We start from the raw sequence: 57671 nt of genomic DNA, 5'->3' as shown, positions 1-57671 counted from the left end.
CATGTCGAAGTTTAAGGAATTCATTGGCTTCCGGGCAGCGCTCGAACTCCTTCGGGAGCGGGGGCAGGAGGAGTTACTGGACGAAGTATATGGCCAGTGTGTAGCGGCTATCGAAACCGGTAATGCATCGACCCAGAACTATGTAAAAGCCCTTTTTGAGCCCTTCACACATGAAGAGTTATCCAAAAAGGTGGCTCAGATCGTGACCCCGCCCGATCTGAACGCAGAAGTGGCTGTCGTTTATCAAACGGTCGAAAATCTGCATAAGGCCTGTCCTAATCATACCGGCGACTGGTACTTTACCGGTAATTATCCAACGCCGGGCGGTAACAACGTCGTTAACAAAGCCTTTGTCAATTTTATGGAAGGCAAGTTGGTCAGAGCTTACTAATAAGGGAGAAAAGGGAAGTAGTGGAATGAAAGGGAGAAAGGTTTACGAATAAAGTACCCTTTCTCTCTTTCATTCCACTCTTCCCTTTTCTCCTTTTTTTACTTCTGCCAGGCCAGCGCGTTCACATTCGCACCAATCTTTTTGCCTTCGGTCAAGCCTGTCTCATTGTCCTGACGGGTATGAATATTGCCAAAGAAACGGGAATCGGCCGACTCCTGAGCGGCTTGTGCAAATGAGGTAAACGACCGTGCTTTAAACTCCACATTTCGGGCCACGTCTTTTATCCGGCCAATGTGTGAATCATCGGTGAAGGCAAAGTTATCGCCGTATAAGGCGGTTAGTACCGTTGCCGCCGATGACGATTGGGTAGCATGACCTGATGGGAAACCCGGAAATGGTGGTGCGGGCCAAAAAGGAACCCAGTTTGGATCAATAGCCAGCCGGACATAGGTATATGGCCGAAGGTTGTTGTAAGCATACTTGCACCGCCAGCATAATGTAAACGCATCAGCTATAGAAATACCGGTACGGGCAAAGGTCTCGGCCGCTTTGGCCAGATCTGCCTTCGTTTTCAGGGCCGCAATTCGGGCAATATAATACGAGTGACCCGGGGGTGTAAAGGTTTCGGCCGGGTTATCAGCCCACCAAACAGCAATTTCTTTCTCGGTCTGGGTCAGATTTTTCGATTTGGTATACACATCAAAATACTGCCCAAAGGTGGCCGATTTGGTATCGGTCGAGTAGGGCAGCGGTTTGGGCATGGGCAGATCGTTATTGGCTTTAACAAATGTTCGATTTTGGCCCCAATAGGGCTGCATCGGAATCTTTTGACCATTTTCGGTCGGCTGCCACAAACCTGCTCCTGTTGGAACGGTATAGCTGGCAGGAAAATTGCGGCTATAACCGGCATCGCCCCCATCGGTTTTCGACCACTCGAAAAGCGCGGCAGCAATTTTTTTGCCAAATTCTGTTGATCGTCTATTTACTGTCGTGTCAGCTTCTTTAAACGCTGTTAGCAAAGCTGTTTCGAGCGAATCAATCGAAGTTTTGTTGGCAGCGCTGGTTGTTGGATACAGATTTCTCAGCATGGTTGCTTCGGCTGCATTCGCGCTGAGCGCCCAGTTGTACGTTTCACCCGTCTCTACTTTTGGTAAAGCGGTTAGGCCCTGTAATTGGCCTACAAGCGACTTTCGATTCGATATGCCGGGAACCACAGCTTCGTACATGGTAATACCCGCGTAGCCATACGCACGCGATGCTACGGGTGGTGTAAAGCCCGGTGTCGACTTGGTGATTTTCAATTGAAGAGCTGCCCACTGGGTTGCCACATCACCCGTATATTGATCTGCTGCTTTGCCATTCGTAACCGGCGCAGCGTCAGGATCTGTTGGCTCTACACGGCATGATTGCAACAAAACCAGTAAAAGCATACAAACAACCAAACCCTGACGATATCGTGTAATGCGGGTTTGTGGTGTTGTCTTTTTGTATGGTATAAGAGGTAAACGTAAATTCATAGTTAGTTACGGCATAAAATTCCTTGCAAATTACATTCGTTTGAGTATCAGGAATGGAATTAGCAAAAATGTTGCCAAATGAGAAGCCTATTAAAGTACTTCCTATCAAGTCGTTTTAAGCAATCAATCAGTCGACTTTAGACGTACCTTTGATTATTCAAATTAACCTGTATTTGCCCAATGCGTATTCCTGAAGAAACTGTTGACCGTATCCGCCAATCAACCGACATTCTGGAAGTAATCAACGATTTTGTGTCACTCAAAAAGCGAGGTAGCAACTACATTGCCTGCTGCCCGTTTCATAATGAAAAGACGCCGTCGTTCAACGTGAATCCTGTCCGGCAAATTTATAAATGCTTTGGGTGTGGGAAAGCCGGAGATGCCGTTCGATTTGTCATGGACATTGAAAATATCGGCTATGGTGAAGCCCTTCGCTACCTGGCAAAGAAATACGGCGTCGAAATTGAAGAACAGGAACAAACGCCGGAAGATCTGCTGCGGCAGAATGAACGGGAAAGCCTGCTCATTGCGCTGAACTTTGCCAAGACCTTTTTTCAGGAAACCATGCTCACAACCGACGAGGGAAAGAGCATTGGCCTGAGTTATTTTCGGGAGCGCGGCTTCACCAACCCAACCATCGATGCCTTTGAACTGGGCTACACCCTCGACCAGTGGGATGCGCTCTTAAAAGAGGGCCTGCGCAGAGGCTATAATCGCGATATGCTCGAAAAAGCCGGGCTTATTCTGATAAAAGACGGTACTGCCGGGGGAGATAAAAAGGTTTTTGATCGGTTTCGGGGCCGTGTTATGTTTCCCATTCACAACGTCTCGGGCCGGGTCATTGCGTTTGGCGCACGGATTTTAAAAACGGACAAAAACCAGCCGAAATACCTAAACTCTCCCGAAACGGCCGTTTATCACAAGAGTCAGGTACTGTATGGTATATTCCAGGCCAAACAGACCATCCGGCAGGAAGATGTCTGTTATCTGACGGAAGGTTATACCGACGTTATTTCTTTACACCAGGCGGGTATTAAAAACGTGGTGGCTTCGTCGGGCACCTCGCTCACAACAGAGCAAATTCGTCTGATTTCCCGATTTACGCCCAACGTGACCATTCTGTACGATGGCGATGCTGCGGGAGTCAAAGCCGCTTTGCGTGGGCTGGATATGGTGTTGGAGGAGGGATTGAACTTAAAGTTGCTCCTGTTGCCAGATGGTGAGGACCCCGACAGCTATGTCCATAAAATTGGTGCCGACGCGTTCAAAACATACATACAGGAACATTCTCAGGACTTTATTGATTTTAAAGCTAGTCGATGGCTGAGTGAAGCGGGCGATAATCCACTAAAACGGGCTGAAGGTATATCGGATGTCTGCGTCAGTATCACGAAGATTCCGGACCCCCTCAAGAGGCAGACGCTTTCTCAGCGGGTGGCTCAGGTATTTCACGTAAGTGAACAGTCTGTTATTTCGGAGATCAATCGACTGCTTCGGAAACAGCAGGACCAGAACAAGAAGGATTCCGAACGGCAGCAACGAACTGGTGACACGGTCCGAAAACAGCCTTCAGGTTCTTCATCGGCCTTGCCGGAGCCATCAGCCGACGATATAAATTCCTTATTTGCCGGGTTCGGTGACGAGCCCTTTCCTCAGGAGGCTGTGGTTGATGCCCCAGCTCCCGGCAAATTCTATACTGAAGAGCGAATAAAGCCCGTTAGAGCGCCTTTGTCTTATCAGGAGGAGGAATGTATACGATTGCTGATAAACTACGGTGCGCGCGAACTGGAGCCCGGTATAACGCTGTGTCAGTATGTGTTGAGTGAGTTGCACGAAATAGACTTTCAAACGTCACCCTATGATCTAATTCTAACCTTGTTCCGAGAGGCCTATAGCCGTGGTGATATTCTGACTGCCGGCGATTTTTTAAATCGCCACACCAGCAAAACGGAAGGCCTCAATGATACGGAAATCCAGAGCGAGGCTATCCATATGACCACCCCCCGCTACGAAATAAGTGGTGGCTGGTTGAAGCATGAGATCTTTGTGCCCTCGGAAGAGGAAGTTGGCATTCTGGCCGATTCTGCCTACCGGAATATCCTGCGGATAAAAAAGATGCTGGCCGAACAACGGATGGCTACCTTACAACAATTGCTGCGGGAATCGGGGAGTAAATCGCCCGAAGAGGCCGATCAGTTACTGACGGAGTTTATGCATTTCAAGCGGATCGATATTGAAATCTCCAGTCTGTTGGGAACAGTTATCTCCGGGTAAACTGCCCCTGTAGCGAGACAAAAAAAAGCCCCGACTATACAGCCGAGGCTTACCTTTATTTACAGGGGAGGGTGAACACTACGCTTGGGCTACCGTCGTGACGCTAATCAGTTCGGCATCGATCTGTCGGTTTAACTCATCCAGCAAACTAGCATGCGAATGGAGTTGGCCGGGCTTGGAAAGTTGGTTCGATAGACCAGCCTTCTGACCTGACATATCAATTAATAAAGTCATCAGAACATCACCCATATGTTGGCGAAGTTCAATGAGCTTGTTCAGGCGATCCCGGTTTGCCTTCGGTTGTCGGCGGGTCGCTTTCTGTAACGTATTTATGATTCGATCCAATTTAGCGAAGCGATAGTGGAATGCTTCCGTTGCCTGCGCCCATGCTAAAATGACTTTTTGGATCTCCTCTTCCGAGGCTTCGTAGCCGTACGTTATTGCTGATTCTTCCTGATTCATCATCCGACAGTCAAATATGTGTTTTGCAATTGGATGATCAAAAATAGACCTCTATTTAGGCTGAAAGCAAACCGTTATGCGTGAAATCACCATTTTTCCGGACGAAATCACCCAAAAAGTTTAGATGAAATGGGTGATTTCGTCCGGAAAATGGTTGATTTCATCCGTGTGTGTTTATCGAATGCTAGTTATCCGTGTTACATTCAACCACCTATACGTGAATACTATCATGAATCAATCAGCGAGTGGTGAGGATCTCACTAAAAAATTCGCAATTCGCCGTCGAGATTTTTCAATTCTAGTTGCGCAGTCAGAGCTATTCAACTGTGAGGTATTAAGCCAATTGTTAAAGGAGCAAGGCTATAATGTTGTCGGACGTGCCGTTGAAATGGAAGACACGCTGCAACAAATAAGAGTGAAACGGCCCCAGTGTGTTATTCTGGAATCAGAGATTTCCGGACAGCGCACCTTCGATATAGTTGAGGAGATGCAACGATCAAATCAGCAGACAAAATTCATCCTATATACCCGAAACCCGGATATGCGTATGGTGGCAACAGCCATGCAAACGGGTTTCTTCGGTTTTTTGTATGCAACGGATGGTCTTGATGAATTATACCGCTGTTTTCAGACCGTTAGCAATGGGGGCTGTTACTATAGTAATGGTTTTATGAATTTGTTGAAAGACTTTGGCGTGGATATTATATCAGATACAACGCGCGATCAGCTCAGCCGGTTAACGCAGCGTGAGCGGGAGGTTTTACGAATGATTGCCCATGGACATACGGCCACAGATATTGCTGAGCAACTTAACATCAGTTACCGAACGGCGGTGAACCATAAAGCGCATATTGCTAAAAAGCTACAACTGAATAGTTGCCGCCAGTTACCTAAGTTCGGGATTTCTGTCAAAAACTATTTGTAAGGGATGGTTTTATAAAGCAACCATAAACGAGTCATTGGGGACCGTTGGTCCCTGGCCACTTTGTAGCCATTCCCTGAATTCCTGCATTCGGGCACGGGGAACAATAATGTCGTGCCCTTCGGGTGTGTTTACCCGAACGATGTATTTACCATTTTCCCAATAGGCATAATTCAACACTGCCTGTCGGTTAACAATATAATCACGCTTGATGCGGAAGAACTGGGAAGGGTCCAGCTCCGCTTCAAGGTCATTTAACGTTTTAGTGATCATGTACCGACCTTTCGCCAGCTCAGCGTAGTAATAGCGCTCTTCGATGGTGAAGTAATACACATCATTCACGGGAAAATCAAGTTCGCCGTACGCGTTCTTACCTTTTAAATAAGTTAAAAATGGAGAAGGGACAATAGGCTTTGGTGAAAAGGTGGCCGATAAAGCCAAAGCTTCCTGGGCTACCTTGGCAGCCTCTGCTTCGGCAGCCTCCTGCGCTTCCCGACGCTGTTTTAAATAATCTGAAAGTAATGAGATATTAATGGAGATATAACCGATCATCAATACCGGAAAAAGGTACACAAAATACACTGACCAGGTGTACGTGTCGACTATATATACTTTCCAGTAGTTGCTGAAGGAATAGTCGGGGTACCGTTCCAGTAAATAACGGATAGTTTGAGTAACAGGATCAAACAGCCAGAAGGAAAAAGCCAGTACCGGAAGAAAAAGCAGCTCATACCGTCCTATCTCTCGCCAGGTATTCTGAACACTCAGCGTATTGAACCACTGATGGAAACGATTAACCAGCGATATGGTGATGAACAGCGTGAATAACTCAGGAATAATAAACACCCGCAAGAATAAGCCCACATAATGAAAAAAACCGCCGGCTTGCTCTACTTTTTTTGCTTTTATATCATAACCGATGGACCACGAGATAGCCTCAATCAGCACGATGATGCTGAACAGTATGATAACACTGTTGATCGGTTTGCTCAGGAAGCTCCGGGTAAGTCGAATCTCCTTCATTGGCCTTCTTATTCAAAACTCGTACTAATATAGTAGTAATAATTAACTAAATCCAAGCGCGTAAGATGACTTTTTGACGATTGATGACCCTTGCTTGAGCTGGTAGCTTTGTATCAACAAAAAGGCGCTGTTAAGGCGCTCTTAAAACAAGCAACTACTATCAATCTTTTAATCAAATAAGTCATCATGAAAAATCAATTCGCTATCAAACCAGCTCAAGTTGTAAAAGCAATCACCAAATCAATTGCTAAGTCTGAATCAACGAACATATTAAAATTTGTGGTCGACACAGGGGCCTGCTGCAGCACCATAGACCTCTCGCCTGTTAAGAATATAGTAGTAGCTACCCGCTAACCCAACTCGTGCCATGCTAACTGCCAAGCAATTATATCGACAGGAGTTAGAAGACTGCCGCAAGCACTTTGAACGGGTAGATCTCATAAGAGAACAGGGATACCTTATGAAATTTACCACGTTCTCGGCAACTGTCGAAAACCTCCTGCCCGCCATACCGCGTCAAAGACATGCAACCATGTTCCGGGAGCTTTTGTTACAGCAAATTTTCACCTCCTTCGATCAAAAATGTTTGGCGGCCGGCGATTTGGTGAAATTGCGCGGATCGCATAAAGTCTTGAAAAAAGCAGCTGGACCACAGATTTATTGCACCTTTCACTTAGGATCGTACCGTCTGTTAACGAGTGTACTTTTCAGGCAGGGAGTCGATTGTGTACTGCTCGTTGGCAGCAATATGAATCGAACGCAGGGCGATGGCATGGCAGAACATATTGAGGGCTTGCGGCAACAGCATGGCTTAACAAACGTTTTTCGCATTGTTGAAGCCGGTAGCCCTTCGGCAGGCCTTACCGTATTGCGCGAATTGAAAGCTGGCCGATCGCTGATCGTTTATGTGGACGGTAGCCCTGAAACGGCACCGGAGGTTGGTGAAGAAAACCAGTTTTTGTCGGTACGCTTTGGCAATCGGCGTGTTAAAACACGCAAAGGCGTGGGGTATTTATCGCATGCAACCGGCATACCTATCGTTCCGGTTGTGAGTTACCGCCAGCCAGACATGACAAATGTTTTACATTGTCTAAAACCAATTCGACCCATTAGCCAAAGTGATCGGGAGATATACTGCCAGGAGGCTATGCAGCAACTTTACGATGCCTTCTGGCCATTCCTGAACCAATATCCTGATCAATGGGAGGGGTGGAATTACATACATTTATTTCTTGAGCCCGAACGGTTCAAGGCGAATAGACTGCGAAAGTCGGAGGCCGTAGCCCGACCAGTCTTTAACCAGGATAGGTATTCCCTGTGTGATCTTCAACAGGCCCCTATCCTTTTCGACAGGCAGCTATACCAGACCTATGAAATAACGGAGGACTTGCGTGATCTGCTGCTTAACATAAGCAAAGTTGACTCAGTCGAAGAAATTGTTGGCGAGGAAATCTTTGACGAACTCGTCGATTTGGGAGTAATTCATTAACAACGAATTTATTGATAAAGAAAATGGGGATAATCAAGTTTTTGATTATCCCCATTTGTTTACTAGTGATGTAGTAATTTTTTACTACACACTTACACGTTATTACTCACTTCGATTTCTTCGCCAGACTTGTTGAAAAATTTGAAGTTAACGATACCCAATGACGTGTCCTTGACCAGTTTAACCCAAACTTTATATTTCATATACCATTGAACCTGTTTTGAGTAGATTCCTTTTGTATAGTAAGCATAGAGAAAGGGGTTCATCGAAATAGAAATCCCGCGCTCATTCTGCTTCGTTAAAATATAATCCAGGTTATTTTCAATAACATCCGTTACCAGAACGCTGGCCTGAATGGTACCCGTACCGCCACAAGTAGGACATACTTCGCGGGTAACAATATTCATCTCAGGCCTTACCCGCTGCCGGGTAATTTGCATAAGGCCAAATTTCGTCAGCGGAAGAATCGTAAACTTAGAGCGTTCGGGCTTCATTTCATCGCGCATGATGTCTTGCAGAAGCTTTTTATTTTCTGCTTTCTTCATGTCAATGAAATCAATGACAATGATACCACCCATATCGCGCAGCCGAAGCTGTCGGGCAATTTCTTTAGCGGCCTCCCGGTTGACACTAATGGCAGTGGCTTCCTGATCTTCCTCTGAATTCGATTTATTACCGCTGTTTACGTCGATAACGTGAAGCGCTTCAGTATGTTCGATGATCAAATAACCGCCACCCGGCAAACTAACCGATCGGCCAAACAGCGATTTCAACTGTTTTTCGAGCCCTAACGCTTCAAAAACCTTTGTTTTACCCGTGTGAAGCTTAACGATCTTCTCCTTGTCGGGGGCAATGGTATGGATGTAATCCCTGATTTCGTCAAAAGACTCACGCGTATCGACAGTAATGCTCTCGAAAGATTCATTGAGCATATCCCGCAGAATAGACGAAGCCCGATTCATTTCGCCCAGTATTCTGTCACGTGGCTTGGCGTCGGCAAGGGATTTTATGGCCTGGTCCCACTTGGCAAGTGAGTTTTGCAGGTCTCGGTCAAGTTCTTCTACATCCTTGTCCTGGGCAACGGTTCGAACAATGACCCCAAAGTTCTTGGGTTTCAGCGACGACATAAGCCGCATCAACCGCGACCGTTCGCCCCGGTCAGTGATTTTTTTGGAAAGGTTTACGCCATCTGAAAAGGGTACGAGGACTAAATAGCGTCCCGCAATGGATATATCGCAGGAAAGGCGTGGACCTTTGGTTGAGATAGGTTCTTTAACTACCTGAACCAGAATGGGAGCGTTTTTCGTCAGCACCTTATCGATTTTCCCAATCTTATCGATGACTGGCTCCAGCTGGTTAGGGCTGAGCCGTCCGGTTGTGACGCGCTTGGCGATTACATCTTTAACAAGCTTGTTGAGCGAATTGATATTCGGTCCCAAGTCCTGATAGTGTAAGAAACCATCTTTTTCGTGGCCAACATCTACAAAAGCAGCGTTTAGACCCGACGATAGTTTTTTTACTGTTCCTAAGTATAGATCGCCAACGGTGAAGCTGCTGTCTAACTCTTCTTCGTGATACTCCAGCAATCTCTTGTTTTGCAAGAGCGCAATCCGATCACCTTTCTGAGTCGAACTGATAACTAATTCATTACTCACAAGATGAATGTACGGTTAGAATGGCAATATAAAAAGAAAGAAGCCACGTTCGGACTTTGCAGACCGGCCGAGGCTTCTATAAATAAGTTTGTAGTTCGTTGTTCGTAGGGGAGGAGTATCGAACAAACGAATTCCTGACCTACGAATGACGAACTACAAACTATTTTTTCTTGTGCCGATTTTTTCTTAGCCGTTTCTTCCGCTTGTGAGTGGCAATCTTGTGTCGTTTCCGTTTCTTACCGCAAGGCATAGTTAAACAGTGTTAAATAGTTGAAAATATGTGTCGGCCGGACCACTCGATCAAGCCCTTAAAACCAATGAATACTGTAGCATGAATAATGCTGTATTGACACCCATTATTCATGCTACAGTATTCATTTTGAAAGCCGCTCTTCGTACTCACGTACGGCAGCTAAAATTTGCGGGTCTTTCTCCTGCTTTTTAACCTCAGCCAGTACTTGTCTAGCTTCTGCTTTCTGACCCGCTTCAGCTAGACTAACGCCCAGGTAAAACCGCGCCTTACGGCTGGTAGGGTTATTCACCAGTATCTGCCGAAACCGCTCAATAGCTCGTTCGTACTGGTTAGACCGCATAGAAAGCAGACCCAGATTGAACAGTGCCAGTTCGTTGGTTGGTTCCTGTTTCAATACCTCTCGCAGCAGCATGATTCCCTGCATGGGCGTGTCGGTATTAACATAGGTCATTGCCATGTTTGCTTTGGCCGACAGCAGGTTTGGATTTTTATCCAGCGCCTGCTGATAAACCTGACGGGTCTTCTGACCAAGCATGGCTGTTTTCTTTTCGTCCACAGCAAAGGTGTACGCTTCAAAGTACTCGTCTCCGGCCCGCAGCAGATTACGTTCGTTGGGCTGAGCCAGCGCAATCAGTTCTGCATAATGAGCAGCACTGTCGTAGCGCGTGGCTTCGCGGAAGATAGCAATCAGTTTTTCGCCGACGGCTTCTTTCTGAGTAGGGGTTGCTGAAGCGAACTCAGTTTCCAGCGTTGTGATACGCTTCTGTTGCGCCAGCGATATGGGCTTCTCATGGACGGCCGACGGATCGGTGCCATTTTCAGTTGATGCTACGTTGAGTGAATCTGTACCTGACCGAGCTGATGCAGGCATCTGCGTCGCATGCCCCTCTGAATTAGCCGCCCCAAGCTGCTTGTTTTCATTGCGCACAACTACTTTCGGGCGGGTATACAACCCAACCGTTAAGGCAGCTGCTAACAGAACAACAAACAATACCGACTTATTCATAGGAGATACTTAATTACGACGCAAACGCCTGGACCAGCTGTTCAAATGACTTGTCTTACTCCGCCGTTACTTTGGCTTTGTCGCTGGTTTTCACCTGCTCAACAAATACTTTGGCGGGTTTAAAGCTTGGAATAAAATGCTCATCAATTACCATAGCGGTGTTTTTCGAGATATTCCGGGCTACTTTCTTGGCTCTTTTCTTATTGATGAAGCTGCCGAACCCTCTCACATAAATGTTCTCTCCCTCGGCCAGCGAGTCCTTAACTACTGAAAAGAAAGTTTCCAGTGTGTTTGTCACTTCTGCCTTGTCAATTCCGGTCTTATCGGAGATCTCGGCAATTACATCTGCTTTCGTCACGACTTCTTAAACTTTAACGTTTACTGTATTGTTGAAAATTGGGGTCTCAAAAATGGGAGCACAAAGGTAGGGGTTTCCCATAAATTATAAAACCTGTAATCCCGTTTTTATAAGGTAACGTCTTATTTTTTTATTTTATTTTGAATTGGCAATCAGACTCTAACGGCATCGAAACTACGTTTGCCCCTACGCTCGAACAGTGGTATGAGCTGAACAAAAGGGATCTCCCCTGGCGTCATACCATCAACCCGTATCATATTTGGCTGTCTGAAATAATTCTTCAGCAAACCCGTGTTGCGCAGGGAAAACCCTATTACGAACGCTTCGTGGCTGCCTACCCGACGGTGTCTGATATGGCCCGCGCTGATGAACGGGAGTTGCTTCGTCTCTGGCAGGGTCTGGGTTATTACTCCCGGGCCCGAAACCTGCATCAGACAGCTCGCTATGTAACGGATATTCTGGCCGGTAAGTTTCCGAATACGTACCATGACTTGTTGAAAATGAAGGGGATAGGTAGTTATACGGCAGCTGCTATTGCATCTTTTGCTTACGGCGAACGTGTTCCGGTGGTGGATGGAAACGTGTATCGTGTCCTGGCCCGGGTTTTCGGTATTGAAGAGGATATTACCACCTCAACAGCGAAAAAGACATTTGCTGCCCTGGCTATGCGGCTTATTCAAGGGGCCAGTGACCCGGCCACTTATAATCAGGCAATCATGGAGTTTGGGGCCATTCATTGCACACCCGTTGCACCCGATTGCCTTTTGTGCCCTGTTCAGCAGCAATGTGTGGCCTATCTCACAGGTCGTCAGCAACGGTTGCCCGTTAAATCAAAAAAAGCACCCGTTCGGGAGCGGTTCTTCAATTACCTGGTTTTTCGGCATGAAGGCCGGCTCGCCCTCCGCGAAAGGACAGGTCGTGATATATGGCAGAGTTTATATGATTTTTATTTGGTGGAAACCGACGAGCCCAAAAAAGCGTTGCGTGACATAACCCTGCCTGAAAACACCGTTAGTCAGCTTCTGCAACAAGGGGTGCTGGCTGGCCGGCCAGTGGAGTCGATGCAGCTGTTGTCGCACCAGCGGTTACGGGCCTGTTTTTACCTGATCGACTTGCCGGAAGGGCCAATTGAGAGCTTGCCGATTGACTTACAATGGTATTCACCGGAGGAAATAAGTAAACTGCCTAAGCCTGTTTTGATTACAAATTATTTGGCGCAGCAGTTTGGATAAGTCGGTATATTTCAGTATCTTTAATCTTCTTAAACACGGCTTATTAACATAAGTATCCAATAAAATAAAGAGCATGGCAAGTCTGAATAAGATGACGATTATCGGTAACCTGGGAGCTGATCCTGAGGTGCGCTACTTAGATGGCGGTGCTGTTGTCGCAACCTTTAACGTGGCAACTACCGAAAAATATACGAACCGAAATGGCGAAAAAGTAGAGCAAACCGAGTGGTTTCGGGTCGAATTGTGGAATGAACAGGCTAAAGTGGCCGAAAAGTATTTGAAGAAAGGTAATTCCGTTTACGTCGAAGGTCGGCTACGGACGGAGTTATGGACGGATAAAGAAGGCAAAGAGCGGACCTCATTACGCGTGCGGGCAACCACCATGCAGTTGCTGGGCAGTCCGAACGATAACCGCCAGGAGGAGCCTTCCTACGAGGCTCCCCGCCAGCAGGCTGCACCGGCACAAGCAGCCCCGGCCCCTCGCCAGCAGTCGGCCCCTCAGCCAGCTCGTCAGGCGGCAGCCCCTGCACCCCGTCGGGAGCCGGAGCCCGTACCTTTTGAGAGCAATAGTGGTGATGACGATTTACCGTTCTAACCTTGCTTAGCGCTCTTTTGTTGAACGAGATTTGATATACATGGACCTTAGTGATCCTCTTCCTCGACAGGTGCTCCTGGCCACAGACGGCTGGGGCACCTATTTTGATTTATACGGCCCTTACACGGCGCTCATCCTTTTGCTGCTCACATTAGCTGGTCTGGTGTCAGCGTCCGAAGCGGCATTTTTCTCCTTGTCTCCCGACGACCGGGCCAGCTGTCGGGAAAGCGCACTCGCCGATGACAAGCGAATCGCTACGCTGCTGGAGCGTCCCAAGCGCCTTTTGGCTTCTCTGGTTATTTTTAATAACCTGTTAAATATTGCCATCGTTGTTATTGTTACCTACCTGACCTGGGAGTTTTCGCAGCGAGACCAGGGAGCCGGGTGGGTACTGCCTCTTGTAACGCTGTTAACAACGGTAGCCATTGTGCTTTTTGGCGAAATAGTCCCCAAAGTGTACGCCAGCCAAAATAACCTGACGGTAGCCCGTAAGACGGCATCACTGGCCCAGATTGGTCTGGCTGTTTTTCGTCCCCTGGCCATGATCCTGGTGAATTTGAGCAATCAGGTCGATCGACGTATCCAGCGCAAGGGCTATAAATTATCCGTCGAAGAACTTAGTCAGGCCGTTGAACTGACCGGCACCAATGCTACAGTCGAAGAAAAAGAAATTCTGAAAGGAATCGTTAACTTCAGCAATCTGACGGCTCGTCAGGTGATGCGGGCACGGCTGGACATCTCGGCGGTTGAGGACGATCTGACCTTTAGCGAATTAATGGATCAGATCAATGCATCGGGTTATTCGAGAGTGCCCGTTTTTCATGAGTCGCTCGATCAGATTGAGGGTATTTTATACATTAAAGATCTGCTGACACACATTCACGAAAGTGATTCCTTTAACTGGCAAGCCCTGCTGAGACCCGCTTTCTTTATTCCGGAAAACAAAAAAGTAGACGACCTGTTACAGGACTTCCAGAAACGACGTGTTCACATGGCTATTGTTGTCGATGAATATGGCGGCACACGGGGGTTGGTTACCCTGGAAGATATTATCGAAGAAATATTCGGCGAGATCAACGACGAGTTTGACGATGAAACGCCCATTGGCTACCGGCGCGAAGATGAACAGACCGTTGTGTTCGAGGGAAAAATGCCAATTACCGATGTATGCCGGATTCTTGGTATCGATGCCACAACCTTCGAAGCTGTACAGGGAGATAGTGAATCGCTGGGGGGATTACTGCTTGAACTGTTTAACCGACTTCCCAAGGATGGTGAAGAAACCGTTTACGAAGGCTTTTTATTTCAGGTGTTGTCTGCCGACGATAAACGGATTAATGAAGTTCGGGTCAAACAGAATGACAGCAAAATTAAGCAGGAGTAAAGCCTTCTTTTCGCAGGTATTTCTAATTGGACTGAAGATAGACTCGTTTAGTGTAGCAGGCTCTGTGCCCTTTCGCTCATGCCTTCCTTCAACTACACCCAAAGGCCACGACCCTGATTGTAATCGTTGCTCATTTGCTGTATTTCCTTACTTGAATAGGTAAGGAATCCTTTTTTGCGCAGTTCGCGCAACCGGCGCCGTTCGAAAAGAGACAGTTTTCCATCGACAAGGGCGCCAAAAACGATCAGCCGTTCCAGACTACGTTGCACAGCAACAGGGGCTTGGGTAGCCTGTTCCAGGAAGTCGCCGGTCATGGATATATCCGCCTTTAGATCGAAGCGATCGATCAGTGTTTCAGTCAGCAGAAAATGGGCATAATTATATTGCCGCTTCAGGATAGCGACATACTGCAAGGCACCGATCAGTAAAGGGCGAAGCTGATCATTTTTTCCCCACTCTTCGTGAAGTTCCTGCACAAACTCCCGAATCGTTGCTGGCGCCATTACACGGACCTGAGCTTCGTGGAGCACTTGCCAGGAGGCCCAGACATTCCAGAAAGCACAAATAGGCATACCCGCAAGATCCGCCACCTGGCGGATAGCCAACCGACCTATAAATGGTTTCAGCAGGAACCAGACGGCCAGGTTACTGAAAGCCGCCTTTACCATGTTTATCAGGAAAAAGATGGTAAGGCCCCAGCGCGGCATGGTTAAATAAGGGTCTACACTAAAGCGTAGAAAACCCCGGTTCGTTTTATCCAGTGCCGCATTTGCCAGTGCCTGCAAGTGCTTGTCATATTGCGGATCATGGGCACTGGGAAACTGGCAAATGCGCATAATCATCTTGGCGCCCTGAAGATTCAAGGCAACCAGCAGATTTACCTCTATGTATACGAGCAGTATACCATACAAAACAGTGATAAGCGGAAGGTTATATGGACTTCCTAAAAAAACGATGGTCGTATGGCTGAACAAGTCCGGCCACAGATACTGAGGGCCATACAACAGCAGTATACCAACAATGCCCAATAAGGCCGCAATGGTAAACGTAGCAAATTTAGTCCGACGGATCACCCGACTTTCGATAGGGTTCATTACGTACGGTTCATCGACTGGATGGGATGTGTCGAGGGATTGACGTAAGTACCGCAGCGCCAGGTGGTCAAATGGGCCTGTGCTATCGTTGGGGGGGCGAGTGGACATATTCTTAACGTTGACAGTGGTTAGTCAGTAAACTGATAAACTAAGGCGGTTGTTACCAAAATCAAGGTATATCCCATAGATCATTTGATTGAACGGCAATTATAGATAAACAGGTAAATGTTAAGGGGTAGCAGCTTTATAATTTACCTAACAACTTTTCATCTATGAAGCCCTTCCTTTTGTGCTGTTTGATGTCTGTGTCGGCATTGGCCCAGCACACAGCGCCCGCTACGAAATCAGCCGCTGCGCAACAGCGCGTTAAAGACGATATGCTGGATGCTGCTACCACATTCCTGAACTTACTGACACCGGAGCAGCGGAAGCAGGCCATGTATCCGCTGGATGATGTAGAACGATTCAACTGGCATTATGTACCCCGCGAACGCAAAGGATTACCGCTGAAGCAAATGACCCCCGACCAGAAGCAGGCGGCTATGGCTATGCTTAAAACGGGACTCAGCAATCAGGGTTATGAGAAAGCAACGTCGATCATAGATATGGAAAATGTGTTGCGCGTCATCGATAATCGCCCGCCCAATGATACCTATCGTGATCCCGAAAACTATTCGTTTACGGTTTTTGGTGAACCAGCCGCTAAAAGTCCCTGGAGTTGGCGCATTGAAGGGCACCACTTGTCGCTGCAGTTTTTGTCGCTAACGGGGCAGGTGCTGGCACAAACCCCAACCTTTTTTGGCAGTAACCCCGGGTTATTGACTTACGACACGCACATGGCCGATAAGCGGATGTCGGACCCCCGGGTAAAGGATTTGCCTCAGAAAGGACGGGAAATTCTGAAGCTGGAAACAGAGCGGGCCTTTGCTTTACTGAAGTCGCTGAACGCCGACCAGCGTAAGAAGGCCATAATAGATGCTGTTGCGTATCCGGAGATCATTACGACCAACAAGCGGACGGCGTCTCTCGAAAAAATGGATGGGTTGATGCTGTCTGAAATGAATGCTGACCAGCGCAAATTATTTCTGGAACTGCTGCAGACGTACATGGCCAATTACCGGATCACGCTGGCCAAACAGCAGATGGCGAAGTTGGAAAAGGCAAACCTCGATAACCTCCGATTTGCCTGGGCGGGCGATTTAACCCCCGAGTTAGGCGAAGGAAAAGGATGGTATTACCGCATTCATGGGCCAACCATACTTATCGAATATGACAATACACAAACCAACGCGAACCACATACACACCGTTGTTCGGGATTTGACGAATGACTGGGGCGACGATTTATTGAAAGAACATTATAAAAATAGCCACCAGGCCAAGCCGTAGAAGAGAAATTGGAGGCCGTTTAACAATTTTTAAGCTAAACTTAAGGTAGTTCCTTCGTAATTTGTGGGGATTTTTTGTTCTTAATTCATGAAGAAACTCCTTTTTAGCGCATCTGTATGGCTGGTTTCATTAGCAGCATCGGCGCAGGAAACGCAGTGGTACCTGCGTGATAAAACCGATAAAACCGCTGGCATCAGCGTTGAGCGTACATATAACGAATTACTGAAAGGTCGTAAACCAACACCTGTGGTAGTGGCCGTTATTGACGGAGGCATCGACACCACCCACGAAGATCTGCGTCGGGTGCTGTGGGTCAACCCGAAAGAAATTGCGGGAAATGGCAAAGACGATGACAAAAACGGCTATGTCGATGATATTCACGGCTGGAACTTCATTGGTGGTAAAGATGGCCGTAATGTCGATTACGAAACCGCCGAAGTAACCCGGTTGTATGCTCAGCTAAAACCTACGTATGAGGGAAAAGACCGGAAAGCGCTCAAACCTGAGCAGCAGAAGGAGTACGATCTGTATGTAAAGACGAAAGCTGAGGTCGAGAAGAACCAGGCCCAGTATAAGGCGCAGTACCAGGGGATCAGTCAGTTCTATCAGCAGTATTCAACAGCTGTGACTACGCTGAAAAAAGCCCTGAATGTATCGAAACTGGATACAATAGCCCTTAAAAATGCCGCTGATACCCTTAAAGATGCTGCCTTGAAACGGCCTGTAGCGGGAATTCTGAATTTGTTGCGCCAGCAGGGTGCTGCCGATACGGATGTGGTGATGAGTGAACTGGAAAAGGCGAATGAGCAACTCAAATCCCGGGCCGAATACAACTATAATCCTGAATTCAATAGCCGGGCCATTGTTGGGGATAACCCCAATGATGTCAATCAGCGCGATTATGGCAACCCTGATATTGCTGGCCCCCGGCCGGATCACGGAACGCACGTAGCCGGTATTATCGGGGCCGATCGGACCAATAACCTCGGCATAATGGGCATTGCCGACGCCGTGCAGATCATGGGCGTTCGCGCCGTTCCGGATGGCGATGAGCGTGATAAAGATGTGGCGAATGCTATCCGTTATGCGGTGGATAATGGCGCCCAGATTATAAACATGAGTTTCGGGAAAGACTATTCGCCCCAGCGAAAAACGGTTGAAGACGCCGAACGTTATGCGTTATCAAAAGGTGTTTTGATGGTTCACGCGGCTGGCAACGATGGAAAAGACATTGATACGGCCGCCAATTACCCGTCTCCCCGCTTTATCGACGGCTCGGCCATTCCAAACGTCATTACGGTAGGAGCCAGTGCCGAACCGAATACCGCTGATCTGGTGGCCAGCTTCTCAAACTATGGCAAACAGAATGTGGACGTATTTGCTCCGGGTAAGGATATATTTTCGACCGTTCCCGGCAGTAAGTATGAAAACAATAGTGGAACCAGCATGGCCTCGCCGGTGGTAGCCGGGGTTGCTGCCGTCCTGAAATCATACTTCCCCAAGCTGACATACGCTGATATTAAGCGGATCATTATGCAGTCGGCTACACCCTATACGACCAAGGTTACCAAACCCGAATCGACCGATTCAGTTGCTTTTGCTTCTTTATCGAAAACGGGCGGGATTGTCAATCTGTACGAAGCTGTGAAAATGGCTATCGCTCAGGAGGCTGGTTCGGGAAAAGGAAAATAAGCGTTAGCGGGTTTCAGGTACTGAAACAGCATTAAAAACCGGTTTGCTCATTGCCGAAAGCAGGAGTAAACCGGTTTATTTTTTTAAAAATCGCTTCACCTGCGTTGTAAAACCATCCCTCAGGTTAAGAATATAGGAGCCGGAAGGTAAATGTTGAACGGAAATATCCGCTTCGAACAGACCGTTCTGCGCTTTTAGTAGAATAGGCATCTGCTGTAAAACACCCCGGCTATCATACAGGCTTAGGGTAGCCTGCCTGGCCAATAGATTGGTATAGCGAACAGAAAGCATATGTTCCGATGGGTTAGGGAACAGAATGAACTGGGCCGCCGGATCGGTGTTGGTGGCTGTTAAAATGGTTGTTAGAATAACCCGCTCAGTCGACCAGGCTGCGCACGTCTGCTGCTTTACCTGTACTTTGTAAGACCCGGCCTGGGTCACGACGAAACGATAATCTCGGGCATTGGGCAATGCCTGTTCGTTTCGATACCATTGGTAGCGATAAGACGTGTCGACAGGGGCTTTCAGCGTTACCGTAGCACCCTGTGGTAAAAACAGTTCTGTTTCTTTGGGAGCTATATCAAGATTGTTGACGGAGGAAGACCGTACGTTGATTTCAGTGGACAAGGCCTCACATCCGTTTTGCGTGATACGGACCTGATAGTGCCCCGGCTGGTTGACCTGCAGCGTTGCAGACTGCTCCTGACTCAGGATCTCTCCATCGCGCAGCCAGGCGATCGTGGCATCGACCGAATTCGTTGCTGTTTGTAAAGCGACCGTCGACTGAGTACTACAAAGCCATTGATCGCTGCTGGGCGTTAGGGGGGCTGCAGACGTTTTCACCGTTACATAAACCGGCTGGGAAGTCGAGACACAGCCGTTGCTATCGGTAATCTGGACCAGGTAAGAGCCTGTGTTTGTGATGCTATGGGCACTTGTCGATGCATTGGCGATCGTAACGCCATCCCGCAGCCATTGATACCGCAGACTGGTAGACTTGTTTGATGATTGGAGGATGAATGGCGTACCGTTGCAAATGGTCGTATCGCGGGCAGGCTGAATGGATGTGGTTAACTGACAAGCCGTGTGTTTCAACCCACTGATGATAACGGAGAAAGGCTGACTGGAATACGTGAGCTTCCCTTTGTGCGAAACTGTAAGAGTATATGTTTGGCCCGCTATGGGATTGGCAATGTAAATCTGTTCAACATTATCTCGGACGTTATCCCCTTTTGTGGCTGCTTCAGCGGGTTTGTCGGGGTTTAGTACGAACGGGAATTCTGTTTTCTGTCCGCTTACTAATCGTATGTCAAGGTCGTTAACGAGTTTCGGCGTTCGGCTGTTGAGCGAACTGGCCGCAACGGTAGTTGCCGCGCCTTCGGGATCTGTCCAGCTCAGGGTAATAAGCAAAGGCTCACTACCCTGGGCGGTAATGGATTGCGTGTAGGAGCCGCCTGCGATGAGGTTTTTCTCCAGAACCAAGCTGGCCTGGTCTTCATTCAGTAATAAACGGGCGGCAGCTTCAGTATTCAGAAGCCCCCAGCCCTGCCGATAATCGGGACCGGCTGCCGGAGCAGGCCGACTGGCGGTATGAATGGCCAGCCCTTTGAGCGTGGCCGCCCGCATGAACTGACCGCTGGTGGGTAAGCCGGGGGCTCGTTGTCTGGCGTATAATTCCTGTAGTAAGAACAACGAACCCGCTACGTTTGCCGAGGCCATCGATGTACCGGTATACGTGCCATAGGTAGTATCGGTGGCCGATAGAGACGAAAAAATATCGGTGCCTACGCCAAGCAAATCCGGCTTAATTCGCCCGTCATCGGTAGGGCCCCAGCCACTAAAGGATGTAGTTCCCTGCAAAACGACTTTGTTCGCACTTGTAAACGACACGGTGGCGGCTCCTACTGTCAATACATTTTTTGCCGTTGCCTCAGCCGGAATAACATCATAGGTATCATTACGGCTCCGGGGTAGGGTGCTCTGAATGGATGTACTTTTCAGAAAGTAAGGTTTCCCCGTTGGGGGGCCGGTTTCTGCCCGTTTGTTATCTGCCGAACGCACCATGAGAAAAAACGGGTTGTTGTAGGCTATCCGGTCTAGGTCGCGGGCGTTGGCCGTATAAAATCCGAACAAATAATCCTCCGTTTCACTAATAGCGGTATTGCCCCACCATTCCCATTTTAAGTCAGGGTTGGAACCAGGACGGTAGTCGTTGTAGACCCAACCTGCCACGGGACCGTATGAGTGGTTGGAAACAAGCAGGCTGGTCGCTGCCGTGGTCAGTTCGGTAATATCATTCGTGTAATCCCAAACCGAAAGCTGCGCCCCAAACGACATGCCTTTTGCCAGTGTATTGACTCCTTTGCCAATAAGCGTACCTGCAAGGTGAGTGGTGTGATCGTTGATCGTTGTGCCATTGTCTTTTTGCTGAATGCGGCTTGTGCCGGTTGTTGTGCCGGCAAATTCCTGATGCGTCGACAGGACCCGGCCGCCATCCCACAAACCCAATCGCCCGTTTATCTGGGCCGAATTTCCGGAGAGAGAAACGGGTAAGGTGCCTGTACCATAAAGCGCCTGAGTTTGTGTACCCCTGGCCGCTTCGACATTATGCAGTGTGTAATAAACCGGCTCGCCCAGAGCATCAACCTCCTGCAGTTGCAGAACTCGCTGATTGGAATAATTTTTGCTAAGTGGCCAGCCATTCTGACGAGCTAACCGGAGTGTACGGTCTCTGATCTTGGAGTGACTTTCAGTAAGCTCTGTCTGCCAGGGTAAAGGGGATGAATTGGCAACGGATTGAGCGTAAAGCGGGGTTGTCAGACCTATCAGCAATGACAAAAGGAGGTACCCTACATCCGGAAGAAAGCCTCCTGGTATGCATTGTACCCCATTTTTCTTACGTAAAATATCCTTGTATAGACGTTGCAGATCGGTTGACGATTATTGCTTGCGAATCCGTTTCACCCGGACGCTCTGCGTCTGGTCGTCTTCTACAACTACAAAAAACGTACCGCCCGGCAAATCGGCGACATCAAAAATTGTTGAATAATTTTTTCCATCCCGCAAAAGAACGCCCGTCCGAACCGTTTGACCGCTCAGGTTCGTCAGACGGACCGCTGGCGATCTGGGCAAAGCCAGGGCAGCCTCCATGGAAACAGTAACCTGCCGCGTGGCCGGATTAGGGTAAACACTCAGGGAACCATCGTCGGTCGTTGGCTCCGTTCCCAGGATCGTCAGAAATACCTCGCCCGAGATGGCTTCTCCACACCCGTTCACACTGCCCTTGACGGAATAACGCCCACTTTGTGCAACGGTGTAAGTTGGCGAAGTGGCCCCAACAATCGGCACCCCGTTCAACAGCCATTGAATATTCATGGTGGCATTGGAGCTTAAGGTAAACCCGTTCGTTGTTATCGTGGGAGTTTGGGCAGTCAGGGTGGTTACGACTACTGCGGACGAACTAACAGGCAGGCAGTTATTGGCTACCTGCACCACATAACTCCCGGCGGCTGCCGCCAGAAGGCTGCTGCTGGTAGCGCCTGTTACAGCACTCCCATTTCGATACCACTGATAGGTCAACCCGGTGCCGGTATTGGCCTGCAGCAACACGCTGCCGCCCTGACATACGCTGGTAGAGCCGTTGGGTGTGATCGTGGCCGTGGTGCCGGTGCCGCTGGTGGGTGTGACGGCTATCCGTTGCGGACTGGGACAATCCAATGCCCGGACGCTCATGTTGTAGAAATAATACCAGGCTGTTTTCAGCGTATCGGTCGTTGTACCGTTGTTAAACAACGACCCTTTAATAGTAACGATGGGCTGGCCATTCTGCGTTTTTATCTGATAGGGAAAACCATTCACCGCTACGTTACTGCGGAAAATGGAAGCCCCGTCGTCGTAGTCGATGGTGATCTTATAATCGCCTGCTGCCGGGATGCGAAGATTCAGCGGATAGATCGCGCCGGGGTCGTTGGGGTCGTCGGGATAAGTACCTCCGGTAGAGGTCGTTACACTTTGCGTGCGGGTGGGGGTAACATTTAGCGTTACGCTCGATATGGCCGTGTTGTCGTATTTACGAACTGTAAACGTCAGTGTTCCCGCCGAGCCAATGTACAGCCGGGCCTTCTCGATCAGTAAAGGAATGGCGGTACTGATCAGCGGGGCAGGCTGGAAAGCGGTGCCGTAGGTGCCTCCGCCAAATACCGATTTGGTAGCCGGGCCAATGGTAGCCGAGAAGTCGTTCAGGGTAGCGTAAAGCTGACCACTCGATGGTATCGATTTCACGGCTACCAGATTGCCTGCCGCCAGCAGATTGCCACCCGTGGGCGCATCATACCAAAAAGCCGTACCGGCACTGATATTCCGCAGGGCAATGGTGGTGTCGCTGCCGCAACGGGTCACGCTAAAGATACCGTTGGCCGGAACGGGAGCCGTAATGCGGGTTGTGGTAATGGTATTGTTAACTGCATTTTGATCGCTGCCGAGCCCACTCGATACCGTAAAGCGGTAGGTCTGGGAAGCCACCAGCGAAACACTGGCCGGCAGGGGTAGTGACAGGGTGCTCTCCCGAAAAGCGGCAATGTTGGGAACCGTTCCGGTCAGTGTCGCTACCTCGTTGTTATTGATATCGGTAATTCTAACGCTGACAGGCACGTTGGTCTGATTGGCCGTGCCATAGTTGCGCAGCCGAACCGAAACCGTAATATCGGTACCCGTTTGCCCGCAGAAGTTCGTTTCGGGAGAGATCAAGGCTATGGCACCAACATCGTTGGTCGTCTGTACAACATTCAGCACATAATCCTGGGTTTCGCCATTGCCATAACTCCCGCAGGCAACCACGGCTGAGGGATCAGACGTCTCCACGGCAACAATACGGAATCGTACATTCTGCGCCGTCTGAACCGTTGATGGAATCGTTATCGTAGCGACAAACTGCGCTGAGTTTGCCAGCACGCCCGATGTGGCCAGCGTTTCACCCGCATCATCGAAACTGCCGTTCTGATTCCAGTCGGCGAAGGCTTTGACAATCACATTTCTGGCCGCTCCACACGTGCCCAGCGATACGGTTAACGGAATCTGTTGACCCGCCTGTACGGTGGCTACGGATTGTGAGAAGTCATTGTAGGCCGTACAGCCATTGGCCCCGGCCTGGTTGATGCTGGCAAACTGAACCTGATTGATTTTTGTATCGGCGGTCGAGCTGGCCCCCGAGGCACAGTAGGCTTTGCCGCCAACGCCACTTACGAGTAGGGCATAATCCTGCTTGCCCCCACTCAGTGTTCCTTTGCTGGCAACGGTAATGGTATAGGACCGGCCGGGAACGGGATTTGCCAGCAAAACCTGTTCGACATTGTCACGAATGTTGTCGCCCCGCGTCGCTGCGGCCGATGGGTTGTTGGGGTCCAGAATCCAGGGCAGGGTTGCCGCCTGACCATCGCTGATGCGGATGTCGAGGTCGTTGACGAGCTTGGGTGTTCGGTCGTTCAGGGTCGCGGCTGATGCCGCCGTGGCGGTTCCGGCGGGGTCGGTCCAGCAAATGGTAGAAACGAGCGGCCCCAATCCCGAGGCAACAACCGTGAGGGAGTATGTTTCGCCCTGGTTCAGGGTGCGTTCGTCGAGCAAATGGTTCTGGTTACTGTTCAGGATGACGCGCCCAGCTTTTTCGGCGTTGAGCAGGCCCCAGCCGTATTTATAATCAGGGCCAAGAGTCGTTCCGGCTTCGTCGGCGGTGTGCAGGGCCAGCCCTTTCAGGGTCGATGCCCGCAAATACTTACCGCTGTTGCGCTGCGAATAGAGTTCCTGTAGCAGCAGGAGCGAACCCGCTACATTGGGCGACGCCATCGACGTGCCATCATAAACGACATAAGCGCTGTCGCTTTCGGAGCTTGACGACAGGATGCCGACGCCAATACCGGCCAGATCGGGTTTGATACGTCCATCATCGGTGGGCCCCCAACTGGTAAAATTGCTCAGCGGCACATCGCCCGCCTGGTTGTAGCCGTAGTTCAGATTGCCCACGGCCGCTACGGAAAGGACGTTTTTGGCGTTGCCATACGTACTGATCTGATCATACCCTTCCTGATCCTTGCGGGCTACTGTACTGGTGACGTTGCTGGTGCCCAGATAGTACGGCTGTCCGGCGCCGGGGCCGTCGGAGCCATGACTGTTTCCGCCCGATTTTACGATCAGGTAGTACGGGGCATTCTGAGTAAGTCTATCCCACGATACGGTTGTGGCATCGTAGAAGCCAAACTTATAATCTTCGGTTTTGCTGATTGTTGTGTCGCCCCACCACTCCCATTTTGTGGCTGTCGTTCGGGTGTCGTTATAGACCCAGCCCGCGTTGGTGCCATAGGAGTGGTTCGATATGAGCAGGTTAGCCGCAGCCGCACTCATCTCGGTCACATCGCGGCTGAAATCATACGCCCGCAGGTTTGTGCCAAAGGCCATCCCTTTTACATCCGGGTTTACGCCACCCGCCATCATAATACCGGCTACGTGGGTAGAGTGGCTGGACAGCGTCGTGGCATTATCGACCTGCACCACCCGACTGCCGGTACCATTCCGAAATTCGATGTGGGTATCCCGGACTTTGCCGCCGTCCCAGATTGCCAGTTTATCCGTAAGTGTGCTGCCCGACAGGGATACCCCCAGCGTACCCCCTGCATAGAGTGCATTGGTATGGGTGCTGATGCCTGCTTTGGTGGTGCTGTACGTCGCGTCGTAGAGGAGTTCGCCCGTGGGGCTAATGCCGCGCAACATGACAATCCGCCCCGACGGTGAAATCTGCATGATTGGGCGGTTCAATTGCTGCGCTTTGGTAACGGCCAGGGCATAGTTGGCCGTTTGTACCTGCTCAATCGTTTTTTGCAGTTCCTTCTGCTGCGCTCGTTGTAAGCTACTGTATTGGGGTAACGATTGTGCAGTGAGAAGACTGGAGAAAATGACGGCCAATAAAACAGTTAGCCAGCCCGTGCGAGACCATAAACGTTGAGACATAAAGAAGTAAAATAAAGTCGATGCCGTACTGGGTATGAGGTATATAATCTGTACGAATAAAAGCGTGTTTCTGTTGCGTAACGGAGTGAATGGGCTGGTTGTTTTATTGACTTTTTAATGTGTTAGCGTCCAGTCGTCCATGTTGATATTGGTAACTATAATTTGAAAAGTATTTATATCTACTTTGGGGGTATGTATGGTCCTGAATTAGAGAAGGGTAATATGCTATAATGCTCAAAAAGTGTTGTGATGAATAAGGAACAGATTATGGTTATAGTTTTTTATCGTTCTAATGCTTTCCATTTGGTGTCTTTCTTCACAGGCGCAGCTCTGTAAGAGAGTCGATTTTGAGGACAAAAAAACGGCAAAGAATTCTTAAACAATTTATTCGGGAATGCGAGCAGAAAGGCCTTTTAAAGCCTGATTATGGTCTGATTCATTCGGCTGAATCGGTGAATGAACAAGGCCAAACCACTTGGCAAATGTGGGCCCAAACACAGTTTGAGGAGTACATTTGGATTGCTCCTTTTCAAGGTCATTGTACTGATTGTATAGCACCTATCGCCTGGACTCGAATAAGTAATCATTTGGTACTACGCTATGATCATAGTCATAGAGATACGCTAACGAAAGATGAATCGAAGTGCCTACGGGAAATACTTCGAGGTCACGTTGCCTTAAATTCTCCTTTAGCTCCTCCTCCGAAGCAAGTTCCCGAATTAGATCCTCAAGGACGACCAGTTTTAGATAAATATGGAAAGCCTAAAATGTGGGAATACTCCTGGCCTATAGGCAGCACTAAAAATTCTACTAATACGATTATCACTTTTATTAAAGACGGATCTTTTCAAAAAGGGCTAGCTCTTTAACGCGTACATTTATTACAGATAGTAACTATTAGATGCGGGGAGCCTCTTAGTCCACTACCCGCCAAAGCCGCCGGTCAACGGGCTGGATTTCCTGATCCAAAATTCGGAGTTGGGTGAACTGAGGATGGGCTGGGTGAAGAATAATGTTATACGAAAGTGGGACCAGAACGGACGGTACGGCAACGGCCAGTCGGTCGGGAGCTGCTAACCAATCGGCCAACCAATGCTGTGTTCGCTCATAGGTTTCGTCCTGCCAAAAGTCGGGTAACTCATCCCGCCGATAATACCGGATGTCGTCGGGTACGTCAATTGAAAATACCCAATAGGTGGGCAAATCCTCATAGCGAATGGCTGGCGCATGAGCCAGGGTTTCAACCAGGCCTAATTCGGGCGTAGAGGTGGCATACAAGACGCCCGTACCTTTAGAATTCCAGCGACCACCAAACAGACGACTCCCCTCAACGGATAGAGGGTCGTGACGGAATTTATCCCTAATAATGCGATAAACGGTGGGCATGAGTCTATTCAGGCGGGTAGTCCATAATCCAATCGTCCCAGCACATCATCAACCAAACCAAAGCCGGTTATGGTATCCAATAATTGAATAGGGGGTTGGTTGTTCAGTTCCCGAATGGGTGTCCGTAGCCATTGAAGCACAATAAATTTGCGGCCTTCAAATGTATCCAGCGCATGTATTAACAGGTTTTTTAGTAGCAGCAGCCGCTCCGATGCATCGACGCCAAACCGCTGGTCATCTTTTAGCCGGTGAAGATTACGGGACGTCATATTCAAGGCAAAGGCCATTTCTTTGTCGGTCAAGCCAACCAAAGCCGCAATCTCATCTACCTGTGCCCGTAATACGCCTTGACGTGAGGAACTGATCAGGCTAAAAGGGGAAACAATACTGGGTGGTACTGTTTCAGATGCGGACGTTGCCATACAAGTTCAAGTGAATTATGTCTTAAAGATAGAGGAAATAATTCACACATTCGTTCGTTGATCGTTCTAATTAGAGTTAGAACAGATTACTGGGTTCCAAGCGTATGAAATCGGCTAGAGGAAGATCATTTTGATCATCTAAAGCACTTTAACCAGTTTAGCCATGCCGAATAAGTTTAGTTTACTCAGTTCATTGAGTAAAATAGATAGCTATACTGAGTAAAATCTGAGAAGATTTTAGGGAACCGGGCAAGTCCTTGCCAATCAGCATATTATGAAAATTTAATCTCCTCACTATTAAACGCTTCACTTTGTAACTTGTCATAGGTCAATACGCAGACGTCGACAGGCATGGATAAACTGACAAGACAGCAACAAACCCGGTATCTGTTCGCACGGGCAGCTTTCGGGGCGACTCCCGCTGAACTGGACGAAGCGTCGCGGAAACCTTTACGAAAAGCGGTGCGCCAGTTGTTTACCGACAGCAAAGAAGTCGTGCCCTTACGTGTGGTGGAGGCCGACGAGAACGAAACCAAAAAGCAGTTGAAAGGTCTGTTTCGGCAGGGGCAGCTGGATCGGGATATGCTGAAAGAGCGTATTCGGGACAACGCTGAAAAAGTGCGCGATCTCAACCTGCAATGGCTCGACCGGATGTCGACCGGCAAAGCAGCCCTGCGGGAGAAAATGGCGCTGTTCTGGCATGGGCACTTCGCCTGCCGGACGCAGGGGCGCAATCCGCTCTTTATGCAGCAGTATGCCAATACCCTTCGGCAAAACGCCCTGGGTACCTTCGGTGATTTGCTGATGGCGGTATCCAAAGAACCGGCCATGCTCCAGTTTCTGAACAACCAGCAGAACCGGAAAAACGCGCCAAACGAGAATTTTGCCCGCGAAGTGATGGAGCTGTTTACGCTGGGGCGGGGTAATTATTCCGAACACGATATTAAAGAAGCGGCCCGCGCCTTTACGGGCTGGCAGTTCACACCCGAAGGTCAGTTTGTGTTTCGGCCGCAGGTGCACGACGAAGGGGAGAAAACCATTTTTGGGAAAACGGGGCCTTTCATAGGGGAAGATGTAATCGCGATGTTGCTGGAAAACCGGCAAACGGCCCGCTTCATTACCGCGAAGCTCTACCGCTTTTTCGTCAACGAAACTGAGGACAAGAAGCAGGTCGATGCACTGGCCGACCAGTTCTACAAAAGCGGCTACGACATTACGGATCTGATGGAGACGATATTCACGGCCGACTGGTTCTACGATACCAAAAATATCGGGGCACACATTAAGTCGCCGGTCGAGTTGCTGGCGGGGGTGCGCCACACGCTGGGCGTTCAGTTCGACCAACCGCAACCGCAGATTTTCGTTCAGCGAACGCTGGGCCAATTGTTGTTTTATCCACCCAACGTAGCGGGCTGGCCGGGCGGCAAAAACTGGATCGACTCGTCGAGTCTGCTGTTTCGGATGCAACTGCCCAATTACATTCTGAAAGCCACGGAAGTGACCGTAAAGCCGAAAGAAGATGGCGATGTAAACACACAACTCCTGGCCCGGCGGGGTAATGCGACATTCCGCACCACGGTCAACTGGTCCGATTTTGAGAACGCATTCAATAAAACACCAGACGCCGGCCTGACCGATGCCCTGGCGTCAACCTTGCTGCCCTTTCCGCTGAATCCACAACAACGCGCGTTGATCGAGAAACAAACCAGACCCGATCAAACGCGCCCCGAACGCATACACACCCTAACCGCAGCCCTCATGGGCCTGCCGGAGTATCAACTAACATAGTCGGTAAGCGGCTACGCCTAAGTCAGTAAGTCAGTAAGTGGCTGACGCATCACAATCACTGGCGCCAGCCACTTACTGACTTACTGACTTACCAACTTACTGACTCATTTTCACTATGAACCGTAGAAACTTCATCAAAAAATCGGCTTTTACGACGGCGGGGACTATGCTGATTCCGCACTTCCTGAAGGCCTATGAGTCGCAGATGCTGGGAAAAGGACCCGCGTCGAACGGTAAAATTCTGGTGGTGGTACAATTGTCGGGCGGCAATGACGGGTTAAATACCGTGATCCCTTACCGAAACGATATTTATTACCGGGAGCGCCCAACCATTGCCATCCGGCCCGAAAAAGTCCTTCAACTAAACGACGACATTGGGCTGCACCCGGCGATGGGGTCGTTGAAAGCTCTGTATGACGAGGGGCTGTTGACCGTTATCAACAACGTCGGCTACCCCAACCCCGACCGTTCGCATTTTCGGTCGATGGATATTTGGCAAACCGCCAGTGATTCAGATAAGTATGAAAACACGGGCTGGGTAGGGCGGTACCTGGATGCAGCCTGCGCGGGAAAGGCCCAACAGCCGTTTCGAACCATTGAGGTCGATGATACGCTGAGTCTGGCCATGAAAGGGAATGCATTGAATGGGCTGGCCATGCTGGACCCTAAAAAGCTATACAACCAGACCCGCAGCGGTTTCGTAAAAGGGCTGGGTAACGAACCGCTTGCCGGTCATGGAGCGCACGAGCCTGAATCGGTAGCGTACCTCTACAAGACACTGGCCGAAACGGTATCGTCTGCCGATTATGTGTACGAAAAGTCGAGCCGGGCCGGGCGATCGGTTGCGCCAGCCCCAGCCGGTACAATCCTGACGACTTTCCCGAATAGTGAACTGGGTAATCGACTCAAAACCGTGTCGCAGTTGATTCAGGCGGGTATTGATACGAGCGTTTATTACGTGTCTATCAGCGGATTCGATACCCACATTAACCAGCCGGGGCAGCAGGACCGTTTGCTGGGTCAGTATGCCGAAGCCGTCGGAGCGTTCATGGCCGATCTGAAAACCGCTGGTCGGCAGAACGATGTGCTTCTGATGACCTTTTCGGAGTTTGGCCGACGGGTGAAGCAGAACGCCAGCAACGGTACCGACCATGGTACAGCTAACAACGTGTTTCTGGTGGGTGGTGGTTTACCCTCCCGTCGGGTGCTGAATGAATCCCCCAACCTGACGAAACTAACGGACGGTGACCTGACCTATTCCGTTGACTTCCGGCAGATCTACGCGACACTTTTGCGGGATTATCTGGGGGCCGACGATGTTGCTATTCTTGGACGAAAATTCGATGGCGTCAAGATCGTGTAGAAAGTAATCTTTACCCTGAAGGGGATTCAGGGCAGGACTGTTAAGTTCTAATCCCGAAGGGATGACAGGATTATAGAATATAGCGAAATGACCTACTTAGAACCCCGAAGGGGTGACATTATTTCACCCCTTCGGGGTTCTACATAAAATCGAATTAACGTTTTTCTGTAATTATAACACGCCCGCTTCGGCGGTCCGATTCAGCGTTAACGTTCAGCCCTTAACAGCCCTGCCCTGAAAGGGACTTTGTCTAAATGGGAGCAAAGTCCGGCACCGGCCGCCCGGCCTTCAGGGGATTTAGGGGTTGGGAGTAAGTCCAGTATCAAAGCAGGAAGACTCGACTGATTTCGTGCCATAATAAAAAAATCGCTGCGTTGCGGCCAGAATCTGCGGTAAACTGCGTTATTTCGCAGAGAGTCAAATTCATAGTCTTCTGAATGGTAGGTATCATTATGGGTAGTCTCTCCGACCGCAAGGTTATGCAGGAGGCCGCCGACATCTTAACCGAGTTGGGTGTATCGTGGGAAATGGATATTGTGTCGGCCCACCGGACACCCGAGAAAATGGTCGATTACGCCAAGTCTGCCCGCGACCGGGGCCTTCGGGTCATTATTGCCGGAGCGGGAGGGGCAGCTCACTTGCCCGGTATGGTGGCGTCGCTTACGATTCTTCCCGTCATTGGCGTTCCTGTAAAATCCAGTAATTCAATAGATGGCTGGGATTCGGTCCTGTCCATTCTTCAAATGCCCGGTGGTGTGCCCGTAGCGACCATGGCCCTTGACGGAGCGCGCAATGCCGGTATTCTGGCGGCACAGATCGTTGGAACGTTCGATGAGAAAGTGGCTGGCAACCTTAGCCAGTTCAAAGAAAATTTAAAGGAAAAAGTGGCTGACATGAGTCGCCAGTTGACCACACCCTAACCCAATCTATAAACGTTATGGATGCCGAGAACCAATCATCCAATCCACGCCCGGCGGCTAATTCCAGTCTGCCAGCCATTACACTTATTGTGTTGGTGGGCATTATTGCTGCGCTTCTTTACATTGGGTACGGGTACATTACCGACGACACCAATGGGTCTGACGAGTTGACGAACGTGGCCCTCGACACAACGTCGCAGCAGCCTCTGGCTCAAAACGACCCCGAGATGCTGATGGCACCGGAAGAAAAAGACACGACCTCGCAACCCGCGCCTGTCGATTTGTCGCAGGCGGCACCACCACCCGATGCGCCCGAAGCGAATGCCACGGCCGAAGAAGTGGCCGAAGACAACCGTGAAACGACCAACGGCAAAGCAGCCCCTGAAGAGAAGCCGGTTGCGGAGAAACCCGCTGAAGTTAAGCCCAAGGTCGAGAAGCCCGTCGAGAAACCGAAAGCCGAGAAGCCAAAGGCCGAAGTATCCGTTGAAAAAGTAGCCGTTAAACCCGGTGGTGTTTCCAGCAAGTATACCGTTGGAGCAGGTGAAACGTTTTACGGGGTGGCGAATCGCTACAACATGAAGATCAATACGCTGAAGGCCATGAATCCCGGCGTATCGGAGAGCGACATTAAAGCGGGGGTAACCAAACTGAACGTCAAAGCCATGGCCGTACACACGGTTGGGGCGGGCGATGTCCTCCGGGTCGTTGCCGAGAAGTACGGTGTCAGCAAAGAGGCCATCATGCGCGCCAACAAGAAAGACAAGGACATCGCCACCCGTGGTGAGAAACTGATTATCCCTTTCCCGGAGAAACAGTAGCAGGGAGAAAAGGGAGGAGGGGGACGAGAGCGAGTAAAGGGAAGCATGATGCGCCAATCCTTTTTCCCTCTCGTCCCCCTCCTCCCTTTTTTCCTTTATTTCCGCTCATACACCAGCCCCATTGTAAACCGCAGGTCGTTATTTTGGCGGCCGGGTACGACCAGACTTTCGTAGGCGTTAGCCAGTGTTGTTCGCAGGCTGGTGGCCGACGTTAGTTTTACCTGAACACTCAGGCTAGCGTTCCACCGCACATTGTATTGACCCAGAGCGGGTTGATAAAACGCTGTGTGCGTGACGGTAAACCGATCGTTATCAAACTTGTACTCCCCGAATAGCCGCACCGAATTACGGACGATGTAGATATCGCTAAGTTCGAAAAAGTCGGTGTTTTCGTTCATAATTACATCCGTCACGGAGATATAGGCTTTTTTGCGATTCAGTAGTTTATACCCCAGACCACCCGCCACAGTCCATCGTTTGTTGATTTGCCGGAGGTTACTGCGCTCAAACGACCCAAAAGCCAGGTAGTAGAGCCGTTTCTCGTACCTATACGTCGTCCGAAAATCGCCAAACCATTCGCGTTCGGACAGGAAGCCATTCTGTCTGCCATACACGAAAGAAGGATTACTGGACAACTTAAAGAGATTGCTTAATTCGTAATCGAGAGCACTCGTCAATTGAAGCAGGGTGCGGTTGACGTTTCCCGATGTGATGGTGCCGTCGGCGGTAAAGCGGTATCGAAAAATACGTATCTGGGCTGGGGGAGCACTATCTTTCCGGGCTACCGATTGAGCTAACGTGTCTGCTTTGCTGGAGTCGGCGGGCGTTTTTGTTTTGGTACTGTCGCGGGTTGCGGTCGATGGGCGTAGCGGGTCAGGCTGCTCAACAATTTGAGCAAAGAGGGGAGAGTAAGTAGTTAGAAAACAGGCAAGCAAGAATAAGAACGAAATGCTTTTCACAGAATGCTGAGTTGTTGAGGCTGCAACTTAGAAAAAAAAGATACATTTGAGGACTGACCAACTGGTCATTTTATCGAAAAGATTAGCACTCAATTACGCCTTTAACCATGACTCGCTGGGGAATTTTAGGACCGGGCCGCATCGCCCATAAGTTTGCACAGGATTTACTCACGCTGCCCGATGCACAGCTGTATGCCGTTGCGTCGACAAACCTGCAGCGGGCCGAAGAATTTGCCAAAGAGTACAATGCCCCGCACGCATTCGGCTCGTATGAAGAACTCCTCTCGTTACCTGATCTGGATGTGGTATATGTGGCGACTCCGCACATCAAACACCACGAAAACGCCCTCATGCTGCTGAATGGCAACATCCCTGTGTTGGGCGAAAAACCGTTTGCTATGAATGGTGAACAGGTTCAGGAAATGGTCGAGGCAGCCCGTACAAAAGGGGTTTTTCTGATGGAGGCCCTATGGAGCCGGTTTATGCCGGGCATCGAAAAAGCGTTGGAACTCGTTCAGTCGGGGGCCATTGGTAAGGTCGTTTCGGTGAAGGCTGACTTTGGGTTCAAAGCACCTTTTTCGCCCGAAGGCCGCCTGTTCGACAAAGCCCTGGGCGGTGGCTCGCTGCTCGATATTGGTATTTACCCGCTGTTCTTTTCCTACCTGATGCTGGGCAAGCCCAAAACTATCAAAGCGTCCGCTATTTTTGGCTCAACGGGTGTCGATGAGCAATGCGGTATGGTGCTTACCTATGCCGATGCACAAATTGCGTTGCTGGACAGCACTTTACAGGCAAAAACAGATTGTGTCGGGCTGATTCAGGGCGAAACGGGCCAGATTCGTGTACACGGCCGTTTTCACGAAACGATGGCTGTTTCGCTGGAGCCAGCCGAAGGAGAGCCTACCGTATTTGACTTTACCCGGACCACCCACGGCTACGACTACGAAGCCCGCCATGTGATGCAGTGTCTGGCTGAAGGAAAAACCGAAAGCCCTTTGTGGTCGCTCGATGACAGCCTGAACCTGATGGCTCTGCTCGACGCCGTCCGTGCCGAAGCGGGAATTGTTTATTGAGAGGGAGTAGAGGGAGTAGAGGGAGTAGAGGGAGTAGAGGGAGTAGAGGGAGGAATAGTTATTTAGTCTCTTCCTCTCTTCCTCTCTTTGCTCCCTTTCTTCCCTCTCCTCCCTTTACTCCCTCTCCTCCCTTTACTCCCTCTCCTCCCTTCACTCCCTCTCCTCCCTTTTACATCCCATTAATCCCTTTTCTCCTTACCTTTGCGGCATGACTGACCGCTATGCCCAGCGCGGAGTTTCCGCCAGTAAAGAAGACGTTCACAACGCCATTGCCCAGCTCGACAAGGGACTGTTTCCAAAAGCTTTCTGCAAAATTGTGCCCGATACACTGGCCGGTGACCCCGACTTTTGTACAATCATGCACGCCGATGGAGCCGGAACAAAGTCGGCACTGGCGTACCTCTACTGGCGCGAAACCGGTGATCTAAGCGTTTGGAAAGGTATTGCGCAGGATGCCATTGTGATGAATACCGACGATCTGATTTGCGTGGGTGCTACGGGACCCATGTTGCTGTCGTCGACAATTGGGCGGAATAAAAACCTGATTCCCGGCGATGTCATTGCCGAAATCATCAACGGTACTGAGGAGGTGCTGCAAATGCTGCGCGACCACGGTATCGAAATTTACAGCACCGGGGGCGAAACCGCCGATGTGGGTGATCTGGTGCGTACGGTCATTGTCGACAGCACCGTTATCGCCCGCATGCGACGCGATCAGGTTATCAGTAACGACCGTATTCAGGCTGGTGATGTAGTTGTCGGGCTGGCCTCATTCGGTCAGGCTACGTACGAAACGGCCTACAACGGGGGCATGGGCAGCAACGGACTCACCTCGGCCCGTCATGATGTACTGGCTAAGTACCTCGCCGACCAATACCCCGAAAGTTTCGATCCTGCCATTGACAATTCACTGATTTACAGCGGATCGAAACGGTTGACGGATGCCGTGCCGTCGGTTGACAGAACCGTGGGCCAGCTTATTTTGTCGCCCACACGAACCTATGCACCCGTTGCCAAAATGTTGCTGGATGAGCTTCGACCGGCTATTCATGGTATGGTTCACTGCTCGGGCGGGGCGCAAACCAAAGTGCTTCATTTTGTCGATAACGTTCATATTATTAAAGATAACCTGTTTCCGATTCCGCCCCTCTTCCGACTGATTCAGGCCGAAAGCGGCACGAGCTGGCAGGAGATGTATAAGGTCTTTAATATGGGCCACCGACTGGAAGTCTATTTGTCGGAGGATAATGCGCAGCGTGTTATTGAGATTGCCCAGTCGTTCGGCATCGAGGCTCAGATAATTGGTCGGGTGGAAGCTTATGAAGGTAAGCGGGTAACGATCAAAGGGGAAGTAGGTGAATTTATTTATTAAGTGACATATTGATTTTTTGTAGATACCTTGCAGGCGGACAATGTCTTCGCGACTATGACGCCTGCTGCCAAACGTATCTACATACTATGTATACTTATTGTCCTGTTGCTACCATCAACAGCGCACGCCCAGACGACCCCGTTTACGGCTGGCTGGAGCTTTGAGGGAAACAGTAACGGTACATCGTCAAGTGGGTTGGTAACGGCTTCGTCAGCTTCCTATACAGGCATTAACCTACTGGCTGTAAGTCCGTATTCAGCAGGGTATGTCAACCTGGGGGCTAACGTGCAAAATTGGTCGACAACGCTCTGTAACCAAACGGAGTACGTTCAATTTTCCGTTCAACCCGTGGGCACAGCGACTATTACGCTCACATCGCTATCATTCGCTTTTGCCCGTTCGGCGCAGGGGCCGCAGCAATTGACCGTCCGGTCGAGTGTGAATGGATTTAGTAGTGACCTTCATTCACAGGGTATTTCGACAAATTATCAGGTGGCATCGATCGCCTTGACCGGTGCCGGGTTTAGTAATCAGGCTAATGCCATCACCTTCCGTATTTATGCCTGTAACCCAGCGGCAGGGGGCGGAACACTCAAACTGGACGAAATTCAGATCAATGCGGTTGTGCTCCCGGTTACTTTACTTTCCTTCACGGCCAAAGCCGAGGGCGATCGTGTTCAACTAGCCTGGAAAACCGCGAATGAATACAACGCCGATCACTTCCTGGTCGAGCGCAGCCATGATCTGAGCGAGTTTGTGTCTATAGGTACGGTTGCCGCTCATGGTGCCACGAATGAGCCGCAGTATTATGGGCTGACGGACCTGAATCCGAAGTCCGGCGTGAATTACTACCGGCTCAAACAAATCGACATCAACGGGACTGCACACGCATACAAACCAATCTCAACGATTGTTCGGGCAAATGAGCCAGTCATTTCGGTATACCCTAATCCGGCAGACCCCGACCAAATTCACGTACGACTCTGGAATGCTGACGATGCAGCCATACGCCTGTTGACTGTTACGGGCGAGGTGGTGCAGGGGCAGGTGGTTCGTAAACCGGGCGAGGCCGATCTGTTTTTTGCGCAACCGCTGCCAGTTGGTGCATACTGGCTGGACGTACGAACGACCAACGGCCGACAGGTAGTGGCTGTTTTGATCCGGTAGCCGTTAACTGAATGTATATGGAAGTTATTGCCGACCGTACAGTCGGTTTTTTCTTTTGAAAGGGGCTAGTGTTTAAACTTAATATTTACGTAACTGATGCGGGTGTATTTTTGGTACTTCATCTCATTCAACCTTACTCAACGATGAATCAACTTTTACAACGAACGCTGGTAGCCTGTTTGTGGCTGCTGGCGGGTTCTTCCTATGCACAGACGACCCTGGCGCAATGGAACTTCGATACCTCAACGCCAGTGCCCACAGCCGTTGCATCCAATGTGTCCGCAACGAACACAACCATCGGGTCAGCCGTTACCGGACCTACGTATCCGGCGGGAAACCCGTCTGCCGGCAAAGCCTTTTCGGGCTCGGCCTGGAATGTGACCAGTCCGGATGCCAACAAATACGTTGAATTTGGCCTGAGTCCGGTGTCCGGTTTCAAGGTCTCGGTAAACCAGCTTTCCTTCGATGAACAGCGGTCGGGTACAGGCCCTACAACCTGGGTGCTGCGGTCGAGTCTGGACAATTTTGCGGCCGACATCAACACCACGCCCACCTCAACAACGTCGCCAACGTCCAACGGGTCGTTTACGTCGCGCGTGGTATCGCTGAGTGCCAATGCCACGTTTCAAAATGTTGGTACGCCGATCACCTTCCGCATCTATGGCTATGGCGCCAGTGGGGCCGGAGGGACGTGGCGGTTCGATAACATTACCGTAACTGGTTCGGCTGGCCCGCTTGATCCAACGGCCCCTCTTATATCGGTTAACCCAGCTTCATTATCAAGTTTCGCTGCCGTTCCGGGTACGCCTTCAGCCGCAAAATCATACACGGTTTCCGCAGCCAACTTGACGACCGACCTAACGATTACGGCCCCAACGGGATACGAACTCAGCAAGGACAACGGCAGCAGTTATGCCGGTACACAAACGTTGATGCAGTCGGGTGGGGTAGTGGCCGCCACCGCCATCAGTGTTCGGCTGACGGGGGTTGGGAGCGGTACTGTAAACGGGGCTATTACCCATGTAAGTGCGGGTGCTGCCACCCAAAACGTTACCGTTAGTGGCACGGTCGATGCGGCCAACGGCCCAACAACTATCGCAACGGCTCGTGGCCAGGTGGGTACTACCGTCACCATTCAGGGGCGCGTAACGGTAAGCAGCCAGTTTGGCGGCAAGCTGTTTTATATTCAGGATGCAACGGGTGGTATCGCTGTTTATGACCCAACCACGAGCTACGGAAATCAGGTGCAGCTCGGTGACCGGGTGCAGGTAACGGGTCCGGTGGCCCTGTTTCAGGGGAAGAAAGAAATTAATGGCGTGACGGCATTTTCGAAGGTCGACAACACCAATCAGCCCGTTACGCCCCAGGTCATAACCATTCCTCAGCTTATTGCCGGTACGTTTGAGGGCCAACTCGTGGCGGTTCAGAATACAACCATCGGTGGCTCCGGCGCTACCTTTCAGGGGGGCGCAGCTGGCACGTACCCGATCACAACCGGCGATGGCGCTGCGGAATTGTTCATAACGAGTGCCTCTGATCTGGTAGGTGCCACAAAACCTACGGGTGCTCTGTCAGTAACGGGTATTGCCGATCGGTATATACCCACCGATGCGTCGAAGAATGTGATTCAACTTAACCCACGGGCCATTTTTGATATTCCCGGTTCGGACGTGCCCCCGCCACCACCAACCATTATTACCTGCCCGACCGGACGCGATATTTCCGACAACGACCAGACATTGAGTCTGGTCAGCTGGAACCTCGAATGGTACGGTTTCGATGGGGGTTCGTTCACCTGCACGAACGGCTCCAAAAGCTATGCCGACAATGGCCCCACGAATGAGGCCCTTCAGGCCCAGAACGTTCGGTCGGTGATGGATGCCTTCAACGCCGATATGTATGTGTTGCAGGAGGTGAGCGATAAAAATCTGCTGATCGCCAACATGCCGACGGGATACGCACTTAGCTGTTCGGATCAGTACACATCCTACTTCTTTCAGGACCTCTGCGATGCCAATGGCAACCCGCAGGGATTCAACCCGACGGCTATCAACCAGAAAGTTTGTGTGATGTACAAGACCAGCGTTGTCTCGATGATTGCGGCCGAGAGCAAACCCCTGCTGGCCGACAAATATAACTATGCCGGTACACCGCGAAGCGATGCCTGGGCGTCGGGACGTCTGCCTTATCTGTTCGTCGCGAATGTAACCGTAGCCGGTCAGACCCGCAAAGTACATATCGTAGATATTCACGCTAAATCAGGCTCGGCGCAGGCTGATTACAATCGACGGAAACAGGATATTATCGACCTGAAGGCTGAGCTGGATGCCAATTACGGAAGCGCGAACCTGATTATAGCGGGCGATTACAATGATGATGTCGATCAGTCCATTGCCGCTGGCAACCCTTCTTCCTATGCCAACTTCGTGAGTGATGCCACGAACTACACGGTTGTTTCCAGCGAGCTAAGTGCAAATGGCTGTAATACAGATGCCAACTTCACGGATGCCATCGACCATATTACCGTCTCGAATGAACTGGCAACCGCCTACGTAGCAGCCTCGGTGGCTTCTGTACGGCCCGCTGTTGTCAACTATGCGCTTACCACCTCCGACCACTACCCGACCTTCGCCCGATTTACTGTTGCGAATGCGAGTGGACCTCTACCCGTTCGTCTGTCGTCTTTCGAAACAAAACCGGTAGGGGAGCGCGTTGCGCTGTCGTGGACAACCGCCAACGAAACGAACAGTGCTTATTTTGACGTGGAGCGGAGCGTCGATGCCCGTGAGTTTGGGGCCATCGGTCGGGTGGCGGCCGCGGGCGACGCTCAATCCACAAAAACGTATGGGCTACTTGATGAGCATCCTCTGAGCGGCACCAACTACTACCGGTTGAAGCAGGTTGACCTCGATGGGCAGACAGCCTATTCAAAAATTATATCGGTAGTGATGGATAACCTAACCCCTGGGATGGAGATCCTCGGCAACCCAACCGATAACCAGGCAATCCGAGTGGTGATTCGTAACCTGCCCAACGCCAGCTTTCACTTAACGACCCTGACGGGGCGTGAGCTGACCGTGCAGGGCCAAACCCAGACCGATGGATCGATGGTGTTTACAACGGCGCAGACGCTCAGTCCGGGCGTGTACTTGTTGCGGGCCAATTCAGGTACCACACGCCTTGTACGAAAGGTGGTGATACGGTAGATTGTAGTGCCGACCGTCCCGGTTGCTACCACAGTTTCAAGGCGTGCCAGGGTTTAGCACCGTGGCACGCCTTGTCTTTTCAGGCTAATACGGATTCCTGTTCTTCGGCTCTTCCTACTTTCATCTCAACCTTCGGCGGCAGCAGCTTATACAATACCGGCGTGACGATTCGGGAGAGCAGTGTGCTGGAAATAAGTCCACCAATGAGCACCCAGGCCAGCGGAGAATAGAGTGGATTGGCTTCGAGGGCGAGCGGCATCAGGCCACCAATGGCAGTCATCGAGGTGAGTACTATAGGGACAAATCGAACTTCGCCTGCTTCCTTGATGGCTTCCACCAGCGGGACACCCCCTTCGCGAAGCTGGTTGGTGAAGTCCACCAGCAAAATGGAGTTTTTGACCTCAATCCCGATCAGGGCGATCAGGCCGATGATGGCAACGAACGAGAACGGATTACCCGTCAGAAGCAGGGCTGCAATGGCGCCGATGATACCCAACGGAATAACCGATAGCACAATCAGGGTACTTTTTATCGTGCCGAACTCCAGAATCAGCACGGCCATGAAGCCGAAAATCGTGATTAGGATGATGGTACCCAAGCCACCAAACGACTGCTCCCGGCTTTCCAGTTCGCCAGCAGCCTGGTACCGGAACCCGGTTGGAAACTTCATGGTGTCGAGCTTTTTCAGCACGTCGGTATAGACATTATCGACCAGAAACCCGGTTTTGACGAAGGCCGTTACGGTAATGAAGCGGTCTTTATCGTAATGCCGGATCAGGTTCGTACCGGTTTCAAATTGCAGATCGGCGACCTGACTCAGGGGTACCGAGCTGCCCGTTACTGTGTTGACGTACAGATTCTTCAGCACTGATTGGTCAGCGATACGACCTTTGGGTAAGGTCACGTTGATCGTATAATCGTCATCCTCGTTCGGGGCTTTAAACGTGCCGACGTTCAAACCAGCGATGGCCAGCCGGATGGTGCGGTTAATATCGGCGATGGACAGGCCCAGCAACCCGGCTTTCTCTTTGTTGATCTTGATGCGCAGGTCGGTCTTGCGGTTGGCCAGTGGGTTATTTACGTAAATGGTTCCCGCTGTTTGCTTTAGAATGGTTTCAACCCGGGCCGCTACCGTGCGCAGGGTGTCGAGGTTTTCGCCAAATACCCGGATAGCCACCGGTGCTTCCTGATTGGGTCCCTGCTCAAAATCTTTCACTTCGATTTTAGCGTTGGGATACAGCGCGAACAGATCTCGGTATTCATCAATAATCGCCCGTTTTTCGGGGGGCGCTATGTCGTTAAGCTGAACGTAGAATTGAGAGAAATTCGCTGACTCGTTCCGCTGGATGATGTTGTAATAAATACGCGGATTGCCCCGGCCAACGTTCGTGGTAAAGTGCCGGATGTTGGGGTTCCGTTTCAGCTTGCTCTCCACATAGCGCGCCACGCGGTTGGTTTCGCTCAGGCTGCTGCCGTCGGGCGTTTCGATGTTGATCAGAAACTGCGGTTTCTCCGAGGCCGGAAACAGACCGAACCCTACTTTCCCCGACAGTGATAAAGCCCCTCCGAAAATTGCCAGTGCCACCAGCAGCGTAATGACCGGACGTTCCAGCGCTACGTTCAACAGCCGACTGTAGGAACCGCTGATGAGTTTTTTGAGTGCCCGCAGAAAGATGTTACCCTCGGGGTTATGCTCTTCTTTCAGAATCCGGCTGGCCAGGAATGGCACAATCGTTAGCGACACCAGCAACGACGCTAAAATGGTCGTGACGACCGCCATCGGCAGCGACCGGATAAAATCGCCGGACGCTTCGGGCAGGAACAGCAGCGGTAAAAAGGCCAGAATCAATGTAACGGTACAGCCAATAACGGCCAGCGTGATCTGGCTCGTGGCCTTGATAGCCGCTTCCCGCCTGGAGTAGCCTTCGCGTAGGTATCGCTCAATGTTTTCAACAACCACAATGCTGTCGTCGACCAGAATACCCAGCGCCACAATCAGCCCGACGATGCTCAACTGGTTGATGCTGTAGCCAAAGGCATTGAGCAACGACAAACCGATGGACAATGACAGTGGAATCGAGATCATGACCACCACGGCTGCCCGAAAACCCAGTGGCAAGAGCGTGAGCGAGACCAGCAGAATGGCAATGGCGAAGTCAGTAGCAAAGTGACCCAGCCGTTTGTTCACACTGGCGGCCTGATCGAAATTCTTGACCAGCTTGATATGTGTGGGCAGGGTTTTGGCGAAATCCTCAATGATGGGGTTGATCTGTTTACCCACCTTGTCGATGTTTTCGCCTATTTTCTGACTGGCCGTTATCAATACCGCCCGGTGACCATCGAGCCGGGTAATGTGGGTTTCGTCTTCGAGGTTGTAGTCCACATCGGCAATGTCGCGCAGATGGATGATTTTCTGGCCGTTACTCGAGACGATGGTATTTCTGATTTCGTCCAGCGACTGATAATCGCCCGCCGTTTTAACGTTGAATTTACGGCTCCCGATCTGAACACTTCCACCGGGGATATTGGCGTTTTCAGCCTGCAATGCGCCAATGACGCGGTTGGTTGGAATGCCTTCCTGCGCCATCTTTTCGATATTAAGTGATACGCGCACGACACCGGCAGCATAGCCCCAGTCCTGTACATTTTTCAGGCTGGTTACTTTCTCCAGCCGTTTTTTCAACGCATCGGCATAGTTACCCAGATCTTTATCCGACGCCACTTCCGACTGGAGCGCGACCTGCACAATGTTGACATCGGAAGGCGAAAACTTGATGATGTCGATCTTGAAAATATCGGCGGGGAGTTCGCTTTTCAACGCCCCCACTTCGCGCACGATTTCTTGGTACTTCTCGTCGGGATCTTCGCTATATTCATACGCTACCCGGAACACGGCCAGCCCATCATCGACGCTGGTGATCACGTGTTTGATGTTATCGAGTTCGTTGAATCGCTTTTCGGCCGGGTCCACAACCAGTTCCTCCATGTCGAGGGCATCGGTACCGGGATAAACAACCGCTATCGCAAATTCGGGCGCGGTAAATTCGGGGTCTTCGCCCCTGGGCATGTTCAGCAGGGAGTTGACGCCAAGCGCGGCCACACCCAGGAACAATATCAGCATAAACTGCCAGTTTTTGACGGAAAATTCGGATAAGTTCATGTTATTAGAAGGAGATAGGAGCGCGGATGAAACGGATTGCACGGATTAGGACAGATTCGTTTTCATCTGTTCAACCCGTTTCATCCGCGCTCCTATGAGGAGTTCATTTAACTACTACAGTGGACTCTTCTGTAAGAAAGGCGGAACCAGCCGTGACAACATCTTTAACGCCAGCTAGCCCGTTGGTCACCAGGACTTTATCGCCATCCAGGTATCCGATTTGTATGGACTGCCTGCGTACATGAAGCGGTCCTGAAGATGGTCGGCCATTGGCCAGCACATACACAAAGCCATCCTTTCCATTGCCCTCTACAATCGCTTCGACGGGCACGAGGGTGTAGCTGCGGCTCTGGGCCGGCACAAGCGTTACTTTCGCGAACAGACCGGGGGCGAATTTGGCCGTACCCGGATCAATCCGTACCTCTATTTCATACAATTTGTTGACGGGGTCGGCCGCCTGCGCCAACTCAGTCACGGTACCCGTAAACGTTTTGTCAGGATAGGCATCGAGTGTAATGCTGGCCCGATTTCCCAACCGAAGCCGCGCCCAGTCTTTATCCGACACACCGACCCGTACAACCCAGTCGCTCCGGCGATTGGATGAGATCAGGTAAACCGATGCGCCGGGGGCCACAAACTCACCTGCGTTGGTCACTTTACGCGTTACGGTACCGTCAACCGTGGAGCGGATTTGAGCGTAGCTTTGATTGAACTGGGCAATGGTCAGGTTCTGCTTCGCGACACTGGTGCCGGTCGTCGCATTCTGGAGCTGTTCGAGGGTAGCGGCTGTGTCGGCGTAGAGGCTCTTGACGCGTCCCAGATCGCGTTCGGCTTTTTCGTTGGCCAGTTGCGCCTGAGCTACCTGGGCATTGATCTCGGTCAAGTCAAGCGTCGCCAGCAGTTGCCCCTTCCGAACGGACTGCCCTTCTTCCACAAACATCCGGTTGATAATACCACCAACCTTGAACGACATCCGCGCTTCCTGCGCCGACGAGACCAGACCTGAGGCCACCACCGGTTCGGCCCGGACAACGGTGCTGACTGGTATTAGTTTGATGGGTACAACAACCTCATCAGCGGTTTGAGCTACCTCATTGGTCGGTGCTTTGTCGGCTTTGCTGCTACAGGCCCAGAGGAGAACAGAAAATGATAAAGAGAGAAGAATATGTAGTGGTTTCATGTGGTCAATTGTTTACTGAGACACTTTTGTCAAGTTGTATCTATTTCTACGCGTGTACATCACTATTACGGTCAATCATGAATCAGATCATCACAATACATCCGGATATTCAGAGCGGAACGCCGGTTTTTTTTAACACGCGTGTCCCGGTTAAAAACTTGGTCGACTACGTTAAAGGTGGTCATACCGTAAATGAGTTTATTGACGATTTCCCTTCAGTTAAACACGAACAAACTCTGGCTGCACTGGACTCTTCGGTGCTGTCAGTTTCTTAAAACTGACAAGTGAGGTTTCTCAAAACCTCGTAGAGTCTGTGTCATGAGGTTTTGAGAAACCTTACCTGTCGGGTTTAAGAACCCGACACCACGGCAGGTATGCCTTACTGCCCTACAGCCACGGCCCGGTCCAGCGCGGCCCGTTTCACGAGTATATCCATGCGAGCCAGTGAGTGCTGCAGTTGGGCCGTCAGTCGGTCGTTTTGGTAGCGCAAAAATTCGATCAGCAGCGACTGCCCGTTGCGGTATTTGCTGTCGATAACCCGAAACGTCTGGTCGGCGTTGAGCATGCCACTCTGGGTGGCAGACAGGCTTTCGGTAGCCGCATCCAGGTCGTAGTACGCCTGTAGCACCTGTAACTGAATTTGTCGCGGCACTTCCTGCAACCGGGTTTGCAGCGCGTTGGTCTGGATTTTAGCCTGCTGAATCTTCGACCGCTTCTCATAGCCCCGGAACAGATCCCACTGCAAGCCCACCTGCGCTACCAGATACGCCTGATTCTGGAATGTGTAGCCGAATCCCTGAAAACCCGTGTTGGCTCCCACATACACGTTTGGAATATTGGCGTTGGCTTCGGCCAGTTTAACGGCGGTTTGAGCCGCACTTAGCGAACTGTTCACCTGGGCCAGTTCCTGCCGTCCGCGCAAGGCGGTTTGCTGCAAGTCTGTCACGTTCTCTTTCGACTCGGGCAAAATTTTCGTGAGCGACGAGTCGACGTCGACCGTTGTCTGAAGATCGCGGTTGAGGAGGAAATTGAAATAAGCGCGGGCGGTTTCGCGGTTTTTCTGCGCAACAGCCAGTTGTTGATCCACTTTGCTGATCTCGTAGCGGGCCGAGGTCACCACTTCTTTGGTGGCCACGTTGTTGTGAACCAGCTTTTCATTCAGGCGCGTCAGTTCCGTCAGGACGTTTCGCGAGTTTTCGTAAATACGAATGGCATCGAGCGTTTGCAGATACTGATAATAGGCCGTGGCAATGGTATAACGCAGTTCATTTTCGACAACCCGCCGACGGGCTTCCTGCGAGGTAAGTAGCTGTTTCTGAATAAGGTAGTTGTATTGAATGTCCGTATTGAAAATGGCGTAGTTGACACTGATTTTGGTGTCGTGGAAGTTGTTGGGTGCCAGCAACTGGTTCACATTCTCGATATTGGTCGGAAATTTGTCCGAGCCGGTCAACTGATTCAACGCTTTATAGGCCGGATTGAGCAGGTCGCCCACTGGGAATTCCAGGCGTCGTCCACCAGCTGCCATTGAATAGGTCGGGTTGAAGGCCACCCGCGGATAAAATAGCGACTTCGCCTGATTGAGAGATTCCGTTACACGGCTAATCTCCAGCGATTCCTGTCGGAGTGCGAGGTTGTTGGCCAGACCCTCACGAACATAACCATCCAGAACGGGAGAGGCAGGTGTTGGGGCCGGCTGGGCTACAACCGATAGGGGAAGCAACAGACTCAAGTAGCGGATACGGTTGAGAATGAGATTCATGATCGTATATTAGTTAATGAACAGTGTTTAGTGACTGGGTAAAAAAATAGGACTATTAATAAATGGATGATGGTTTCCTAAGCCGTATATTGTACATTATCCATTGACTTTTACAACCCACGCCGTAACGTTTCGCAGAACAAATTGAACGAATCATCCATAATAACCGGCACATCGCATTCGGCAAACATGCCCAGGCGTTTTCGCAGGAACAGCGCTGTGTAGCCATGAATGCTACTCCAGATCATCATCGATGTCGATTGGATATCGTGTTTTTGAAAAACGCCCGCATCCATACATTCCTGAACGACCTGCATAAGTAAGCCAAACGCCTGATCGCCTTCTACCCAGTTTTCTTTGTCGAGCTTATCCATAGGCGCATTCATGATAAACATCAGATCGAACAGCTCTGGATTTTCGACGGCGAAACGGATATACGAACGGCCCATCTCAACCAGTTTTTCAAACGGGTCATTCAGCAACAACAATGGCTGAAACTCCTGTACCATCTTCACGAAACCACGTTGGTGAAGGGCAAAAAGCAGTTCATTCTTGTCTTTAAAATAGAGGTAAAGCGTAGCCGGGCTATACTCGATCTCATCGGCAATGTTGCGGATACTGACCTTGTCGTAGCCATTGGCTAGAAACAGTTTCTGGGCTGCATCCAGAATCAGTTTCCGCATCTCTTCCCGTTCCCGCTCTTTCCGTTCCGTAATACCCATTTAAAAAATAATTAACGATGCAAACTTACTGAACACTGTTTAGTAAATAACTATTTGCTTGTGTATTTTATTCTTGTTTTGACTAAACGGTTGTTTTTTTTAATACATCTACAAAGCGGCTGGTTATTCTATTTAAATTATCGAGATTGTAAATCAGTAAACAAAGGTTGATAGTGGAGAGGGTCAATGCCTAACTTACTCAGGTATATTGTTAAAATATACTCGCTGAAGCAAAGTGTAGATTAATCTTTATGAACTTTGGCATATCTAATAAGGGAACATTTAATAAGACGGAAATGAAATTAATATCGAGTTGGTTGTTAGCTGGTTTGCTGGTTCTGATACTAACTCAATCAGGTATGGCTCAGGGAGTAAAAGGATACAGTTTGGGGGATGCTGTGGCCGATTTCCGTTTAAAAAACGTGGATAACCGCCAGATCACGCTGGCAGACTACCGTTCTCAGAAGGGTTTGATTGTCGTTTTTATGAGTAATCACTGCCCTTTCTCAAAAGCTTACGAAGACCGGCTGATCGCGTTGGATCGTAAATTTTCATCACAGGATTACCCCGTGCTTGCCATCATGCCCAACGACCCGAAGGCTTATGAAGATGACTCGTTCGAGAATATGCAGATCCGCTCCCGCGACAAAGCCTATCCGTTCGTTTATGCCATAGATGAAACCCAGTCAACAGCGCGCGCTTTTGGCGCAGCCCGAACGCCGGAAGTGTTTGTGCTAAAACAAGTTAATGGGCAGTTTATCCTTGAATACCTGGGAGCCATCGACGATAGCCCACAGGACGGAGGCAGCGTACAACGCCGGTATATTGAGGAAGCTGTCACCAATCTATTAGCCGGCCGACCGGTTCAATCGCCTATTACCAAACCAATCGGTTGTGCGGTTAAGTGGAAATAAGTTGGTAAGTCGGTAAGTTAGTAAGTCAGTAAGTCAGTAAGCGGCTACGCCTAAGTTGGTAAGTAGCTGACGCATGAGTGTTGCTTTCGCGTCAGTTACCAACTTACCAACTTACCAACTTACCAACTTACCGACTTACCGACTTACCGACTTACCGACTTACCGACTTACCGACTTACCAACTTAGGCGAAGCCGCTCACTGACTACTTCCAAATTTCTGGCATGTCGTTTGCAAACTGTGTTTACTGTAAAACAAACTACACAACGATTATGAAAAAATATCCATTGATGTTAAATCGGATTAAACACGTTGCCGGTACCCTGATGCTGGTGTCATCACTTGCGCTTTTACAGGCCTGCGGTTCCGACAATAAGAACGAGTCCCGCACCGAAGATGCGCTGGAAAAAACAGGTGATGCTATCTCTGCCGATACAAAAGATGCTACTGCTGACGCCAAAGAAAACATGGATGAAGCGGGCGATAAAATAGAAGCTAAATCAGACGAAGCAGCTGCCGACTTCAAACGCGAGCGGGATGAGGCTGTGGCTAAAATGAAGGTCCAGCGGGATAAATTAGACGCTAAAATTGACGAATTAAAGGTAAAAGCGGACAAACAGAGCGACAAAGCGAAAGCGGAAACCGATCGTCAGCGGGCTAAACTGGAGGAGGAACGGAAAGAACTGGGCGACGATATTGATAAGGCCCAGAACGCAACGGCCGATGCCTGGAAAGATGTAAAATCCGGTTTTAAACAAGCGGGTCGCGAAATAGGCGATGCTTTTGATAAAGCAGGTGACAAGCTTAAGCGGGATGACAATTAATTAAGCCGCTCTTTTTTTAGTCAATATATCTTTGGTGCCGACTTTTTCGAAAAGTCGGCACTTTTTTTGTTAAACGATTGTAGAGCCTTTTCCTCACTTTTGAGGATAGATATACAGTTACTACTTGTATTCCAGCGGGGAAAATTGTTATTTTGCGGGCTAAATTGACTGTTAAAAAGCGAAATGTCTGTCATTAATAAGATCAGAGAACGTTCGGGACTGGCTGTTGGTATTATTGCCGTCAGTTTGATTCTGTTCATTGTGGGTGGTGATTTACTCGGCGGCCGTAGTTTGCTGTTCGGTGGAGATCAACAGAAAGTCGGTGAGATTGCAGGTCAATCCATTGATTATCAAGAATTCAATGCCAAAGTAGATGAACTTCGGGCACAGTTTGAGCAACAATCCGGACGGGCTCCCGTCGATCAGGATATGGTTCAGATTCGTGAGCAGGCCTGGAATCAGATGCTGTTTGAAATTGCCTACCAGAAAGAGTTCGACAAACTGGGCCTTACCGTTTCGTCTGAAGAGCTTGTTGACATGGTGCAGGGCAATAACATCAGCCCCGCTGTTCGGCAGGCCTTTACGAATCCGCAGACTGGCGTTTTCGACAAGAGCTCGATCATCAGCTACCTGAAAGGACTAAAAAATCTGCCTCCTCAACAACAGGCTGCCTGGGCTAGCTTCGAGAAGAACCTGGCTTCAGATCGTCTTCGCGAGAAATACGAAAGCCTCATGCGCCTGTCTGTATTTGCTACCACCGCCGAAGCGCAGAAAGAATACCAGGCGCAGAATGCAAAAGCGAATGTCAAGCTTCTATTTGTGCCTTACTACACCATCAACGATACGACGGTGAAAGTAACGGATGCTCAACTGCAGGATTATCTGTCGAAGCACAAGGAAGAATATCCCGGCACCGATAGCCGTTCCATTCAATATGTAACGTTCTCGGTAGCACCTTCCAAAGAAGACAGTGCAGCCCTCTACAGCCAGATCAAATCACTGGCTCGTGGCCTGGGTGCGGCTACCAACGACTCGACGTTTGCGCAGCAGAACAGCGACGTTCGGGTGCCTCTCTACCTGACAGCAGGTGAAATGCCTGAGCAACTCCGGGCCTCTATCCCGACTTTTGCAGCCGGGGGTATTTACGGACCCTTCCGGGAAGGCAATACGTATTTCATCTATAAATACGGCGGCACAAAGAGAGATACCAACTTTACGGCTCGTGCCAGTCATATCCTGATCCAAACCAAAGGTCTTGCCGATTCGGCTAAGGCAGATGCCCGTCGCCGGGCTGAAGGCCTGCTGAAGCAGATTCAGGGGGGTGCCAGTTTTGAAGCACTTGCTCAAACGAACAGCGACGATGGATCGCGGTCGGTGGGTGGTGACCTGGGTTACTTCAAGAATAACGGCCAGATGGTGAAACCGTTTGAGTCGGCTGTTTTTGGTGCTACGTCGGCCGGTTTGATTCCCCGCCTGGTTGAAACCGAATTCGGCTACCACATCATCAAAGTTACGCAGCCTAAAACCGACGTGCTGTATCGGATAGCGGCCATCGGTAAAGCCATCACGCCAAGCCAGACAACACGTGACGAGGCCCTGCGTAAAGCAGACCAGTTTGCGTCGGACGTACATACGAAAGAAGCGTTCGATGCGAAAGTGAAAGAAGACAAGTCGTTGGTAGTGGCTACTGCCGAACGGATTCCGGAAGGAGCCGCTCAAATCAATGCCCTGTCAGGGTCAGAAGTACGGCAGATCGTTCGTTGGGCTTTCAATGACAAAACGGATATCAATTCGGTTTCGGAACCTTTTGAAGTGGGCGATCAGTACGTTATTGCTGTGTTGACCAACAAAACGAACAAAGACAAAGTTGAAGTCGAGGATTACCGCAGTGAACTGACCGCTAAAGTTCGCAATGAACTGAAAGGCGAGCAGATTATTGCCAAGCTTGGTAACACCAGCGGAACGCTGGAAAGTGCTGCGCAAAAGTTTGGTGCCGGTGCCCTGGTCGAAGTGGTTGACGATGTGAATCTGGCAACGGGTTTCTTACGCAGCGCTGGTGTCGATCCAGTTGCTTTAGGTAAAGCGTTTGGCCTGAAGCCCGGTAAGCACTCGAAAGCATTTGCGGGCGAGAATGGTGTTCTTGTTGTAGAGACGTTGGCCTTGACGCCTGCACCAACCATTGCCGACTACACCATGTATAAGACCCAGATTCAGCAGAACGGTACATCGCGGGTAGGTTTCTACATCAACGAAGCCATTAAAGATGCCGCTAAAGTCGACGACCGTCGGGCTAAGTTCTATTAAGATTTAGCTGAATTTATATAGGAAAGCCCTCGTCTGGAAATCAGGCGAGGGCTTTTTGCTTCCGGCCGTTTTGACTAACACAAAGGGCATTCTTACTAAATCTGCTTTCGACCAATTGATGACCTTTGTTTCATCAATCAATTAGAAAACAGTTTCGCATGAAAGCAGTCAGAATTCATGAATTTGGTGGGCCGGAGGTGTTAACACTCGACACAATTGAACGTCCTACACCAGCCGCCGATGAAATTTTAGTGAAGGTGTATGCCAGTGGAGTGAACCCTACGGATTGGGCAATTCGAGAAGGGGGCAACGATATTCTGAAGCCATATTTAACGCTGCCAATGACATTAGGCTGGGATGCGGCAGGCGTTGTTGACGCAATAGGTAGTGACGTGACCGCTTTCAGGGAAGGAGACGCGGTGTACGGGGTTCCTGACTTCCCCGGAAATGGAAGTTATGCCGAGTACTGTGTGGCAAAAGCCAGCCAGTTTGCCCTTAAGCCTAAAACGATAAGCTTCAATGAGGCTGCGGGAGTGCCCCTGGCAGGGCTCACAGCCTGGACGGCCATCGTTAAGCACGGAAAATTGCAGCCCGGGCAACGTATTTTAGTGCAGGGCGCATCGGGCGGTGTTGGTAGTTTTGCTGTGCAATTTGCCAAAGCAATGGGAGCTTATGTGATTGGCGTTGCTTCGGCGAGTAATCAGGATTATATAAAGCAGCTTGGGGCCGACGAGGTAATCGATTACCAGAACCAAACGTTTGAAAACCTCGTACTCGATATTGACGTTGTGTTCGAAGCGTCGCCATTGCGCGATAACGAGGAACGGTTAAAATCGGTCCGTGTTCTGAGGAAAGGCGGTATACTCGTAACCGCCAATATTGATTTGCCCTTTAACGACGCGGTGCTGGCAGCACTGGCCAGCAAACAGGCCAAAGGTGAACTGGCAGTCAACCAACCCCGGCAGGACTGGCTAATGGACATAGCCCGGTTAATTGATGAAGGAAAGGTAAAGGTTTTTGTCAGTAAGGTATTCCCGTTGGAGCGGGTAGCTGAAGCCCATCGCGAAAGTCAAACCTGGCATGTCCGGGGGAAGTTGATCCTGGAAGTACGCCAAAACGAACAAGGAGCATGAAGCACTTTAAGACGGTAAGCGAGTTTCATGCGTTTAGAAAGTTACCTAAACCGCTTCACCCGCTGATTAGCCTCATTAACGTTGGTGATGTAACGACTTTACATCGCGATGAACCAACGAATCTGGTCTTCGATTTCTATAGCATTGCGCTCAAACGGGTGTCCAATGTAAGCGTAAACTACGGGCAGCAGCCCTTTGATTTCAACGAGGGTATTCTATCGTTCATAGCACCCGGCCAGGTTATTCGACTTACTCGTGTACATACCGATGAAGCCGTCAAACAATCAGGATGGGTACTTAATATCCATCCTGATTTCCTTTGGAATACACCCCTGGCCAAAAATATTAGGCAGTACGACTTCTGGAGCTATTCGGTGCATGAGGCTTTGTTTATGTCAGAAAAAGAAGAAGATACTCTCAACCAGATCATTCAGTATATTCAGCAGGAATATCAGACCAACATTGACCGCTTTAGCAAACCGATCATTGTTGCGCAACTGGAAACGTTGCTGAACTACGCAGACCGGTTTTATCAGCGCCAGTTCATTACCCGGGAAAAAGCAAATCATCAGATACTTGGCCGACTACAAAGCTTACTTGATGCTTATTTTGACAATGACTCCCTGGATAAAGGTGGACTGCCAACGGTTCAGTCTGTTGCCAACCAGTTGAATCTTTCTCCTAAGTATTTAAGTAATCTGTTACGGGCGCAGACCGGGCAAAACACCCAGCAGCATATTCATGACAAGCTAATCTCAATGGCGAAGGAGAAGCTATCAACTACAGACTTATCTGTTAGTGAAATCGCCTATGCCTTGGGCTTCGAACATCTTCAGTCGTTCAGCAAGTTGTTTAAGGCAAAAACCAACCAGTCACCTTTGGCATTCAGGGCGTCATTTAATTGACAAAAGTTGCCCCTGGAATGATGATACAACGCTTACTAGGCAAAGTTGATACTTGTTCCATGAGGACTCCGGCCCTGGATCCTCCTAAGAAATGTTTGTTTGCCTGGCTTTCGCGCCATAGCTTACGGCAACCAATACCAGCAGTACGATCAGGAAGCCAAACGCGCTGGACAGGGAAAAGTGCTGAGCGATATAGCCCAGTAAAGCCGGGCCTGTCAGTAAGCCCGTATACCCCATGGTCGTAATGGCCGGTATGCTGACTGTTGGTGGAATACCGGGAAGTTTGCCCGCTTCACTAAAAAACACGGGTACAATATTAGCCACGCCCATGCCGAGAAGCACAAAGCCTGTCATGGCCCCAACGGCTCCGGGGCTCAACACGGCAAGGCCCACGCCGACAGCACCGATCAAGCTGCCACCAACCACAACTGTTTTACTCGTTAAATGCGCCACTAGTTTATCACCCGTTAACCGCATTACCGACATCGCAATGGAAAAGGCTGCGTAACCCGCTCCGGCAAACTCCGGCGCGATTCCTTTGATGTCCCGCAGATATATAGCGCTCCAGTCAAGGACAGCCCCTTCTGACAGAAAAGTTGCAAAGCACATCAGACCCAGAAATAAGACACTTCCCTGCAACCAGCCAAATCGCTGACTGCCCGCAGGCGACTGCTCATCGGAAGCCGAAAATCGGACAATGGCTTGCTGTTCAGTTGCTAAAGGGAATAAATTCCTGTATTGAGTTAGGGTAATCAGAATCATCAGAACGGCAATGCTGATAATGGCGTACACAGGATTGAGGCCAAGCTTCATTAAAAAGCCCAGACCCAGGGAGCCAAACAGGCCTCCAACGCTAAACAGGCCATGGAGAGACGACATGATGGGCCTTCCGTAGAGATTCTGCACCTGTACGCCATGAGCATTCATGGCAACGTCTATTGTGCCAATGCCGGAACCGAATATGAACAGCGTTACTGCCATCGCCGTGACGGACGAAAGAACGAGCAACAAAGGCAAGGTAAGCGCCATCACAAGAGCCGCACAAGCCATGACTATGCGACTGCCAAAGCGGCTCACCAACCAACCCGATATTGGCATCATTAGCATGGAGCCACCCCCCAGCAGCAATAATAATAAGCCAAGGTTGGCATCATTTAACCCTAACCGATCCTTGGCAAGGGGAACCATGGGTGCCCAGCTCGACATACCCAGGCCGCAAACCAGAAAGATCAATTGGGTTGCTGTGCGGGCTTTTGACACATGCGCTACGGGTAAGGCCGTTTCCATAAAAGGGAGGGTGAAGGAATAAAAAGGTAGAAGCTGTTTGTATCGACTACTTACGCTACTTTGCCTGCTCTTTCAGGTAGGCAATCATTTTTGCCAGTGCTTGTGCCCTATGGCTGATCAGGCCTTTCTCGTCAATACTCATTTCGGCAAACGTGCGGTCATAGCCGTCGGGCATAAAGACCGGGTCGTAACCAAACCCGCCCGTTCCGCGAGGTTCCGTTAAAATGCGGCCCGTAATAATGCCTTCGAACTGGTGCTCGACCCCGTGCAGTACCAACGTAAAGACGGTAATAAAGCGAGCCCTTCGGTTGGCTTCTGTTCCCAGCTTACTTAATAAGGTCTGAATGTTTTTCGCATGGTCCCGGCTGCCGGAATAGTAGGCGGAATCGACCCCCGGCTCGCCGTTGAGGGCATCGACTTCCAGTCCTGAATCATCGGCGAAGCAGGAGACCCCGAAATTGACCCAGACATAATCTGCTTTCTGACGCGAATTGCCAGGAATTGTGCCCGAAGTTTCGGGCAGTTCGTCGGTGCAGCCAATGTCCTGAAGCGTTTTGAGGGTAAAGGCGTCACCGAGTTTGGCCGACACTTCGGCTAGTTTATGTTGGTTGTTCGTTGCAAAGCAGAGTTCCATAGTGAACAAAAAAAGCCGTTTACAGTCGTAACTGCAAACGGCTTTTAAAATATGAGGGAATGGCTTACCGGCCGGGTTGCGGCATTTGCGGTGGGCCTGGCTGACCTTTCTGAATATCGATCAGTTCAATATCGAACAACAGAACAGAGTTAGGAGCAATACCCTGGTTGCCACGGGGGCCATAGGCCAGCGTCGATGGGATAATGAGCGTCGCCTTTTCCCCTTTGTGGAGCTTGCTGACGCCTTCTTCCCAACCCGGAATGACCATACCCACACCAATCTGGAACTGGGCCGGTTTGCCACCTGCCTGTGGGTTTGTCCGTGAGCTATCGAATACTTTACCGTCTAACAGTTTACCCGTGTAATGCACCTGGACCACATCCCCTTTGTTGGGCGTTGGACCGCTGCCCGGCTGGGTCACTACATAATACACACCTGATTCGGTTTTCTGGGCTTTGCCCGCCAACCCATTCTTGGCAATGTAGTTTTCAATAATCTTGGCATCGACACCCTTCTGCTTTTCCATGTCGATGGCCTGGGCTTTCTTGTATTCATCTTCCGTTTGAACGTTCAGCATTTTCACGGCAATACCGATGTCGGTACCTTTCTGAACACCCGGAGGCAGCGGTTGCATGGCACGGGTGAAGAGGGAGTCGGCACTTACGTAGAACGTAGCGCTGTCGCCTTTGCCCAGCATGGTCAACCCTTCTTCGTAAGAACCTTTGAACGGTGGTACCTGAAGCAGCATCTGGAACGGCACCCCTTCTTTGTGCGTATCGCGAAGAACAGAGTCCTTGTTATTCATCAGCGTCAGGTGCAGGGTCAGAATATCACCAACTTTGCCTTTGCGGTTCCCTTCAGTTTGCTCGTGAATGGTGTACTTCAGGCCGTTTTCCGTCACCTGCTGGCGGTTTTTACCGCAAGCCGCTACAACAGCGACAAGTAGGGCGGCTTTCCCGAAATTTTTAAGAGACATGATTTATTGTTAGTTGTTTATTTGGACTGTTTCAGAGTCGATGTCTTTAACACAACCTGAAACAAAAATTAAACTGTTGCCAGCAACTGCTGCTGGTACTCGGGTAAAATGGATAATAATTTTTGTTCTGTTTCGGCAAGCGACCGTTTCGATCGTCCACCCGAGGCATTGCGGTGGCCTCCGCCCTCGAAATGTTTGCTGGACAGATCGCGCACGGAGAAATTACCTATAGAACGAAATGAGATGCGGATTTCGTCGTTTCGATCGATTAAGATTGCCGCCATCACCACGCCTTCTACCGCCAGCGCATAATTGACCATGCCTTCGGTATCGCCGGTTTTTGACCGGAAGCGCTTCAGTTCGGCATCTGTGAGGGTAATGTAGGCGAACTTGTATTCAGGTAAAACTTTCAACTTTTCATTCAGAACGTAACCGAGCAGTCTGAATTTGTCGAGGGTTACATTGTCAAAGATACGTCGGTGAACGCTGCTTACATCAATCTCGAGATCGACCAGTTCTGCCGCCATACGATGTACATCGCCCGTCGTATTGGGGTGCCGGAAGGAGCCGGTATCGGTCATCAGACCGGCATACAGACATTCGGCGATTGGCACATCAACGAGTGCTTTATCACCCAGTTCTACAATAAGCCGGAACACCAACTGGGTGGTGGAAGCAGCGGTTGGGTCCCAGAGGGCGAGATCGGCGAATGATTCCGGTTCGAGGTGGTGATCGATCAGGATTTTACGGGCTCGTGACTGGCGCACCAGCGGGGCCAGTTCCCGAATACGGTCGAGGCTTGAAAAATCAAGGCAAAAAATAACGTCGGCTTCCTCGATTAACTGGGTGATGGATACCCGTAATTTTTCGTCGAAGGCAATAACGCCTTCATTACCCGACATCCAGTGTAAGTTTTGCGAATAATCAGTGGGCGTAATAACCGTAACGTGGTGGCCTTTTTTGCGAAGGTAGCCCGCCAGTCCCAGCGATGATCCCATCGCATCGGCATCGGGATTCTGGTGAGTTGTAATCAGCACGGTTAGTGCGGGGCCGCCCGGCGGTTGCCCGATAACTGCGCCAATTGCTTCAATGTCTTGCATATATAAATGGCCTCGGCCATAATCGAAACCCAAAAGTACGAATAATACTAATTCCGATGGATGATTTAAAGAAAGCGGCCTGCAACTTTGATGACAGACCTGCTTTTCAGATGCTACCGTAGCTGACAGTCGGTGAACAGATCGTGACATTTAACGAGCAAAGCCCTACATTTGCCCCTGACTCACGAAAAGATGTCCATTACAGGAACCTACACTGAGCACTAAAATCTGGACAGAAAAACTTAGAATGGCAACAAACAGAACGTTCACGATGATTAAGCCCGATGCTGTAGAAGCGGGGCATTCCGGCGCGATTATCAAACTGATTGAAGAAGCGGGTTTCCGTATCGTAGCGATTAAAAAGACTTTATTAACCGGTGAGCGGGCCGGTCAGTTTTACGCTGTACACAGCGAGCGTCCCTTCTACAACGACCTGCGGGCCTATATGTCGTCGGGAGCCATCATTCCAATGATTCTGGAAAAAGAGAACGCCGTTGCCGATTTTCGCAAGCTGATTGGCGCTACCAACCCGGCTCAGGCAGCAGAAGGTACCATCCGCAAACTCT

Annotated in this window: 46 protein-coding genes (2 of these 46 only partly in view); 26 read left to right on the top strand and 20 right to left on the bottom strand. The window is 50.2% G+C overall.

The window, feature by feature from the left end:
* Positions 1–391: the end of an amidophosphoribosyltransferase gene (locus tag ACYVK4_RS10350; RefSeq protein WP_461127422.1), read on the top strand. The gene continues 1502 nt to the left of window position 1, outside the view; 391 of the gene's 1893 nt are visible here — the last part of the coding sequence; its start codon lies beyond the left edge, outside the window; it ends in the stop codon at positions 389–391.
* Between the two features lie 98 nt (positions 392–489).
* Here ACYVK4_RS10350 and ACYVK4_RS10345 read toward each other — a convergent pair whose 3' ends face one another.
* On the bottom strand, positions 490–1803 hold the full coding sequence (locus tag ACYVK4_RS10345; protein WP_461127421.1) for a vanadium-dependent haloperoxidase: 1314 nt from the start codon (positions 1801–1803) through the stop codon (positions 490–492).
* A gap of 285 nt (positions 1804–2088) precedes the next feature.
* Between ACYVK4_RS10345 and dnaG the strand changes: the two genes are divergently transcribed.
* Positions 2089–4182, top strand: a complete 2094-nt coding sequence (gene dnaG / locus ACYVK4_RS10340; RefSeq protein ID WP_461127420.1) for a DNA primase — start codon at positions 2089–2091, stop codon at positions 4180–4182.
* Between the two features lie 78 nt (positions 4183–4260).
* Here dnaG and ACYVK4_RS10335 read toward each other — a convergent pair whose 3' ends face one another.
* A complete protein-coding gene (locus ACYVK4_RS10335; RefSeq protein ID WP_461127419.1) occupies positions 4261–4647 on the bottom strand; it encodes a hypothetical protein in 387 nt (128 codons plus the stop codon).
* 226 nt (positions 4648–4873) lie between these two features.
* On the opposite strand from ACYVK4_RS10335, the gene ACYVK4_RS10330 reads away from it, so the two are divergent.
* Positions 4874–5569: a LuxR C-terminal-related transcriptional regulator gene (locus ACYVK4_RS10330; RefSeq protein ID WP_461127418.1), complete on the top strand. Its 696-nt coding sequence runs from the start codon at positions 4874–4876 to the stop codon at positions 5567–5569.
* 9 nt (positions 5570–5578) lie between these two features.
* Here the strand turns inward: ACYVK4_RS10330 and ACYVK4_RS10325 are convergent, their stop codons facing one another.
* Positions 5579–6589 carry a LytTR family DNA-binding domain-containing protein gene (locus tag ACYVK4_RS10325; protein WP_461127417.1) on the bottom strand — a complete coding sequence of 337 codons (1011 nt, stop codon included), beginning with the start codon at positions 6587–6589 and terminating at the stop codon, positions 5579–5581.
* Positions 6590–6775: 186 nt separating this feature from the next.
* On the opposite strand from ACYVK4_RS10325, the gene ACYVK4_RS10320 reads away from it, so the two are divergent.
* A complete protein-coding gene (locus ACYVK4_RS10320; RefSeq protein ID WP_461127416.1) occupies positions 6776–6943 on the top strand; it encodes a hypothetical protein in 168 nt (55 codons plus the stop codon).
* A gap of 13 nt (positions 6944–6956) precedes the next feature.
* Positions 6957–8078 carry a lysophospholipid acyltransferase family protein gene (locus tag ACYVK4_RS10315; RefSeq protein ID WP_461127415.1) on the top strand — a complete coding sequence of 374 codons (1122 nt, stop codon included), beginning with the start codon at positions 6957–6959 and terminating at the stop codon, positions 8076–8078.
* Positions 8079–8170: 92 nt separating this feature from the next.
* Here the strand turns inward: ACYVK4_RS10315 and ACYVK4_RS10310 are convergent, their stop codons facing one another.
* The 3 genes from ACYVK4_RS10310 to ACYVK4_RS10300 form a co-directional block, all read right to left on the bottom strand.
* Positions 8171–9733, bottom strand: a complete 1563-nt coding sequence (locus tag ACYVK4_RS10310) for an Rne/Rng family ribonuclease (protein ID WP_461127414.1) — start codon at positions 9731–9733, stop codon at positions 8171–8173.
* A gap of 374 nt (positions 9734–10107) precedes the next feature.
* Positions 10108–10992, bottom strand: coding sequence for a tetratricopeptide repeat protein (locus ACYVK4_RS10305; RefSeq protein WP_461127413.1), 885 nt, complete (start codon positions 10990–10992; stop codon positions 10108–10110).
* 55 nt (positions 10993–11047) lie between these two features.
* Positions 11048–11350, bottom strand: a complete 303-nt coding sequence (locus ACYVK4_RS10300) for an HU family DNA-binding protein (protein ID WP_046577075.1) — start codon at positions 11348–11350, stop codon at positions 11048–11050.
* Positions 11351–11490: 140 nt separating this feature from the next.
* Here ACYVK4_RS10300 and mutY point away from each other — a divergent pair, with 140 nt between their 5' ends.
* The 3 genes from mutY (at position 11491) to gldE (ending at position 14561) form a co-directional block, all read left to right on the top strand.
* Complete coding sequence (gene mutY, locus ACYVK4_RS10295; RefSeq protein WP_461127412.1) at positions 11491–12582, top strand: A/G-specific adenine glycosylase; 1092 nt, start codon at positions 11491–11493, stop codon at positions 12580–12582.
* A gap of 73 nt (positions 12583–12655) precedes the next feature.
* Positions 12656–13177 (top strand): single-stranded DNA-binding protein, encoded by a 522-nt coding sequence (locus ACYVK4_RS10290; protein WP_461127411.1) that lies wholly within the window; start codon positions 12656–12658, stop codon positions 13175–13177.
* A 40-nt stretch (positions 13178–13217) separates the two neighbouring features.
* A complete protein-coding gene (gldE, locus tag ACYVK4_RS10285) occupies positions 13218–14561 on the top strand; it encodes a gliding motility-associated protein GldE (RefSeq protein ID WP_461127410.1) in 1344 nt (447 codons plus the stop codon).
* Positions 14562–14653: 92 nt separating this feature from the next.
* Here the strand turns inward: gldE and ACYVK4_RS10280 are convergent, their stop codons facing one another.
* Entirely contained in the window at positions 14654–15763 is a 1110-nt protein-coding gene (locus ACYVK4_RS10280; RefSeq protein WP_461127409.1) for an LBF_2804 family protein, read from the bottom strand.
* 164 nt (positions 15764–15927) lie between these two features.
* Here ACYVK4_RS10280 and ACYVK4_RS10275 point away from each other — a divergent pair, with 164 nt between their 5' ends.
* The gene (locus ACYVK4_RS10275) at positions 15928–17043 is read left to right on the top strand and encodes a DUF3500 domain-containing protein (RefSeq protein WP_461127408.1); all 1116 of its coding nucleotides are present in this window, start codon (positions 15928–15930) and stop codon (positions 17041–17043) included.
* Between the two features lie 87 nt (positions 17044–17130).
* Positions 17131–18735 carry a S8 family peptidase gene (locus tag ACYVK4_RS10270; RefSeq protein WP_461127407.1) on the top strand — a complete coding sequence of 535 codons (1605 nt, stop codon included), beginning with the start codon at positions 17131–17133 and terminating at the stop codon, positions 18733–18735.
* A 75-nt stretch (positions 18736–18810) separates the two neighbouring features.
* On the opposite strand, the gene ACYVK4_RS10265 is transcribed toward ACYVK4_RS10270, so the two are convergent.
* On the bottom strand, positions 18811–21573 hold the full coding sequence (locus ACYVK4_RS10265; protein WP_461127406.1) for a S8 family serine peptidase: 2763 nt from the start codon (positions 21571–21573) through the stop codon (positions 18811–18813).
* 102 nt (positions 21574–21675) lie between these two features.
* The gene (locus tag ACYVK4_RS10260; RefSeq protein WP_461127405.1) at positions 21676–25731 is read right to left on the bottom strand and encodes a S8 family serine peptidase; all 4056 of its coding nucleotides are present in this window, start codon (positions 25729–25731) and stop codon (positions 21676–21678) included.
* Between the two features lie 347 nt (positions 25732–26078).
* Between ACYVK4_RS10260 and ACYVK4_RS10255 the strand changes: the two genes are divergently transcribed.
* Positions 26079–26600 (top strand): hypothetical protein, encoded by a 522-nt coding sequence (locus ACYVK4_RS10255; RefSeq protein ID WP_461127404.1) that lies wholly within the window; start codon positions 26079–26081, stop codon positions 26598–26600.
* Positions 26601–26646: 46 nt separating this feature from the next.
* Here ACYVK4_RS10255 and ACYVK4_RS10250 read toward each other — a convergent pair whose 3' ends face one another.
* On the bottom strand, positions 26647–27117 hold the full coding sequence (locus ACYVK4_RS10250; RefSeq protein ID WP_461127403.1) for an RES family NAD+ phosphorylase: 471 nt from the start codon (positions 27115–27117) through the stop codon (positions 26647–26649).
* An 8-nt stretch (positions 27118–27125) separates the two neighbouring features.
* Positions 27126–27539: an antitoxin Xre/MbcA/ParS toxin-binding domain-containing protein gene (locus ACYVK4_RS10245; protein ID WP_461127402.1), complete on the bottom strand. Its 414-nt coding sequence runs from the start codon at positions 27537–27539 to the stop codon at positions 27126–27128.
* Between the two features lie 351 nt (positions 27540–27890).
* Between ACYVK4_RS10245 and ACYVK4_RS10240 the strand changes: the two genes are divergently transcribed.
* The 4 genes from ACYVK4_RS10240 to ACYVK4_RS10225 all read left to right on the top strand — a co-directional run bounded on the left by ACYVK4_RS10240 (position 27891) and on the right by ACYVK4_RS10225 (position 32428).
* The gene (locus ACYVK4_RS10240) at positions 27891–29327 is read left to right on the top strand and encodes a DUF1800 domain-containing protein (RefSeq protein WP_461127401.1); all 1437 of its coding nucleotides are present in this window, start codon (positions 27891–27893) and stop codon (positions 29325–29327) included.
* Positions 29328–29442: 115 nt separating this feature from the next.
* The gene (locus tag ACYVK4_RS10235; RefSeq protein ID WP_461127400.1) at positions 29443–30690 is read left to right on the top strand and encodes a DUF1501 domain-containing protein; all 1248 of its coding nucleotides are present in this window, start codon (positions 29443–29445) and stop codon (positions 30688–30690) included.
* A gap of 437 nt (positions 30691–31127) precedes the next feature.
* On the top strand, positions 31128–31610 hold the full coding sequence (gene purE / locus ACYVK4_RS10230; protein ID WP_461127399.1) for a 5-(carboxyamino)imidazole ribonucleotide mutase: 483 nt from the start codon (positions 31128–31130) through the stop codon (positions 31608–31610).
* Positions 31611–31627: 17 nt separating this feature from the next.
* Positions 31628–32428, top strand: coding sequence for a LysM peptidoglycan-binding domain-containing protein (locus tag ACYVK4_RS10225; protein WP_461127398.1), 801 nt, complete (start codon positions 31628–31630; stop codon positions 32426–32428).
* A gap of 95 nt (positions 32429–32523) precedes the next feature.
* Here the strand turns inward: ACYVK4_RS10225 and ACYVK4_RS10220 are convergent, their stop codons facing one another.
* Complete coding sequence (locus ACYVK4_RS10220; protein ID WP_461127397.1) at positions 32524–33387, bottom strand: DUF481 domain-containing protein; 864 nt, start codon at positions 33385–33387, stop codon at positions 32524–32526.
* A gap of 107 nt (positions 33388–33494) precedes the next feature.
* Here ACYVK4_RS10220 and ACYVK4_RS10215 point away from each other — a divergent pair, with 107 nt between their 5' ends.
* From ACYVK4_RS10215 to ACYVK4_RS10200, 4 genes are all read left to right on the top strand, one after another.
* Positions 33495–34460: a Gfo/Idh/MocA family protein gene (locus ACYVK4_RS10215; RefSeq protein WP_461127396.1), complete on the top strand. Its 966-nt coding sequence runs from the start codon at positions 33495–33497 to the stop codon at positions 34458–34460.
* Positions 34461–34668: 208 nt separating this feature from the next.
* Positions 34669–35832: an AIR synthase related protein gene (locus ACYVK4_RS10210; RefSeq protein ID WP_461127395.1), complete on the top strand. Its 1164-nt coding sequence runs from the start codon at positions 34669–34671 to the stop codon at positions 35830–35832.
* A gap of 54 nt (positions 35833–35886) precedes the next feature.
* Positions 35887–36999, top strand: a complete 1113-nt coding sequence (locus ACYVK4_RS10205; RefSeq protein WP_461127394.1) for a T9SS type A sorting domain-containing protein — start codon at positions 35887–35889, stop codon at positions 36997–36999.
* Positions 37000–37142: 143 nt separating this feature from the next.
* Positions 37143–40205: an endonuclease/exonuclease/phosphatase family protein gene (locus tag ACYVK4_RS10200; RefSeq protein WP_461127393.1), complete on the top strand. Its 3063-nt coding sequence runs from the start codon at positions 37143–37145 to the stop codon at positions 40203–40205.
* A 79-nt stretch (positions 40206–40284) separates the two neighbouring features.
* Here the strand turns inward: ACYVK4_RS10200 and ACYVK4_RS10195 are convergent, their stop codons facing one another.
* Positions 40285–43365, bottom strand: coding sequence for an efflux RND transporter permease subunit (locus ACYVK4_RS10195; protein WP_461127392.1), 3081 nt, complete (start codon positions 43363–43365; stop codon positions 40285–40287).
* Positions 43366–43468: 103 nt separating this feature from the next.
* Entirely contained in the window at positions 43469–44545 is a 1077-nt protein-coding gene (locus ACYVK4_RS10190; RefSeq protein ID WP_461127391.1) for an efflux RND transporter periplasmic adaptor subunit, read from the bottom strand.
* Positions 44546–44622: 77 nt separating this feature from the next.
* On the opposite strand from ACYVK4_RS10190, the gene ACYVK4_RS10185 reads away from it, so the two are divergent.
* Positions 44623–44820 carry a DUF433 domain-containing protein gene (locus ACYVK4_RS10185; protein WP_461127390.1) on the top strand — a complete coding sequence of 66 codons (198 nt, stop codon included), beginning with the start codon at positions 44623–44625 and terminating at the stop codon, positions 44818–44820.
* 104 nt (positions 44821–44924) lie between these two features.
* On the opposite strand, the gene ACYVK4_RS10180 is transcribed toward ACYVK4_RS10185, so the two are convergent.
* Positions 44925–46307, bottom strand: a complete 1383-nt coding sequence (locus ACYVK4_RS10180; protein ID WP_461127389.1) for a TolC family protein — start codon at positions 46305–46307, stop codon at positions 44925–44927.
* A 110-nt stretch (positions 46308–46417) separates the two neighbouring features.
* Positions 46418–47029 (bottom strand): TetR/AcrR family transcriptional regulator, encoded by a 612-nt coding sequence (locus ACYVK4_RS10175; RefSeq protein ID WP_461127388.1) that lies wholly within the window; start codon positions 47027–47029, stop codon positions 46418–46420.
* Positions 47030–47325: 296 nt separating this feature from the next.
* Between ACYVK4_RS10175 and ACYVK4_RS10170 the strand changes: the two genes are divergently transcribed.
* From ACYVK4_RS10170 to ACYVK4_RS10150, 5 genes are all read left to right on the top strand, one after another.
* Positions 47326–47943, top strand: coding sequence for a thioredoxin family protein (locus ACYVK4_RS10170; protein WP_461127387.1), 618 nt, complete (start codon positions 47326–47328; stop codon positions 47941–47943).
* Between the two features lie 271 nt (positions 47944–48214).
* Positions 48215–48766, top strand: coding sequence for a sll1863 family stress response protein (locus ACYVK4_RS10165; protein ID WP_461127386.1), 552 nt, complete (start codon positions 48215–48217; stop codon positions 48764–48766).
* Positions 48767–48949: 183 nt separating this feature from the next.
* On the top strand, positions 48950–51070 hold the full coding sequence (locus ACYVK4_RS10160; protein WP_461127385.1) for a peptidylprolyl isomerase: 2121 nt from the start codon (positions 48950–48952) through the stop codon (positions 51068–51070).
* Between the two features lie 158 nt (positions 51071–51228).
* Entirely contained in the window at positions 51229–52203 is a 975-nt protein-coding gene (locus ACYVK4_RS10155) for an NADP-dependent oxidoreductase (protein ID WP_461127384.1), read from the top strand.
* Positions 52200–53108 (top strand): helix-turn-helix domain-containing protein, encoded by a 909-nt coding sequence (locus ACYVK4_RS10150; protein WP_461127383.1) that lies wholly within the window; start codon positions 52200–52202, stop codon positions 53106–53108. The genes ACYVK4_RS10155 and ACYVK4_RS10150 overlap by 4 nt, the downstream gene beginning before the upstream one ends.
* A gap of 84 nt (positions 53109–53192) precedes the next feature.
* Here the strand turns inward: ACYVK4_RS10150 and ACYVK4_RS10145 are convergent, their stop codons facing one another.
* The 4 genes from ACYVK4_RS10145 to ACYVK4_RS10130 form a co-directional block, all read right to left on the bottom strand.
* Entirely contained in the window at positions 53193–54395 is a 1203-nt protein-coding gene (locus ACYVK4_RS10145; protein ID WP_461127382.1) for an MFS transporter, read from the bottom strand.
* A 55-nt stretch (positions 54396–54450) separates the two neighbouring features.
* Positions 54451–55029, bottom strand: coding sequence for an RdgB/HAM1 family non-canonical purine NTP pyrophosphatase (rdgB, locus tag ACYVK4_RS10140; RefSeq protein WP_461127381.1), 579 nt, complete (start codon positions 55027–55029; stop codon positions 54451–54453).
* Positions 55030–55093: 64 nt separating this feature from the next.
* Positions 55094–56005: an FKBP-type peptidyl-prolyl cis-trans isomerase gene (locus ACYVK4_RS10135; protein ID WP_461127380.1), complete on the bottom strand. Its 912-nt coding sequence runs from the start codon at positions 56003–56005 to the stop codon at positions 55094–55096.
* 68 nt (positions 56006–56073) lie between these two features.
* Positions 56074–57105, bottom strand: coding sequence for a DHH family phosphoesterase (locus tag ACYVK4_RS10130; protein WP_461127379.1), 1032 nt, complete (start codon positions 57103–57105; stop codon positions 56074–56076).
* 247 nt (positions 57106–57352) lie between these two features.
* Between ACYVK4_RS10130 and ACYVK4_RS10125 the strand changes: the two genes are divergently transcribed.
* On the top strand, positions 57353–57671 hold the 5' portion of the coding sequence (locus ACYVK4_RS10125; protein ID WP_461127378.1) for a nucleoside-diphosphate kinase. The gene runs 101 nt beyond the window's last position; only the first 319 of its 420 coding nucleotides appear in the window; its start codon is at positions 57353–57355; its stop codon lies off the right edge, out of view.

The sequence above is a fragment of the Spirosoma aerophilum genome (genome assembly GCF_054782495.1).
This window is presented reverse-complemented; position numbering and strand designations above follow the sequence as displayed.

Bases quoted from the DNA above. Each gene is read 5' to 3' on its own strand.
- dnaG (WP_461127420.1), top strand. From the start codon at position 2,089: ATGCGTATTCCTGAAGAAACTGTTGACCGTATCCGCCAATCAACCGAC.
- ACYVK4_RS10335 (WP_461127419.1), bottom strand. From the start codon at position 4,647: ATGATGAATCAGGAAGAATCAGCAATAACGTACGGCTACGAAGCCTCG.
- ACYVK4_RS10330 (WP_461127418.1), top strand. From the start codon at position 4,874: ATGAATCAATCAGCGAGTGGTGAGGATCTCACTAAAAAATTCGCAATT.
- ACYVK4_RS10325 (WP_461127417.1), bottom strand. From the start codon at position 6,589: ATGAAGGAGATTCGACTTACCCGGAGCTTCCTGAGCAAACCGATCAAC.
- ACYVK4_RS10320 (WP_461127416.1), top strand. From the start codon at position 6,776: ATGAAAAATCAATTCGCTATCAAACCAGCTCAAGTTGTAAAAGCAATC.
- ACYVK4_RS10315 (WP_461127415.1), top strand. From the start codon at position 6,957: ATGCTAACTGCCAAGCAATTATATCGACAGGAGTTAGAAGACTGCCGC.
- ACYVK4_RS10305 (WP_461127413.1), bottom strand. From the start codon at position 10,992: ATGAATAAGTCGGTATTGTTTGTTGTTCTGTTAGCAGCTGCCTTAACG.
- ACYVK4_RS10290 (WP_461127411.1), top strand. From the start codon at position 12,656: ATGGCAAGTCTGAATAAGATGACGATTATCGGTAACCTGGGAGCTGAT.
- gldE (WP_461127410.1), top strand. From the start codon at position 13,218: ATGGACCTTAGTGATCCTCTTCCTCGACAGGTGCTCCTGGCCACAGAC.
- ACYVK4_RS10280 (WP_461127409.1), bottom strand. From the start codon at position 15,763: ATGTCCACTCGCCCCCCCAACGATAGCACAGGCCCATTTGACCACCTG.
- ACYVK4_RS10275 (WP_461127408.1), top strand. From the start codon at position 15,928: ATGAAGCCCTTCCTTTTGTGCTGTTTGATGTCTGTGTCGGCATTGGCC.
- ACYVK4_RS10270 (WP_461127407.1), top strand. From the start codon at position 17,131: ATGAAGAAACTCCTTTTTAGCGCATCTGTATGGCTGGTTTCATTAGCA.
- ACYVK4_RS10260 (WP_461127405.1), bottom strand. From the start codon at position 25,731: ATGTCTCAACGTTTATGGTCTCGCACGGGCTGGCTAACTGTTTTATTG.
- ACYVK4_RS10250 (WP_461127403.1), bottom strand. From the start codon at position 27,117: ATGCCCACCGTTTATCGCATTATTAGGGATAAATTCCGTCACGACCCT.
- ACYVK4_RS10245 (WP_461127402.1), bottom strand. From the start codon at position 27,539: ATGGCAACGTCCGCATCTGAAACAGTACCACCCAGTATTGTTTCCCCT.
- ACYVK4_RS10240 (WP_461127401.1), top strand. From the start codon at position 27,891: ATGGATAAACTGACAAGACAGCAACAAACCCGGTATCTGTTCGCACGG.
- ACYVK4_RS10235 (WP_461127400.1), top strand. From the start codon at position 29,443: ATGAACCGTAGAAACTTCATCAAAAAATCGGCTTTTACGACGGCGGGG.
- purE (WP_461127399.1), top strand. From the start codon at position 31,128: ATGGTAGGTATCATTATGGGTAGTCTCTCCGACCGCAAGGTTATGCAG.
- ACYVK4_RS10225 (WP_461127398.1), top strand. From the start codon at position 31,628: ATGGATGCCGAGAACCAATCATCCAATCCACGCCCGGCGGCTAATTCC.
- ACYVK4_RS10215 (WP_461127396.1), top strand. From the start codon at position 33,495: ATGACTCGCTGGGGAATTTTAGGACCGGGCCGCATCGCCCATAAGTTT.
- ACYVK4_RS10210 (WP_461127395.1), top strand. From the start codon at position 34,669: ATGACTGACCGCTATGCCCAGCGCGGAGTTTCCGCCAGTAAAGAAGAC.
- ACYVK4_RS10205 (WP_461127394.1), top strand. From the start codon at position 35,887: ATGACGCCTGCTGCCAAACGTATCTACATACTATGTATACTTATTGTC.
- ACYVK4_RS10200 (WP_461127393.1), top strand. From the start codon at position 37,143: ATGAATCAACTTTTACAACGAACGCTGGTAGCCTGTTTGTGGCTGCTG.
- ACYVK4_RS10195 (WP_461127392.1), bottom strand. From the start codon at position 43,365: ATGAACTTATCCGAATTTTCCGTCAAAAACTGGCAGTTTATGCTGATA.
- ACYVK4_RS10190 (WP_461127391.1), bottom strand. From the start codon at position 44,545: ATGAAACCACTACATATTCTTCTCTCTTTATCATTTTCTGTTCTCCTC.
- ACYVK4_RS10185 (WP_461127390.1), top strand. From the start codon at position 44,623: ATGAATCAGATCATCACAATACATCCGGATATTCAGAGCGGAACGCCG.
- ACYVK4_RS10180 (WP_461127389.1), bottom strand. From the start codon at position 46,307: ATGAATCTCATTCTCAACCGTATCCGCTACTTGAGTCTGTTGCTTCCC.
- ACYVK4_RS10175 (WP_461127388.1), bottom strand. From the start codon at position 47,029: ATGGGTATTACGGAACGGAAAGAGCGGGAACGGGAAGAGATGCGGAAA.
- ACYVK4_RS10170 (WP_461127387.1), top strand. From the start codon at position 47,326: ATGAAATTAATATCGAGTTGGTTGTTAGCTGGTTTGCTGGTTCTGATA.
- ACYVK4_RS10165 (WP_461127386.1), top strand. From the start codon at position 48,215: ATGAAAAAATATCCATTGATGTTAAATCGGATTAAACACGTTGCCGGT.
- ACYVK4_RS10160 (WP_461127385.1), top strand. From the start codon at position 48,950: ATGTCTGTCATTAATAAGATCAGAGAACGTTCGGGACTGGCTGTTGGT.
- ACYVK4_RS10155 (WP_461127384.1), top strand. From the start codon at position 51,229: ATGAAAGCAGTCAGAATTCATGAATTTGGTGGGCCGGAGGTGTTAACA.
- ACYVK4_RS10150 (WP_461127383.1), top strand. From the start codon at position 52,200: ATGAAGCACTTTAAGACGGTAAGCGAGTTTCATGCGTTTAGAAAGTTA.
- ACYVK4_RS10145 (WP_461127382.1), bottom strand. From the start codon at position 54,395: ATGGAAACGGCCTTACCCGTAGCGCATGTGTCAAAAGCCCGCACAGCA.
- rdgB (WP_461127381.1), bottom strand. From the start codon at position 55,029: ATGGAACTCTGCTTTGCAACGAACAACCAACATAAACTAGCCGAAGTG.
- ACYVK4_RS10135 (WP_461127380.1), bottom strand. From the start codon at position 56,005: ATGTCTCTTAAAAATTTCGGGAAAGCCGCCCTACTTGTCGCTGTTGTA.
- ACYVK4_RS10130 (WP_461127379.1), bottom strand. From the start codon at position 57,105: ATGCAAGACATTGAAGCAATTGGCGCAGTTATCGGGCAACCGCCGGGC.